The sequence below is a fragment of the Frondihabitans sp. 4ASC-45 genome, assembly GCF_049472575.1.
Classification (GTDB): Bacteria; Actinomycetota; Actinomycetes; order Actinomycetales; family Microbacteriaceae; genus Frondihabitans.
The window spans coordinates 1-56,477 of sequence record NZ_JBCEBN010000012.1; the positions used below are offsets into that span (position 1 = coordinate 1).

53 protein-coding genes (1 of these 53 running past the window's edge) are annotated in these 56,477 nt (G+C 69.3%); 35 read left to right on the forward strand and 18 right to left on the reverse strand.

Going from position 1 to position 56,477, the window contains the following annotated elements; translation table 11 throughout:
• Window positions 1–110: 110 nt before the first annotated feature.
• Entirely contained in the window at window positions 111–608 is a 498-nt protein-coding gene (locus tag VH571_RS15330; protein WP_423265284.1) for an SRPBCC family protein, read from the reverse strand.
• 80 nt (window positions 609–688) lie between these two features.
• Here VH571_RS15330 and VH571_RS15335 point away from each other — a divergent pair, with 80 nt between their 5' ends.
• From VH571_RS15335 to VH571_RS15345, 3 genes are all read left to right on the forward strand, one after another.
• Window positions 689–874: a PspC domain-containing protein gene (locus VH571_RS15335; protein ID WP_055964692.1), complete on the forward strand. Its 186-nt coding sequence runs from the start codon at window positions 689–691 to the stop codon at window positions 872–874.
• A gap of 2 nt (window positions 875–876) precedes the next feature.
• A complete protein-coding gene (locus VH571_RS15340; protein WP_423265285.1) occupies window positions 877–1,791 on the forward strand; it encodes a GH25 family lysozyme in 915 nt (304 codons plus the stop codon).
• Window positions 1,792–1,867: 76 nt separating this feature from the next.
• On the forward strand, window positions 1,868–3,082 hold the full coding sequence (locus VH571_RS15345) for a hypothetical protein (RefSeq protein WP_423265286.1): 1,215 nt from the start codon (window positions 1,868–1,870) through the stop codon (window positions 3,080–3,082).
• Window positions 3,083–3,121: 39 nt separating this feature from the next.
• On the opposite strand, the gene VH571_RS15350 is transcribed toward VH571_RS15345, so the two are convergent.
• Window positions 3,122–4,015, reverse strand: coding sequence for an SDR family oxidoreductase (locus VH571_RS15350; protein ID WP_423265287.1), 894 nt, complete (start codon window positions 4,013–4,015; stop codon window positions 3,122–3,124).
• 157 nt (window positions 4,016–4,172) lie between these two features.
• On the opposite strand from VH571_RS15350, the gene VH571_RS15355 reads away from it, so the two are divergent.
• Complete coding sequence (locus tag VH571_RS15355) at window positions 4,173–5,162, forward strand: MBL fold metallo-hydrolase (protein WP_423265288.1); 990 nt, start codon at window positions 4,173–4,175, stop codon at window positions 5,160–5,162.
• Between the two features lie 30 nt (window positions 5,163–5,192).
• The gene (locus VH571_RS15360; protein WP_055964702.1) at window positions 5,193–6,278 is read left to right on the forward strand and encodes an alkene reductase; all 1,086 of its coding nucleotides are present in this window, start codon (window positions 5,193–5,195) and stop codon (window positions 6,276–6,278) included.
• A gap of 92 nt (window positions 6,279–6,370) precedes the next feature.
• On the opposite strand, the gene VH571_RS15365 is transcribed toward VH571_RS15360, so the two are convergent.
• The gene (locus VH571_RS15365; RefSeq protein ID WP_423265289.1) at window positions 6,371–7,474 is read right to left on the reverse strand and encodes a glycerate kinase; all 1,104 of its coding nucleotides are present in this window, start codon (window positions 7,472–7,474) and stop codon (window positions 6,371–6,373) included.
• 185 nt (window positions 7,475–7,659) lie between these two features.
• Here VH571_RS15365 and VH571_RS15370 point away from each other — a divergent pair, with 185 nt between their 5' ends.
• The 3 genes from VH571_RS15370 (at window position 7,660) to VH571_RS15380 (ending at window position 9,498) form a co-directional block, all read left to right on the forward strand.
• Window positions 7,660–8,364: a ScbR family autoregulator-binding transcription factor gene (locus VH571_RS15370; RefSeq protein ID WP_423265290.1), complete on the forward strand. Its 705-nt coding sequence runs from the start codon at window positions 7,660–7,662 to the stop codon at window positions 8,362–8,364.
• A gap of 241 nt (window positions 8,365–8,605) precedes the next feature.
• Entirely contained in the window at window positions 8,606–9,202 is a 597-nt protein-coding gene (locus tag VH571_RS15375) for a GNAT family N-acetyltransferase (RefSeq protein WP_423265291.1), read from the forward strand.
• 14 nt (window positions 9,203–9,216) lie between these two features.
• Window positions 9,217–9,498: a hypothetical protein gene (locus VH571_RS15380; protein WP_370544333.1), complete on the forward strand. Its 282-nt coding sequence runs from the start codon at window positions 9,217–9,219 to the stop codon at window positions 9,496–9,498.
• 145 nt (window positions 9,499–9,643) lie between these two features.
• Here VH571_RS15380 and VH571_RS15385 read toward each other — a convergent pair whose 3' ends face one another.
• A complete protein-coding gene (locus VH571_RS15385) occupies window positions 9,644–9,934 on the reverse strand; it encodes a hypothetical protein (protein ID WP_123939743.1) in 291 nt (96 codons plus the stop codon).
• A gap of 112 nt (window positions 9,935–10,046) precedes the next feature.
• A complete protein-coding gene (locus VH571_RS15390; RefSeq protein WP_423265292.1) occupies window positions 10,047–11,072 on the reverse strand; it encodes a glycosyl hydrolase family 18 protein in 1,026 nt (341 codons plus the stop codon).
• Between the two features lie 520 nt (window positions 11,073–11,592).
• Between VH571_RS15390 and VH571_RS15395 the strand changes: the two genes are divergently transcribed.
• The 9 genes from VH571_RS15395 (at window position 11,593) to VH571_RS15435 (ending at window position 21,748) form a co-directional block, all read left to right on the forward strand.
• Entirely contained in the window at window positions 11,593–12,432 is an 840-nt protein-coding gene (locus tag VH571_RS15395) for a glycosyltransferase family 2 protein (RefSeq protein ID WP_423265293.1), read from the forward strand.
• Window positions 12,433–12,619: 187 nt separating this feature from the next.
• Window positions 12,620–13,471, forward strand: coding sequence for a helix-turn-helix transcriptional regulator (locus tag VH571_RS15400; RefSeq protein ID WP_423265341.1), 852 nt, complete (start codon window positions 12,620–12,622; stop codon window positions 13,469–13,471).
• 137 nt (window positions 13,472–13,608) lie between these two features.
• Window positions 13,609–14,763, forward strand: a complete 1,155-nt coding sequence (locus VH571_RS15405; RefSeq protein ID WP_423265294.1) for a DUF2510 domain-containing protein — start codon at window positions 13,609–13,611, stop codon at window positions 14,761–14,763.
• 136 nt (window positions 14,764–14,899) lie between these two features.
• The gene (locus tag VH571_RS15410; RefSeq protein WP_423265295.1) at window positions 14,900–15,223 is read left to right on the forward strand and encodes a hypothetical protein; all 324 of its coding nucleotides are present in this window, start codon (window positions 14,900–14,902) and stop codon (window positions 15,221–15,223) included.
• Between the two features lie 203 nt (window positions 15,224–15,426).
• Window positions 15,427–15,714, forward strand: a complete 288-nt coding sequence (locus VH571_RS15415; RefSeq protein WP_157510218.1) for a hypothetical protein — start codon at window positions 15,427–15,429, stop codon at window positions 15,712–15,714.
• A gap of 24 nt (window positions 15,715–15,738) precedes the next feature.
• Window positions 15,739–16,623 (forward strand): hypothetical protein, encoded by an 885-nt coding sequence (locus tag VH571_RS15420; protein WP_423265296.1) that lies wholly within the window; start codon window positions 15,739–15,741, stop codon window positions 16,621–16,623.
• A 351-nt stretch (window positions 16,624–16,974) separates the two neighbouring features.
• Window positions 16,975–18,924 (forward strand): glycosyltransferase, encoded by a 1,950-nt coding sequence (locus VH571_RS15425; protein ID WP_423265297.1) that lies wholly within the window; start codon window positions 16,975–16,977, stop codon window positions 18,922–18,924.
• Entirely contained in the window at window positions 18,921–19,652 is a 732-nt protein-coding gene (locus VH571_RS15430) for an HlyD family efflux transporter periplasmic adaptor subunit (RefSeq protein ID WP_423265298.1), read from the forward strand. The genes VH571_RS15425 and VH571_RS15430 overlap by 4 nt, the downstream gene beginning before the upstream one ends.
• 119 nt (window positions 19,653–19,771) lie before the next feature.
• On the forward strand, window positions 19,772–21,748 hold the full coding sequence (locus VH571_RS15435) for a glycosyl hydrolase (protein ID WP_423265299.1): 1,977 nt from the start codon (window positions 19,772–19,774) through the stop codon (window positions 21,746–21,748).
• 154 nt (window positions 21,749–21,902) lie between these two features.
• Here VH571_RS15435 and VH571_RS15440 read toward each other — a convergent pair whose 3' ends face one another.
• Window positions 21,903–22,679: a DNA-formamidopyrimidine glycosylase family protein gene (locus VH571_RS15440; RefSeq protein WP_423265300.1), complete on the reverse strand. Its 777-nt coding sequence runs from the start codon at window positions 22,677–22,679 to the stop codon at window positions 21,903–21,905.
• A gap of 201 nt (window positions 22,680–22,880) precedes the next feature.
• On the reverse strand, window positions 22,881–27,659 hold the full coding sequence (locus VH571_RS15445) for an Lhr family ATP-dependent helicase (protein WP_423265302.1): 4,779 nt from the start codon (window positions 27,657–27,659) through the stop codon (window positions 22,881–22,883).
• Window positions 27,660–27,816: 157 nt separating this feature from the next.
• Between VH571_RS15445 and VH571_RS15450 the strand changes: the two genes are divergently transcribed.
• From VH571_RS15450 to VH571_RS15470, 5 genes are all read left to right on the forward strand, one after another.
• A complete protein-coding gene (locus VH571_RS15450) occupies window positions 27,817–28,461 on the forward strand; it encodes an FMN-dependent NADH-azoreductase (RefSeq protein ID WP_423265303.1) in 645 nt (214 codons plus the stop codon).
• Between the two features lie 66 nt (window positions 28,462–28,527).
• A complete protein-coding gene (locus VH571_RS15455; RefSeq protein ID WP_423265304.1) occupies window positions 28,528–29,511 on the forward strand; it encodes an aldo/keto reductase in 984 nt (327 codons plus the stop codon).
• Complete coding sequence (locus VH571_RS15460; protein ID WP_423265305.1) at window positions 29,508–30,782, forward strand: MFS transporter; 1,275 nt, start codon at window positions 29,508–29,510, stop codon at window positions 30,780–30,782. Before VH571_RS15455 ends, VH571_RS15460 begins: the two co-directional genes overlap by 4 nt.
• A gap of 153 nt (window positions 30,783–30,935) precedes the next feature.
• Window positions 30,936–31,466: a gluconokinase gene (locus VH571_RS15465; RefSeq protein WP_423265307.1), complete on the forward strand. Its 531-nt coding sequence runs from the start codon at window positions 30,936–30,938 to the stop codon at window positions 31,464–31,466.
• A 48-nt stretch (window positions 31,467–31,514) separates the two neighbouring features.
• Complete coding sequence (locus tag VH571_RS15470; protein WP_423265309.1) at window positions 31,515–32,435, forward strand: quinone oxidoreductase family protein; 921 nt, start codon at window positions 31,515–31,517, stop codon at window positions 32,433–32,435.
• A 113-nt stretch (window positions 32,436–32,548) separates the two neighbouring features.
• Here VH571_RS15470 and VH571_RS15475 read toward each other — a convergent pair whose 3' ends face one another.
• A complete protein-coding gene (locus VH571_RS15475; RefSeq protein WP_423265311.1) occupies window positions 32,549–33,214 on the reverse strand; it encodes an SIMPL domain-containing protein in 666 nt (221 codons plus the stop codon).
• A 63-nt stretch (window positions 33,215–33,277) separates the two neighbouring features.
• Window positions 33,278–33,931 carry an alpha/beta hydrolase gene (locus VH571_RS15480; protein WP_055964759.1) on the reverse strand — a complete coding sequence of 218 codons (654 nt, stop codon included), beginning with the start codon at window positions 33,929–33,931 and terminating at the stop codon, window positions 33,278–33,280.
• A gap of 145 nt (window positions 33,932–34,076) precedes the next feature.
• On the opposite strand from VH571_RS15480, the gene VH571_RS15485 reads away from it, so the two are divergent.
• The 5 genes from VH571_RS15485 to VH571_RS15505 all read left to right on the forward strand — a co-directional run bounded on the left by VH571_RS15485 (window position 34,077) and on the right by VH571_RS15505 (window position 38,907).
• Window positions 34,077–34,619 (forward strand): NUDIX hydrolase family protein, encoded by a 543-nt coding sequence (locus tag VH571_RS15485; RefSeq protein ID WP_055964762.1) that lies wholly within the window; start codon window positions 34,077–34,079, stop codon window positions 34,617–34,619.
• A gap of 254 nt (window positions 34,620–34,873) precedes the next feature.
• The gene (gene metG, locus VH571_RS15490) at window positions 34,874–36,451 is read left to right on the forward strand and encodes a methionine--tRNA ligase (RefSeq protein ID WP_055964069.1); all 1,578 of its coding nucleotides are present in this window, start codon (window positions 34,874–34,876) and stop codon (window positions 36,449–36,451) included.
• A 29-nt stretch (window positions 36,452–36,480) separates the two neighbouring features.
• A complete protein-coding gene (locus tag VH571_RS15495; RefSeq protein WP_423265313.1) occupies window positions 36,481–37,428 on the forward strand; it encodes a TatD family hydrolase in 948 nt (315 codons plus the stop codon).
• 1 nt (window position 37,429) lies between these two features.
• The gene (rsmA, locus tag VH571_RS15500; protein WP_423265314.1) at window positions 37,430–38,284 is read left to right on the forward strand and encodes a 16S rRNA (adenine(1518)-N(6)/adenine(1519)-N(6))-dimethyltransferase RsmA; all 855 of its coding nucleotides are present in this window, start codon (window positions 37,430–37,432) and stop codon (window positions 38,282–38,284) included.
• 140 nt (window positions 38,285–38,424) lie between these two features.
• Window positions 38,425–38,907, forward strand: a complete 483-nt coding sequence (locus VH571_RS15505; RefSeq protein ID WP_423265315.1) for a hypothetical protein — start codon at window positions 38,425–38,427, stop codon at window positions 38,905–38,907.
• Window positions 38,908–38,971: 64 nt separating this feature from the next.
• Here VH571_RS15505 and VH571_RS15510 read toward each other — a convergent pair whose 3' ends face one another.
• Window positions 38,972–41,326 carry a LamG-like jellyroll fold domain-containing protein gene (locus VH571_RS15510; RefSeq protein ID WP_423265316.1) on the reverse strand — a complete coding sequence of 785 codons (2,355 nt, stop codon included), beginning with the start codon at window positions 41,324–41,326 and terminating at the stop codon, window positions 38,972–38,974.
• A 183-nt stretch (window positions 41,327–41,509) separates the two neighbouring features.
• Window positions 41,510–42,841 carry an LLM class flavin-dependent oxidoreductase gene (locus VH571_RS15515; RefSeq protein WP_423265317.1) on the reverse strand — a complete coding sequence of 444 codons (1,332 nt, stop codon included), beginning with the start codon at window positions 42,839–42,841 and terminating at the stop codon, window positions 41,510–41,512.
• A gap of 96 nt (window positions 42,842–42,937) precedes the next feature.
• Here VH571_RS15515 and VH571_RS15520 point away from each other — a divergent pair, with 96 nt between their 5' ends.
• Genes VH571_RS15520 through VH571_RS15530 form a run of 3 tightly spaced genes read left to right on the forward strand, consistent with a single transcriptional unit; the run spans window position 42,938 to window position 45,915 of the window.
• A complete protein-coding gene (locus tag VH571_RS15520) occupies window positions 42,938–43,906 on the forward strand; it encodes an ATP-grasp domain-containing protein (RefSeq protein WP_423265318.1) in 969 nt (322 codons plus the stop codon).
• A complete protein-coding gene (locus tag VH571_RS15525) occupies window positions 43,903–44,961 on the forward strand; it encodes an LLM class flavin-dependent oxidoreductase (protein WP_055963413.1) in 1,059 nt (352 codons plus the stop codon). The genes VH571_RS15520 and VH571_RS15525 overlap by 4 nt, the downstream gene beginning before the upstream one ends.
• Window positions 44,962–44,970: 9 nt before the next feature.
• On the forward strand, window positions 44,971–45,915 hold the full coding sequence (locus tag VH571_RS15530; protein ID WP_423265319.1) for a 4-(cytidine 5'-diphospho)-2-C-methyl-D-erythritol kinase: 945 nt from the start codon (window positions 44,971–44,973) through the stop codon (window positions 45,913–45,915).
• Window positions 45,916–45,987: 72 nt separating this feature from the next.
• Here VH571_RS15530 and VH571_RS15535 read toward each other — a convergent pair whose 3' ends face one another.
• Window positions 45,988–47,574: a glycosyltransferase family 39 protein gene (locus VH571_RS15535; protein WP_423265320.1), complete on the reverse strand. Its 1,587-nt coding sequence runs from the start codon at window positions 47,572–47,574 to the stop codon at window positions 45,988–45,990.
• On the opposite strand from VH571_RS15535, the gene VH571_RS15540 reads away from it, so the two are divergent.
• Window positions 47,573–48,853 (forward strand): ThiF family adenylyltransferase, encoded by a 1,281-nt coding sequence (locus VH571_RS15540; protein ID WP_423265321.1) that lies wholly within the window; start codon window positions 47,573–47,575, stop codon window positions 48,851–48,853. The genes VH571_RS15535 and VH571_RS15540 overlap by 2 nt on opposite strands.
• Window positions 48,854–49,010: 157 nt before the next feature.
• Here VH571_RS15540 and VH571_RS15545 read toward each other — a convergent pair whose 3' ends face one another.
• The 4 genes from VH571_RS15545 to VH571_RS15560 are packed head-to-tail and all read right to left on the reverse strand — an operon-like array spanning window position 49,011 to window position 52,139.
• The gene (locus VH571_RS15545) at window positions 49,011–49,277 is read right to left on the reverse strand and encodes a MoaD/ThiS family protein (RefSeq protein WP_423265322.1); all 267 of its coding nucleotides are present in this window, start codon (window positions 49,275–49,277) and stop codon (window positions 49,011–49,013) included.
• 4 nt (window positions 49,278–49,281) lie between these two features.
• Window positions 49,282–50,370, reverse strand: coding sequence for a GTP 3',8-cyclase MoaA (gene moaA, locus VH571_RS15550; protein WP_423265323.1), 1,089 nt, complete (start codon window positions 50,368–50,370; stop codon window positions 49,282–49,284).
• A 9-nt stretch (window positions 50,371–50,379) separates the two neighbouring features.
• Window positions 50,380–51,426 carry a sensor histidine kinase gene (locus VH571_RS15555; RefSeq protein ID WP_423265324.1) on the reverse strand — a complete coding sequence of 349 codons (1,047 nt, stop codon included), beginning with the start codon at window positions 51,424–51,426 and terminating at the stop codon, window positions 50,380–50,382.
• Between the two features lie 59 nt (window positions 51,427–51,485).
• Window positions 51,486–52,139 carry a response regulator transcription factor gene (locus VH571_RS15560; protein ID WP_423265325.1) on the reverse strand — a complete coding sequence of 218 codons (654 nt, stop codon included), beginning with the start codon at window positions 52,137–52,139 and terminating at the stop codon, window positions 51,486–51,488.
• Between the two features lie 208 nt (window positions 52,140–52,347).
• Between VH571_RS15560 and VH571_RS15565 the strand changes: the two genes are divergently transcribed.
• The 4 genes from VH571_RS15565 to VH571_RS15580 are packed head-to-tail and all read left to right on the forward strand — an operon-like array spanning window position 52,348 to window position 55,854.
• A complete protein-coding gene (locus tag VH571_RS15565; protein ID WP_423265326.1) occupies window positions 52,348–53,409 on the forward strand; it encodes a peptidoglycan-binding domain-containing protein in 1,062 nt (353 codons plus the stop codon).
• Window positions 53,406–54,098 carry an ABC transporter ATP-binding protein gene (locus VH571_RS15570; RefSeq protein WP_423265327.1) on the forward strand — a complete coding sequence of 231 codons (693 nt, stop codon included), beginning with the start codon at window positions 53,406–53,408 and terminating at the stop codon, window positions 54,096–54,098. Before VH571_RS15565 ends, VH571_RS15570 begins: the two co-directional genes overlap by 4 nt.
• Complete coding sequence (locus VH571_RS15575; protein WP_055963390.1) at window positions 54,095–55,348, forward strand: ABC transporter permease; 1,254 nt, start codon at window positions 54,095–54,097, stop codon at window positions 55,346–55,348. Before VH571_RS15570 ends, VH571_RS15575 begins: the two co-directional genes overlap by 4 nt.
• A gap of 26 nt (window positions 55,349–55,374) precedes the next feature.
• Window positions 55,375–55,854 (forward strand): hypothetical protein, encoded by a 480-nt coding sequence (locus VH571_RS15580; RefSeq protein WP_123943034.1) that lies wholly within the window; start codon window positions 55,375–55,377, stop codon window positions 55,852–55,854.
• 207 nt (window positions 55,855–56,061) lie between these two features.
• Here the strand turns inward: VH571_RS15580 and VH571_RS15585 are convergent, their stop codons facing one another.
• On the reverse strand, window positions 56,062–56,460 hold the full coding sequence (locus tag VH571_RS15585) for a TOBE domain-containing protein (RefSeq protein WP_055963385.1): 399 nt from the start codon (window positions 56,458–56,460) through the stop codon (window positions 56,062–56,064).
• 9 nt (window positions 56,461–56,469) lie between these two features.
• Window positions 56,470–56,477 carry the final stretch of a glycosyltransferase 87 family protein gene (locus VH571_RS15590; RefSeq protein WP_423265328.1) on the reverse strand. 1,450 nt of this gene lie beyond the right edge of the window, so 8 of the gene's 1,458 nt are visible here — the last part of the coding sequence; its start codon lies beyond the right edge, outside the window; its stop codon occupies window positions 56,470–56,472.

Here is a 56,477-nt window from a genome sequence, read left to right on the forward strand (position 1 = left end):
GCTCCAGCACCCGCCGACACCTAACTACACCCGCCGACTCCGAGCGGAGCCGAGCGGAGCCGCGCGGGGCCGAGCGGAGCGGGCACCGCAGAGCGCGAGCGACGCCGACCTCAGCGGCTGTGGGCCGGATCCTGCCGTTCGACCTCGGCGATGATCCCGGGCAGCACCCGGCGCATGTAGGGGCCCCAGAGCAGCGACACGATGCCGCGGAGCACGAGCCCGGCGCGCGGCCTTGCGAAGAAGGTGTAGGTCCAGTCGATTCGCGTGCCGCCGGGCACCTCGCTGTACTCCCACTCGGCGCGGGCGCCCGACACGAGCACTCCGAAGAGCTTCTGGAAGTCGCTGAGCTCGTACACGAACCGGCCGGGCCGATCGACGAGAACGGTGTGCTCGACCACGCTTCCGCCGTCGGACAGCATCAGCTGACGGGTCTGGCCCGGAGCATCCCACCCGCCGGTCTGGTCGCGCACTTCGACGACGGCGGGCAGCAGGCCGGAGCGGGGGTAGAAGCCGACGGGGGTGAGGGGCGTGCTGACGTCCCACGTGGCCTCGAGACCCGAGCGGGCCACACCGTGGGCGGAGGCGGTCGACGACGACGTTGTGCTCATGACAGGGGTTCGGAGCCGACACCCGACCCGGGTTGGCCCGCACTCATGGTGGGATCAGGCAGGTCGGGCACACTCGTGGCATGGCTCATCACCTCGTCCGACCCAAGCGCGGCACCGTCATCGCGGGTGTCTGCGCGGCCATCGCCGACCGCTTCCACTGGAGCCGCTTCGTCGTGCGGCTGTTGTTCGTCGTGTCGATCATCCTGCCCGGGCCGCAGTTCCTGCTCTACCTGGCGCTCTGGATCCTGATCCCCAAGCAGAAGTAGGCGTGCCCCACGGCCGAGCGGCGGCGCTGATCGCGGGTCTGATCGTGCTCGGCGTGGCCGGTTCGACGGTGCTTCAGGATCCAGGCCCGTCGCGAGCGGGGTCACCGCCCGTGGCCGCCGCCGCGCCCTTCACCTCGGCGGGCTCGGCGTTGCCCGACCAGACCGTCCCGGGCCTCGACGTCAGCGCCTACCAGCACGGCGTCAGCTTCAGAAAGGCTTATGCCCGGGGCGCACGGTTCGTCTATATCAAGGCGACCGAGGGCGACACCTACACGAGTGCGCGTCTCGCCAACCAATACACGACCGCGAAGGCAGCGGGTCTCATCCGGGGGGCCTATCACTTCGCGAAACCGAATACCTCGACCGCGGTGAAGCAGGCCGAGTACTTCGTGGCGTCGCTCGGCGAGCTAGGCAGAGGCCGCGTCGACGGCGGCTGGACGCTGCCGCCGCTTCTCGACCTCGAGTTCAACCCCTACGCCGCGTCGGACGGCACGAACTCCTGCTGGGGCCTCACGCCGAAGCAGATGCAGCGGTGGGTGTCGGCCTATCTCGACACCGTGACCGGGCTCACCGGGCGCGTGCCGGCCATCTACACGAATGCGAACTGGTGGAAGACCTGCACCGGAGGGTCGACCGACTTCACGTCGTACCCGCTGTTCCTGGCCCGGTACGTCGACGACGTCAGCGGCGGGTCGATCGACCTCCCGAACGGCTGGCCGGGCTGGACCATCTGGCAGTACACGAGCACGGGGTCGCGCTACAAGGGCATCACGAACCGCACCAAGGGCGATGTCGCGGCGTCCGACGAGAACCTCTTCGCCGGGTCGTTCGACGACCTCGTGGCGCTCGCCGAATCGCGGTTCGAAGCGCTCCCCGAACCACAGACCGATCGGATCACCCCCGCATCTGGGGACTAGCCTCAGGGGTGACGCACGGGTGATAGTCAACAGTCACCTGTGTCAGCGCCTCACCCGCAAGCCGATCGGAACCACCGTGCCCTCTCTGCCGCATTCGCTTGCCCTCCCGTTCTTCCGCGGGCGCTTCGCCGGCCTTGGCGCTCGGCTGACGCTCCCTCGCCCGGACGACGCCCCCTGGGCCCACGCTCCGGGAATCGATCCCGACCGCATTCTGATCTTCGGCAACGGCGAGGCCGTGGGCTGGGGCGTACGGAGTCACGACCTGGCGCTGCCCGGCCATCTCGCCCGGAGCGTCAGCCTGCGAACCGGGCGTGGCACCGACGTCGACGTTCTGGCCGACCCGACGATGACCATCGCCTCCGCGGCGGCCGCGCTGCCTCTGGGCCGTCTCGGCGCGTACGACGCGATTGTCGTGGTGCTCGGGCTGAGCGATGCCCTGCGCATGACGTCGGTCGCGCGCTACCGCGAGTCGCTGGCGGCCGTGCTCGCCCGGGCGATTGCGCACCGCCATGACGGTGCCGAGATCGTCGTGCTCGAGATCGATCGACCCTCGACGCTGAGCCTCTTCGACATCACACCGGGCAGCATCCTCGACGAGCACGCCGATCGACTCAACGCGGAGGCCGCCGACCTCTGCGACGAGTTGCCGGGAGTGCGTTTCGTCGCCCTTCCCCACGGGCAGGCGTCGGACGCACATGCCGCACCCACGAAGTCGTCGGACGTCTATCGGGCCGTGGCCGACATGCTCGCGGCACGCCTCCGGGCGCCCCTTGACGAGCAGTTCGCGGCGGGGCGAGAGATTTGTCCGCTCCGTGACTCGCCCCAGACGGAGTCCGAACGGCTCGGCGTCATCTACGACCTCGGGATCCTCGACTCGCAGCGCGAGCGACGGTTCGACGACATCGTCGAGCGGGCGCGGATCCTTCTCGCTGCGACCGGTGCGGCCTTTTCGATCGTGGGGTCCGATCGCGTGTGGAATAAGGCGATCGCCGGTGCCTACGCCAGCGAGATTCCGCTGCGCGGAGCGATGTGCGCCGAGACCATCAAGGGGTCAGGGCCGTTCATCGTGCCCGACCTCTGGGCTGACGATCGGTTCGTCACACACCCCGCGGCACGCTTCTACGCCGGCTATCCGATCGAGGGGCCCGGCGGAATCCGGATCGGTGCGCTCTGCGTGATCGACTCGCGGCCGCGTCCGGCCGACAGTGTCGACCTCGTGCTGCTTCGCGAACTCGCTCTCGCGGTGCAGCGCGAAGTCGCCCTCGGCACTGTGCCCGCCGTCACCGCCTGAGCGGGACGACGGGCGCAAGGCGCCAAGGGCAGCGCCGGATTACGGCGTGGGCATACCGCCGTTGACGTGCAGCGTCTCGCCGATCACGTAGCTCGACTCGCCCGACGCCAAGAAGACGTAGGCGGGAGCGAGCTCGGCCGGCTGACCCCAGCGACCGAGCGGCGTCTCGTCGCCCACCTCGGGCAGGGCATCGGCGGGCTGGCCGCCGGCGGGCTGCAACGGGGTCCAGATCGGGCCGGGAGCGACCGCGTTGACCCGGATGCCCTTGGGGGCGAGCTGCTGCGAGAGCGCCTTCGAGAAGGTGTTGATCGCGGCCTTCGTCGACGCGTAGTCGACCAGGAACTCGGCCGGGCTGTACGCCTGGATCGAGGTCGTGTTGATGATGCTCGAACCGGGCGTGAGGTGGGGGAGCGCCGCCTTCGTGATCCAGAACATGGCGTAGACGTTCGTCTTGAACGTGTCGTCGAAGTTCTTGGTCGTGAGCTCGAGGAGGTCTTCGACGTGCTGCTGCTTGCCCGCGTTGTTCACGAGAATGTCCAGGCCGCCGAGACCGTCGACCGCCGTCTTCACGAGCTGCTCGCAGAAGGCTTCGTCTTTGATGTCACCGGGGATGGCGACGGCCTTACGCCCGGCCTTCTCGATGAGGGCGACGATGTTGTCGGCGTCCTCCTGCTCTTCGGGGAGGTAGCTGATCGCGACGTCCGCGCCCTCGCGGGCGTACGCGATGGCGACGGCCGCGCCGATGCCGGAGTCGCCGCCGGTGATGAGCGCCTTGCGCCCCTCGAGCCGGCCGCTGCCGCGGTAGATCTCTTCGCCGTGGTCGGCGGGGATCGCGAGATCCTCGTCTTTGCCGGCGCCCTCGAGATACTGCTCGGGCGGGGTCATCTCGTACTTCTTGCTGGGGTCTTCGAATGCGTACTGATCGGGAGCCATGGAGTGCCTTTCGCTGTCGCGGGAGATACCGGAGCACGGGTATCCGGGCCCGACGGTAGTCCGGTGAGCGAAGCGGGGTACAGGGGGTTCGGCCGTGCTGGTCGCGCGCTCCCTCGCGGTCACGCTCCGCATGGCGCGACGCTCGTAGGCTGACGGCATGGAGTCGACCAGCGCAGCCCAGTTCGACGCGAGCGCGGCGTTCGGTGTGCCGGGCCTCGAACAGGTGCGCGACGACGTCTGGGCTCTCGGCCAGCCGATGCCGGGCGAGCATCTGCCGGCGTCGCTCCTCTATCTCCTCCGCGACTCGTCGGGCGGATTCCACGTGATCGACCCCGGCACCGACGGCGACGACAACTGGGGCCGCCTCGTCGACGCGTTGGCCTCGCTCGACGCCCGACCCGACGCGATCCGCTCCGTGACGGTCACGCACCTGCACGCCGATCACCTCGGAATGGCGACGAGGATCCAGCACGCCTCCGGCGCCACGCTTGCCCTGCACCATGCCGAAGCGGCGGCCCTGCAGACCCTGGCCGAGCACCCGCCGACCCGCGAGGGCACCGCTCAGCAGGCGCGCGAGTGGGGAGTCCCCGTCGAACGCTCGGCCGAGCTCGTCGCCGTCGCCGACGCCATGCCGCCCGTGATCGTCCCCGCGATCGACCTGCTGCTCTCCGACGGCGACCGCCTCGATGTGCCCGGCTTCGCGCTCGACGTCGTGCACACACCCGGTCACACGCCCGGTCACCTGTGTCTGCGCGACACCGGCCGCGGCCTGCTGTTCAGCGGCGATCACCTGCTGCCGACCGTGTTCAGCGGCCTCGGCCTCGGCGGAGCGTCGACGACGAACCCGCTCGCCGACTATCTGCAGGGGCTGGAGCGCATCTCGCGACCGGGTGATGTCGAGGTGCTGCCGGGGCACGGCTTCCGGTTTACAGGGGTGGCCGAGCGGGCGGCGGAGACGGCAGAGCATCACCTCCGGCGGACGGCGGAGGTGCGGGCTACGGTGGCCGCGGATCCTTCGCTTTCGATCTGGGAAATCGCCTCGAAGCTCACCTGGACTGCGGGTTTCGACAATCTCAGCGGGTTTCAGTTGTGGTCGGCGCTGTCGCAGACCGCACTGCACCGTGAATACGTCGGCGGGCGACGGTAGTTGCCTGTCGTCGGGCCTAAACTCGGCGGAATGGACCTCTTTACACCCGCCGTCTTCGGCGACCTCCGACTCGACAACCGAGTCACTATGGCGCCTCTTACGCGCCTCCGCTCCAGTGAGAGCGGCGTTCCCGGCGACCTCGTCGTCGAGTACTACGCGCAGCGCGCCTCGTTCGGCATGATCGTCAGCGAGGGCGTCTGGCCCGTGCAAGAGGGCAAGGCCTACCCGGGCCAGCCCGGCATCGAGACCGACGAGCAGGTCGAGGCCTGGCAGGTCGTCACCAGCGCCGTCCACGCCCGCGGCGGCACCATCGTGCTTCAGCTGATGCACGGCGGCCGCGTCTCGCACACCGACATCACCGGCACCGACCGCATCGTCGCCCCGTCGGCGATCGCGATCGAGGGCGAGACCCACACCGCCGAGGGCAAGGTCGCTTTCCCCGTGCCGCACGCCCTGACGATCGACGAGCTCGCCGACGTCAAGGAGCAGCTGGTGGTCGGAGCCCGCAACGCGATCCGCGCCGGCTTCGACGGCGTCGAGATCCACTCGGCCAACGGCTACCTGCTGCACGAGTTCCTGGCACCCGGCGGAAACGAGCGCGACGACCAGTACGGCGGCAGCCCGGAGAACCGCGCCCGCTTCGTCATCGAGGTCGTCAAGGCCGTCCGCGAGGCGATCGGTGCTGGCCGCACCGGCATCCGCATCTCGCCGGCGCACAACATCCAGGGCATCGCCGAGACCGATCCCGCCGATGTGCACGAGACCTACGGCATCCTGATCGACGCCCTCGCACCGCTCGACCTCGCCTACGTGAGCATTCTGCAGGCCGACCTCGAGGGGGCACTCGTCACCGACCTGCACGAGCGGTTCGGCGGCGCGTTCGTCGTCAACTCCGGCTTCGGGCAGGTCACCACCCGCGCCGAGGCCACCGAGCTCATCGAGTCGGCCCACGCCGACGCCATCGCCATCGGCCGCCTCGCGATCGCGAACCCCGACCTGGTCGAGCGCTGGCAGGCTGAGGCCGACGAGAACGAGCCGAACCCCGGCACGTTCTACGGCCCGGGCGCCGAGGGCTACACCGACTACCCGAGCCTGCAGGTGCGAGCCGACGCGTAGAGCGTCGCCCGCGTCACGAGGTGCTCGGGCTTGACCTCGCTCGAATCGGCCGACATCGCACGCCGCGGCGCTGTGATGTCGGCCGATTCGCGTCAGGTCGCCGGTTGAGCCATAGCGAGAGTCTCGCCCGCCCGCTCGAGCCAGCGCGTCGGATCCTGAAGCGCACTCGCCGTCTCGCCCGCCAGTTCGCTGAGCGACACGGTTGCGGCGAATCGCGTCGTATCGGCGGTGATCGACCCTGCGACGAGCAGCGCGGGCACGTAGGCCCGTTCTGCGAGGTCGAGCACGACCGACGGAGCCTTGCCCGCGGCCGACTGGTCGTCGAAACGGCCCTCGCCCGTGATGACGACGTCGGCCTCCCCGATCGCTCCGGGCAGGTCGAGCAGGTCGGCGATGAAGCCGGCGCCGCTTCGGATCGTGGCTCCCCAGGCGAGGAGCCCGAACCCGGTGCCGCCAGCCGCACCGGCACCCGGCGCGGTCGCTGACCCCGGGTCGCCCGGCATGAGCTCGGCATAGTGGGTGAGCCAGCGGTCGAGGAGCGCGACGTCGTCGGCGGTCGCGCCCTTCTGCGGACCAAAGACCGCGGCGGCCCCGGTCGGCCCGGTCAGCGGGTTCGTCACGTCCGACAGCACGACCGCTCCTCCCGCGGGCAGTGCCGGGAGCCCGTCGAGATCGACCGAGGCGAGGTCGGCGAGGCCTCGGGCCCCACTGGCGATCGGTGTGCCGTCGGCTCTCGAGAACCGCGCGCCCAGGGCGGTCAGGGCGCCGGCGCCGCCGTCGGTCGAACACGAGGATCCGACGGCGAGCAGCACACGGACGGCCCCCGCCCCGAGGGCGCTCGCGACCGCCTGCCCAAATCCCGTCGTGGTCGCGTCGAGCGGCCGGAGCCCACCCTCCGGCACCAGTGTGATGCCGCTGGTCGAGGCAAGCTCGACGACCGCGGTGCCGTCGGGCAGTGTGAGGAACGACGCCTCGTGGGCCTCGCCGAGAGGCCCAGCCACCCGGATCGGATGCCGGACCGCACCGGGAACGCCGGCCTCGAAGGCGTCGAGCGTGCCTTCGCCCCCGTCGGCCATGGGGCGCACGATGATGTCGTCGGCCGGTCGCACCCGCCGCCAGCCGCGACCGAGGGCGGCGCACACCTCGGCGGCGGTGGCCGAGCCCTTGAACGAGTCGCAGGCGATGACGATCCTCATGGGTTGACCCTACGGTCCCCTGCCCCAGCCCCGCCGTCCCACCTCCCCACAGCCGTCGCCCCACGTCTATCCCGAAAACGCCATCTCGAGCCCAGCGCCGTAGACCGCTCGGTCGCGGTCTAGCATGAGCACGCACGGGTCAGGCCGTGTGAAGACTGCCAATGAGAAAAGACGGCGGTGACATCGTGAGTGATGACGATGGCGTCACGAACAACGGGCAGGGGCACGGCGACCGACCAACGCCCCCGGCTCTTCCCAAGCCGCGCCAAGAGCGTGCGCAGGCGACTCAGAGCGCCATCATCCAGGCGGCGGCGACCGTCTTCGCCGAGCGTGGGTACGCCCGGACGACCCTTGACGTGGTGGCCGTCGAGGCGGGGGTGACCAAGGGCGCTCTCTACTTCCACTTCTCGTCGAAGCGCGAGCTTGCGAATGCCGTGATCGCCGAAGAGACGCGGCTGACCGCGCTGCGGGCGCAAGAAACCCTCGATGCGGGTTACTCCGTGATCGAGACGATGATCCGGCTCCACCGCAACCTCGCTGCGCAGATCGTGGATGACGCCGTCGTCGCGGCCGGCGTCAAGTTGACGACGGAGGAGCTCGTCGCCCAGCTCGACATCAGCGCGCCCTACGACCTGTGGACCGACCTGACCGTCGACCTCCTCCGGCGCGGCGTCGAGAACGGCGAACTCCGGGCCGGCCTCGATCCGGAGAAGCTCTCGCGATTCGTCGTCGGAGCCTTTGTCGGGGTCAATCTCGTCTCGAATTCACTTGGGCACGGGCCCGATCTGTTCATGAGGGTCCGCGAGATGTGGGAGATCCTGATCTCGGGGATCGCGGCGCCGGAGTATGTGGAGGCGTCGCAGCTGCTGCCGGCGCTGATCCGGCCGTAGCGGGGTCGTGTGGCGCAGCGGGTCTGAGGTGAGGGCGGCGTGCCGGATCCTGCGGTCCCTTCGAATTTGGCGGTCCCTTCGAATTTGAAGGAGAAACACGAGCTGCTCGACGAAGTTATGCGGAACGGCGGGCCCCGGCCTGCGGTTTCTCCTTCGAATTCGGCGGCCGCCACACCGCAGCGACGCCACACCGCAATGCCGCCGCACCGCAGTGACGCGGCGGCGCCAATAGGGTCGACGCATGGAGTTCACCGCGCTTCCCACCCTCGTCGGCGAGCGGGTCCGGCTTGAGCCGCTGGCCGAGACCCACGCCGCCGATCTCGCCGAGGCCGTCGCCGTCGGAGACCTCTGGCGCACCTGGTACGCCACACACATCGCGGCGCCCGACGACATGGCGGACGACATCCGAGCGCGGCTCGCACTGCATCGGGCCGGAACGCAGGTGCCGTGGGCGGTGATCGACACCCGCAGCGGTCGCGCCGTCGGCATCACCACGCTGCTCAACCTGGAGCCGGAACACCGCCGGCTCGAAATCGGCTCTACCTGGCTCGGCCGTGAGGCGCAGCGCACCGGCATCAACACCGAGGCGAAACTGCTGCTGCTCGGGCACGCGTTCGAGAGCCTCGGCTGCATCGCCGTGGAATTCCGGGTGCACTGGCACAACCAGCAGTCGCGGGCCGCGGTGGCACGCCTCGGCGCCAAGCAAGACGGAGTGCTGCGCAATCACCGGGTGTGGCCGGACGGGACGATCCGCGACACCGTCGTCTTCTCGATCATCGACGGCGAATGGCCGACCGTGCGGCAATCGCTGACTCAGCGTCTCGCCGGGCACGCCTGATGGCCTCGTATCGAGTGACCCTCACCGTTGGGCGGCTGGCACCCGGGGTCGCTCCCGACGCCGTTCTGCCCCGCGCAGCCGAGGCGGCGGCGGCCGAGGTCACCGTCGAGGCGCGCGATGTCGCGGTCGTGCGGGGCGAGGCCCGACTGGTGGTCCGCTTCACGGCGGATGCCGACCGCCAAGCCGCTCGCGTGGCCGACCTCGTCGCGATGGCGACGACGGCGCTCGCCGAGGTGCAGCGGGTGGCGCTGACACGGCGCGACGGCGGCACCTGGACGCGGCTGCCGTACGCGTAGCTCGCAGCTCGCAGCTCTTGCAAATTCGAAGGAGAAACCGCCGCCGCCCGACGAGGACAAGCGGATCGGCGGGCCCCCGGCCACGGTTTTTCCTTCAAATTCGGTGCAGGCGGCAGGCGGCAGGCGGCAAGCGGGCCCGACCCGCTCAGTCGTAGGTGCGCAGCAGCCGCCAGCGCGAGTTGTACGGCTCGCGGCTCACGTCGAAGACCATGGTCTGCCCGCTCTCGGCGGTGGCCTGGAACCGCCACGATTCGCGCGGCTCGGGCGGGTGCGTGAAGGCGGGGTCGAATGCCGCCTCGGTCTGCCAGCCGGGATACGTGGGATTCAGCCGTGTCGGGGTGTCACTCACCCGAAATCGCTCGGCCTTCCACACGATCCGCTGCGGGATGCCCTCTTCGGACACCCACACAGACACCTCCTCGTCGACCCGGGTCATGACGTCCACCTCGCCCCTCTCATTCGAACGTACGTTCGATTACCGGGACTCTACGTCGTCGAGCGACGACTCGCCAATCGGATTTCGAGGACCAGGATCCGCCAGCCCGTCGCTACGCATTCGCCACGGGGTCGGCCGTCGCGATCTGCCACAGCGCGACGCCGTGAAGGCCGGCCGATTTCGCGGCATTCGCGCGCACCGTGAGCGACCTCGCGTCAGACCACCAGAGCACGGTGCCGTCGGCGAGTTTGGCCGTCCATTCCCCCTGGGCGGAGACCCAGTTGGCGCGGCTTCCGGCCTGCTCGCGGGCCTCGGCGGGCGAGATCACGCCACCCTTGCCAGTGGTCGGCCAGGTCGAGCCGTAACCCGCCACCGCGAGATCGACCGACTTCGCCGGAACGAGAGTGAGGAGCGCCGCCAGCGCCTGCTGTGCCCAGGGAAGCCCGCCGACCGGGCCGGCTTCGCTGAACGAGCTGCCGTGCTCGCCGTAGGCGAGCAGCACGAAGCGGTCGATCGACGCCGTGAGCTTCGCCAGGTCGTAGCCGGCGGCGAGGTAGCCGCTCGCCGACGTCTGCGCGGTCAGCGCCATCGAGATCGTGGCCTTCGCCGGAAGCGTCTCGCGGAGTTCGCTCGCGAACGAGACGAGGTCGTCCGAGTTTGACGCCGACAGGCTCTCGAAGTCGAGCTGCACGCCGTCGTAGCCGCCGTGCTCCACTTCTCCGGCGAGGCCGGCGATGACGAACTGCCGGTTCGACTCGCTCGAGAGCATCTTGGTCGCGATCGCCTGGCTGTAGACGCCCTTGCTCGCGTCGATGTTGTCGACGACGAGCTCTGCCTTCTTCTTCGCGGAGTGCGCCTTTGCGAGCAGGGCGAGCGCGTCACTCGACGACGCCGCCACTCCGCCGCCCTCCGATGTGAGGCTCACGCCCGAGATGGCGACCGTGTCGAGGGCGCCGGAGTCGCTCGTGAGAGCTTTCAGGGCGGAATCGCCGGCGACGGCGTAGCCCTCGAACGCCACCCCGGTCGGGATCTCCGCCGTGTTCGCCGGGCCGCCCGCGCTCGAGCAGCCGGCGAGGGCGAGGAGCGCCGCCACTCCCGCCGAGGCGATCAAGAGTCGGAGCGGCGATCGTGTGGTCATGGGTCGAGGGTAGTGGGATGCCCAGTGGTCGACCTGCGTAATCGGCCGCTGCTGCACGAGACGAAAACGTGCCCCCAGTTCGGGTGACAGAGCCACTTCGAACGAGAGGCCGGGGGAGGGGTGGGGCGCGGCTGAAAAGGGGTCAGAAAGGCAGGTTCGAGAGGCGTGGGCGGCGGATCCTCGGTGCGGTCGTCTCGAGGGTCGAGGGGTACAGGGTTCGCGCGCGTCCGCACAATGGAGGACTCCCGATGCAGACGTGGCGCGGCTCGGGGTACAGGCGTGTCCTCCTCGTCGAGGACTCCGGTTCGGCATCACCCCCTCCATCGGGTGACAAAAAGACGCCCGAACGGGGTCTCGCAGGGGGCCCGTTCGCGTGCGGACCCCCCAAGCGGGGGGTTCGCGCAGGCCAGCGTTCGAAGCTAGCTTGTGCCGTACCCGACGGCGCACCGAGGTCTTACCCAGGCCGAGGAGCGTCTGCACCACTCCCGAACGCACCGCCTACCCGAATGGGCTCCCCGACATGACGTTCCGCACTGCCCCGCGCCCATCGAACCCGACGATCTCGATCATCGTTCCCGCTCGCAACGAGGCCGCGAACCTCGAGGTGATCCTGCCTCAGCTCCCCGACGCGTACGAGGTCATCCTGGTCGACGGCGACTCGGTGGACGGCACCGTCGAGACCGCCCTCCGCGTCCTCCCCGGGATCAAAATCGTCCACCAGACCCGCACGGGCAAGGGCAATGCTCTCGCCTGCGGCTTCGAGGCCGCGACCGGCGACATCATCGTCCAGTTTGACGCCGACGGGACAGCCGACCCCGCAGACATCCCCGCCCTGGTCGACACTCTCGTCAAGGGCGCCGACGTCGCGAAGGGCTCGCGGTTCCGCAGGGGCGGCGGCTCCGCCGACCTGAACCTCTTCCGCTCCGGTCGGGATCTCGGCCTGAACCTGATCTGCAACGTGCTGCTCGGCACCCGCTACTCCGACCTCTGCTACGGCTACAACGCGTTCTGGCGCGACGTGCTCCCCGCCCTCGAGCTGGTCGACTCGGCGGTCGAGGCTCCCTCCGACGGCGCGATGCTCTGGGGCGACGGCTTCGAGATCGACACGATCCTCACCTGCCGTTTCGCGGCCGCGAAGCTGCGCGTCGTCGAGGTGCCGTCGTTCGAGAAGCACCGCGTCCACAGCGAGTCGAATCTCGACGCCATCGGCGACGGCATCCGCGTGCTGAAGACGATCTTCGACGAGAGGCGCCGCGAGAACGCCGCTCTCGCTCACACCCGTCGCGAGCCAATCGTCGTGGCCGCCCCGATCGTCGCCCCCTTCCGCGTCGAGGTCGAACAGCGATTCGCCCGGCGCTGACCCGCCTGCCCCGACCGTCGGTCCCGCAATTTTGCGAGCGAAACCGAAGCCGAGTCACTCCCGTCACGCGTGACTTCGGGCCCTGTCTTCCGATCGCTCGCAAATTAGCGAAGGGGGCTCGAGCAGGGCGGGGGAGCGGCGATCCCTGGCTCGGCACCCCGCACGGGCGGAGAATCGACGCATGGACATGGACCGCGCCCAGCTCGCCGACTTCCTGCGCCGCCGCCGCGAGGCGCTCAGCCCGGCCGATGTCGGGCTCGGCGCCGGAGCCCGCCGCCGAACGCCGGGCCTCCGCCGCGAAGAGGTCGCGATGCTCGCCGGTATGAGCGTCGATTACGTCAGTCGCCTCGAGCAGCAGCGCGCCACCCAGCCGTCCGAGCAGATCCTCGGGGCGATCACTCGGGCGCTCCGGCTGACGGTGGACGAGCGGGACCACCTGCATCGCCTCGCCGGCCACAACCCGCCGCAGCGGCAGGCGCTGAGCGAGCATGTGCACCCGACGCTCCTTCGGATCCTCGACCGTCTTCACGACACCCCCGCCCAGGTGATCGACGACCTCGGCACGACCCTCGCCCAGAATCCCGCCGCGCAGGCGCTCCTCGGCAACGACTTCCGCTACGAGGGGCTCGACCGCAGCCAGGTGCACCGCTGGTTCACGCACCCCGAGGGCCGCGACGTCTACCCGGCCGAAGACCACGATCACCAGAGTCGGGTGCAGGTGGCCGATTTGCGTGTCTCGGTGACACGACGGGGAGCCAAGGATCCGCGCGCCCACGCGATCGTCGACAGCCTCCTCGAGCGGAGCCCCGAGTTCCGGCTCCTGTGGCAGAAGCACGACGTGGCCGAGCGGCGCGGCGAAGAGAAGCGCATCGTCCACCCGGAGCTCGGGGTGATCGCGGTCGACTGCCAGATCCTGACGCCGAACGACGACTCGCAACGACTGCTCGTCTTCACCGCCGTGCCGGGGAGCGAGTCGGCCGAGAAGCTCGATCTGCTCGCCGTCGTCGGACGGCAGTCGTTCGCCGGCGGGGCCGCTTAGCTGTCTGAGGGTTCATTCTCTGGTCGCTGCAAGGATCCTCGACCTAGGCTGGGCGACGAACGACCCCGTTGTCGACCTGACGACGACGCCACGCTGCGTCACTACTGCAGCTGCGTCACTACTGCAAAGGAACCCTCGTGACCGACTCGACCGGAAATGCACTGCCGCAGCCCGGCTGGTATCCGAACCCGTCCGGTGATCCCGGCTACCGCTGGTGGGACGGCCGCGCCTGGACGGAGCACGTCCGCGGCCCCGAACCTCAGGCGCCGCTGCACCAGCACGACGCGCCGCCGCAGCAGGCCGCTCGGCCCGAACCGCAGGCGGAGGCCGCTTCGGTAGCCGCACCCAGCTCGGCCGTCGAGCCCGAACCTCAGGCACCCGCCGCTCGAGACGACCGCGATCGGCCCGCCTACGGCGAGCGGATCCCCGGGTACCAGACGCCGGGGTCGGCGCCCGAGCAGAGCGCGCAGGGCTCGGCCGGTTCGCAGGGGCAGTACGGTCAGCAGCAGCCGAACGGTCAGCAGGGCCAGGGGCAGCCGGGTCAGTACGGACAGCAGGGCCAGTACGGCCAGTACGGCCAGTACGGCCAGCAGCAGCCGTATGGACAGCAGAGTCAGCAGCCGCAGCAGGGCCAGGCGCCCGCACAGTACGGACAGCAGTCCTACGGCCAGCAGAGCCAGTACGGCCAGAACCAGTACGCACCGAACCAGTACGGTCAGCAGCAGAACGGCCAGCAGCCCTACGGGCAGCAGAATCCGTACGGCCAGAACCAGTACGGCCAGCAGCAGTATGGCTACGGCCAGGAGATCCCGAAGGCGCCGAAAGACGCCAAGGTCACCAACATCTTCATCTGGGTCATCGTCGGCCTGCCGATCATCTCGCTCATCATCAGCCTCCTGTCGTTCGCGAGCCTGCAGCCGGTCCTTGAAGACGCCATCCGCCAGATCGAGGCGAACCCGAACTCGGCGCAGGGCTTCGGAACGACGACTGCCAGCTCCGGGCTCACCTCGATCCTCGGGCTCCTCATCGCCGCCGCGACGGTCGTGCTCGCCTACTTCGACTGGAAGGCCCTGCAGCGCCAGGGTGTCGTCAGGCCGTTCCACTGGGCCTGGTCGTTCTTCGCGCTCTTCACGCCGCTGGTGTACATCATCGGCCGTTCGGTCGTCGTGCACCGTCGCTCGGGCCGTGGCCTGCTGCCGCTGTGGATCAGCATCGCGATCGTCGTCATCAACATCATCGCCTTCACGGCCCTGATCGTCGGCGTCTTCTCGGCGATCGGATCGTCGCTCTAGCGCCTCTCGAGCGTGACACCACAAATCGGGTCGGACACCGTCGAAGGATGGAGTTCGGCCCGATTTGCGGTGTCAGGGCCCTCGACCTGGGAGACGCCTCCGGCCCCGCACGGCCGGGCGGGGTACCGTGCACGGCATGGACCACTTGACCGAACGCGAGGCAGCCGCGCTGGCGCTGGCGCTCGTCGCGGTGGCCACGGCCTCCCTCGACGGTGGCGACGATGCTCAGCAGTCCAGCGAACGCGGCCTGATCGAGCTCGTCAACACTCTGAGCGACGAGCCGCTCTCGGCACGTCAAGCCGAGGTCGTGAGCGCCCTGGCAGGGGCGAGTGCCGCGATGACGACCGGCCTGAGCGGCGCGGTCGCCGAGCAACGCCGCTGCGATGCACACGACGTGTTGCAGGTCGCGGCGCGCGCCGTGCTCGAGCATGCCCACGACGGAAACGGGCGCTCGGCCTAGAGTCGATCTCGACCGCTGGCGGCCTCGTCTGGCGGGTGGTGGGATCCTGGTGTTCGGTCTCTCACGAAGTTCAGTGGTACCTGCGTGCCGACCGATAGTTCGAAGGATCAGTCTTGAGGCTGATGCACCTTCTCGGCGGGTGCTGTGGACTAGTCACACGGAACGACTGACGGAGCGGGGGCTCGGTTATGAAGCAGGGGCAGATGAACGCGTATGGCGAGCTCGCCAGCGATCTCTGGCGAGCGGCCGATGAGCGTCGCTTCCTCGACATGCCGGGCCGTGATGAGTTCTTCGGCGAGCTGGGCGATCGGATCGCCCGTCGGGTCGACGAGTTGCGACCGCTCTTCGCGGGTGACGCCCCCGTGAACGAGCCGGCGCGTCGCCGCGACCTGCGCTTGCGCAAGGCGCAGAAGCAGGCCGAAGAGCTCGCCTACCAGGAGCTCCTCTTCTCGCAGTCGGTCGTGCCTGTGGACGAGCTCGTCGACGCGTAGCAAAGACCTGGAATGATCGAGGGCATGCCCTCGACCTCTGCCCCCGCCCTCGGCCTGCTCCTCGACGTCGACGGCCCCATCGCCAGCCCGATCACCCGCACCATCGACCTCCCGGCCATCAGGCGCGATCTGGTCGCGCTCGCCGACGCGGGAATCCCCCTGGTCTTCAACACCGGGCGCTCCGACGCGTTCATCCGCGACGAGGTCGTCGGGCCGCTCATCGCTGCGGGCCTGCCCGATCACGCCAGGGTGCACGGAGTCTGCGAGAAGGGCGCCGTGTGGTTCTCGATCGGGCCGCGGTTCGACGGGGGTATGGGTGAGCTCGAGATCGACGAGTCGCTCGCCATGCCCGCCGACTTCGCAGCCGAGATGGAGACCGTGGTCGCCGAGCGATTCGCCGACCGGGTCTTCTTCGACCGCACCAAGCGGGCGATGGTGTCGGTCGAGCAGCTCACCTCGATCGAGAACTCCACCTATCTCGCCATGCAGCCGCTCTTCGACGAAGTCGCCCGGGAGGCGCTCGCGCGGCGCGGCTTCGGCGTGCGCCGTCTCGACGACGTGCGGCCCGACGCTCACGGCGACGTGCAATGGCGAATCGACCCCACAATCATCTCGACCGACATCGAATCGGTGCTGCTCGGCAAAGACCTCGGTGCCCGTCGAGCACTCGAACTCCTCGCCCTGGACGGCGAGCTGCCACTGGCGTGGCGCACGGTCGGCGACTCCCGCAGCGACTACGCCATGGCCGACTGGCTGCACGCCGGTGGGTACGAGGTCGAGCACGTCGACGTCCGGCCGGGCGACGGCGTGCCGGAGAAGGCCTACCCGATCCGCACCAGCGCGACCGGGGCGATCCACGATGAGGCCGGCGCGGAATTACTGGCGGAGTGGCTGACGCAGGTCTCCTGAGATTCGACGCGTGTACCCCGAATGGTGTCGTCCTCGCGCGTAAAACCGCCTGAGACGGGTGATCGAAGCGGGTGAGTGGCCCGGAAAATCGGGAACCGGGCATACCCCATCCTTTTTTGCACCCCAAACGGGGGCCCTCCGAAAGGGGGACCGTCCCCTAATCTGTTGACACCCACAAGATCGGCCTACCCAGCCGGTTGCTGCTTCACCAGCACACGTGGCGCGATTCCCGTCGCGTCGCACACTCAGTCGCCGCCGTAGCCGACATCGTCTCGTCTCGATGGCCGCTTCCGCACGACGCCCTCGACACGCGGCACCTCCCCTGAACCCGAACCAGGAGAACACCCCCGCATGTCCCGAACCATGCCCGGCGACCGTAGGTCTGCCCGCCGCAGCGCCCAGAACGACGCATCGCGTCTCGACGCGGAGCGCCGTCGCCTCGAGGCCGAGCGGGCGGAACGCAAGCCCGTGAAGGCCCGGAAGGTCCACACCACCGAGCACATCACCGCGGGCGGACGGCCCGAGGGACGGACCCACTCTCCGGTGATGGTGCTGCTCGTGCTCGTCTCGACGCTGGGGATCCTGGTCTACGGCCAGTTCCTCCTCAACCCGGCGAACCGCGGTGACCTGCTGCCGTACACGATGGTCATCGTGGCGGAGGCCGTCGTCGTGATCCAGGCACTGCTGGCGATGTGGACGATCCTCTCGGGAGGCGCCGACCCGCGCGACTTCGACTTCCACAACACGCAGGACACCCTGTACGACGAGGAAGCGATCGACCGTCTCGACATCCGCGACCAGCCGCACCTCTGGCCGATGCTGGTCGACGGCGAGCGGAAGATCATCGACGTCTTCATCACGGTCTACGGCGAAGAGATCGCCAAGATCGAGGCGACGCTGACCGCGGCGATCGCACTTCAGGGCGAGCACCGCACCTGGATCCTCGACGACGGCAAGAGCGATGAGGTGCGCGACCTCGCGGCCCGCCACAACGCCCGCTACGTGCGCCGCCTGACCAACCACGGAGCGAAGGCCGGCAACGTCAACCACGCGCTCTCTCTCGCCAAGGGCGACTACTACGCGATCTTCGACGCCGACTTCGTGCCGAAACCCGAGTTCTTGCACGAGACCGTGCCGTTCTTCATCGACGAGAAGGTCGCGTTCGTGCAGACGCCGCAGGCGTACGGCAACCTCGCCTCGCTCGTCTCCCGCGGTGCCGGCTACATGCAGGCCGTCTTCTACAAGTTCATCCAGCCGGGCCGCAACCGCTTCAACGCGGCGTTCTGTGTCGGCACCAACGTGATCTTCCGCCGTGCCGCCATCGACGATATCGGCGGCATGGTCACCGACTCGAAGTCGGAAGACGTCTGGACCTCGCTGCACCTCCACGAGGCCGGCTGGCGTTCGATCTACATCCCCCTGACCCTTGCGGTCGGCGACGCCCCCGAGACCATCGAGGCGTACTCGAAGCAGCAGCTGCGCTGGGCCTCCGGCGGATTCGAGATCCTGTTCCAGCACAACCCGCTGTCGCCGAAGCGCACCCTGACGATGGACCAGCGCCTGCAGTACATGGTCACCGCGACGAACTACCTCACTGGAATCGCGCCGCTGCTGCTTCTGCTCGTGCCGCCGATGGAGATCTTCTTCGACCTTCGCCCGATGAACCTGACGATCTCGCTCGGTCAGTGGATCCTCTACTACTGCAGCTTCTACCTGATGCAGATCCTGCTGGCGTTCTACACGCTGGGATCGTTCCGGTACGAGGTGCTGATGCTGGCGACGGTGTCGTTCCCGATCTACGTCAAGGCGTTCTGGAACGTCATGACCGGCAAGGACGTCGGATGGCACGTGACGGGCGGTAAGAACGTGCAGAAGTCGCCGTTCAACTTCATCATCCCGCAGGTGCTCTTCTTCGTCTTCCTGGCGCTCACCAGCGTCGTCGCCATCTACCGCGACATGCAGAACGGGGTGTGGACCCTGGCGACCTTCTGGAACCTGCTGAACACCGGGATCCTGCTGTCGTTCCTCATCGTCGCCGGCCGTGAGGCCAAAGAGATCCGCAAGGCGAACAAGCTGGCCGCGAGTGGCGACCTCGTCGTCTCGGCGAACCTCGACCAGGCCACGCCGAAGCACATCACGACGACCCCGACGCGCACCCAGATCTCCCGGCCGGCGCCGCGCACGCCCGAAGAGGTCGCGCTGCTCGCGGCCACGTTCGAAGACACCCTTCCCCGCGAGCAGATCCTCGCCACCCGCACCGGTCGCCGCAGCGCCACCTCCGACGAAAGGGTCGCGTCATGACCTGGTCCAGCCGTTTCAAGCTCCTCGCCGGAATCGTCGTCGTGATCGTTCTCGTGGCGGCCTTCACCGTCATTTTCACCAAGCGCCAGTCGCAGGTGGTCTCCACGAGCGCCAGCATCCAGGCGGAGGAGTACGAGGTCGGCACCGACTACTCGGGCTCGATCGTGAAGCAGTTCGTCGAGGTCGGTGACAAGGTCTCGAAGGGCGACAAGCTCTTCCAGATCAAGAGCCTCTCGGTGCTGCAAGACGTGCGGTCCGACCTGCTGAGCTACAAGAGCACGAGCTACACCGTCACCCCTGACGGCACCATGACGTTCTTGGCGACGGTCAGCGGAATCGTCTCGAAGATCGACACGAAAGAGGGCGGCTTCGTGCAGTCGGGCGCCGACCTCGCCACCATCGACCGGGCCGACAGCCTGTATGTGCTCGGCGACTACACGCTGACGCCGCGCGACTACGAGCGGATCCAGGACGGCGCCACCGTCGAGCTCATGCTGCCGAACCAGACGACGGTCGACGGAACGGTCAAGAAGGTCTCCGTGCAGACGACCGAGGGCAACGCCGAGACCGAGATCGAGGTGGCCAGCAAGTACCTCGTGCAGGGCGCCTACTCTGGCCTCGTCAACCCGGGCACGCCGATCACCGCCACCCTCTCCCTGCGTCAGGACGGCATGTTCGCCGGCGCGCAGGATGCCATGCTCGCGTTCGTCCAGAAGATCGGCCTGTAGCCATCGCGTTCCGCACTCGTGCCACCGCCCTCCTCGCCCTCACCGCAGCCGTCGCCCTCGTGGTGACCGGGTGCACATCCGCGGGGCCCACCGCCGACCCCACTCCGTCGAAATCATCGGTGCCGTTCGGCGCCGGGCAGAAGGTGCTCGGCGACGACACTGTCGGGCCGCTCCTCGACAAGCTCGTGACGAGGTCGATCGCGGCGACGCCGAAGATGCGCCTCGCCGAGTGGCTCACCCCGCCGACGAACAAGTGGTTCTCCGGCCTGGTCTTCGGCGACACCCCGATGGCCGTCTTCCCTTATCCGCTGTCGTTCCAGCAGACCGCCACCGGGTTCGACACCGGTCTGCCCACCGTCACGGGCACCGAGAACACCGTCTTCGGTGAAGCCGTCACCCAGGTCTCAGCCGACCTCGGCGCCGACAGTGCGATCGTCAGCGCGTACGACTCCGTCTCGGTGACGATCGAGTATCTGTCGGGCAGTCGGATCCTCGGCCACGTCACCATCGCCGAGGGCTCGCCGCTCGTCTCGTATACAGCGGCGCGTGCCGGTTCGGTGACCCTGAACGGGTCGATCGACACCTCAGGATCCGACGGCACGCTCACGGTCTCGGGCCAGAAGTGGTCGGTGGCGACGAGTGATGCCACCATCGCGGGCCCCGAGGTCACGCTGCAGAAGGGCGGCTCGCTGACCCTGTTCCCCGTGCCCGAGGGGACTTCCGCGACCGATCTCACCGCCCTGCAGAAGGCCGCGGCCTCGCCACTGACCGGCGTGACGACGACCTACGCGTCGACGTCGGCCGGGCAGAAGACGAAGCTCGCCTACCGGACCGCGGCGAGCACGACTAAAGCCCCCGGCAGCACACTCGTCGTGCCGCTGCCGCACCAGGGCGCAGATGCATCCGCCGGCTGCACCTCCGCCTCGTATGCCGGCCTCTACGGCACGACACCGCTCTGCATCTCGTCGGGCCTGTCGTTCACCACGCCGACGATCGCGGCCACGTCGAGCCTCGACCTGGCGAAGGTCTCGTCGTCGAACAAGGCCGTGCTGAAGTCGCAGCTCGAAGTCGACGTGAAGCTGCTGCCGACCTTCGCGACCGACACCTACTACGGCGGAAAATCGCTCTACCGCGCCGCCATGCTGCTGCAGCTCGCCCGCGAGCTCGGCGACGACGCCTCCGAGAAGACGCTGACGACCGCTCTGACCACGCAGATCGACAAGTGGATGGAACCCGGCGGCTGCACGACGCGCGCGCAGGAGTGCTTCGTCTACGACGCGAAGCTCAAGACCATCGTGGGGCTCGCGAACTCGTTCGGGTCGGAGGAAGACAACGACCACCACTTCCACTACGGGTACTTCCTCTACGCGGCCGGCGTGGTCGCCCAGTCGACGCCGTCGCTCGCCGCCAAGTGGGCACCGGTGATGAACCTGCTCGCCGCCGACATCGCCACCAACACCGGCGACGGCTCGGGCAAATATTTTCCCGACACCCGCGTCTACGACCCGTACTTCTCGCACAGCTGGGCGTCCGGCTACTCGCCCTTCGCCGACGGGAACAACCAGGAGTCGTCGTCCGAAGCCGTCAACGCGTGGACGGGGCTCGCCCTCTGGGGCAAGGCCTCCGGAGACGCGGCCCTCGAGGGCGAGGCGAACTGGCTGCTCAGCGGCGAGACCGCGTCGGCGCTCGCCTACTACGTCAACCCGTCGCTCGACGAGCCGCAGTTCGACGGTTTCTCGCATGACCTCGTGTCGCTCAACTGGGGTGGCAAGCGCGACTACGCGACCTGGTTCTCGGCGGCGCCCAGCGCGATCATCGGTATTCAGTTGATCCCGATGAGCCCGGTGTCGACGTACCTCGGGTCGTCGGCGGGCGGGGGCGCCTCGCACATCAAGAAGCTGGTCGCGGCAGCACTGACCGGGGGTGCAGACGAGACGCTGATCGACTACGTGCTCATGTACGAGTCGCTCGCCGGCAAGGATGCGGCGGCCTCGGCACTCGCGGCGGCGAAGAAGCTGCCGTCGACCGCGATCGACAACGGCAACTCGCGCACGTACCTGCTGGCGTACATCATGGCGCAGGAGGCCGGGGCGTAGCTGGCGCTGGCTTGCTTGCGGCCTGCGCGTTCGGGCCGGGCGTTCGGGCCGGGCATGACCTCGCGCGAATCGGCCGATGTCACAGCGCCGCGGCGCGCGACGTCGGCCGATTCGCGTCCCCTCGCTGGTGCGGGTCGGCGTCAGGCGGGGGATTTCAGGTCTGGCAGTGGGGGCACCAGTACGTCTCGCGCAGCTCCAGCTCGGATTCGCCGAGCTCGCCCCGCTTGATCTTCGTTCCGCACCGGAGGCACGGCTTGCCGGCTCGGCCGTAGACCCAGTCGGTCGTGCCGCGGAGGGTGCCGGTCGTGGTGCGCTCCACCCGGTCTTTGTTGGCCTGGATCAGCCGATGCGCGAGGTCGACCATCTTGGGTAGCTGCGGCACCTCGCCGACCGGCCGGGTGGGAAGCACGCCCCGCAAGAAGCAGAGCTCGTTGCGATAGACGTTGCCGACGCCGGCGAGGACGCGCTGGTCGAGCAGGGCGAGTCCGATCTCGCGGGCGGGGTCGCGTTCGATGTTGGCGAGGGCGATCTCGGCGTTCCAGTCGGGGCCGAGCAGATCGGGGCCGAGGTAGGCGACGACGCTGTCGTCGTCGTCGCGGGGAACGAGCTCGACGATTCCGAGGTCGAAGCCCACAGCGACCCACTCCTCCGTCTCGAGCACGACTCGGGCCTGGTACGCGGGGCGGCGCCACTTGGTGCCGTGCCGGTACACGTGCCAGGATCCTTCCATCTTGAGGTGAGTGTGCAAGGTCACGTCGCCGATGTGGTGCAGCAGGTGCTTGCCGCGGCTGATGACGTCGTCGACGATCTCGCCGGCGAGGTCGATCGTGGCGAACTCGGGCACCCGGAAGTCGGATTTCGTGAGCCGTTGCCCGCGCAATACTGCGTCGAGGTTCTTGGCGGCGCGGTAGACGGTGTCGCCCTCAGGCACGGTGGGCTCCGGTCGGGGTGGCCGGCGCGGTCGGCGTCGGGGAGCTGGCGAGCGAAGCGACGCGATTCGGCCATGACGACGTGGCGCGCCGGGTCAGATTGGCCGATCCGCGTCGGATTGCGGGGCCCGTCACGGCCGCGGGGCCCATCTCGGCCGCGGGGCCCGTCACTACTGCAGGGCCCGTCACGACCGCAGCGCCCATCACGACCGCAACCGCACGCCGCTCGGGGTCGGCGCGAACCCGGCCTCCCGCAGCGCGTCGCCGAACCGGCTGCCGAGAACGAACTCCCCGTCGACCCGCTCGACCGCGAGCTTGCCGAGCCTCGCCCGGACGACACCGGCCAGCGACGCAGCGGCCACGGCGAGATCGCGCTCGGTCGGAACGCCGAAGGTCAGCACGGTCTTGCCGCCGCGCTCGACGTAGACGACGAGCCGCCCGTCGACGAGAACGACGAGCGCCCCGGCTTTGCGACCGGGCCGGTGGCCCCGGGGCGCGCCCTCGGCCGCGTCGTCGGGTGCGGTCGGCCACGGCAGTGCGGCGCCGTACGGGTTGGCGGGGTCGGTCGCGGCCAGGGTGACGACGGGAACGGCGTCGCCTCGACCCGCGGAGGCGAGTGCCTCCGAGCCTTCGCGGTCGTCGTCGCGAACGAACGCGCGAAGACGGTCGACAGTGGGGCCGGTGGCGAATTGCGCGGCACCGAGGCCCTCGACGAAGTACCCGCGACGCGCCCGGCCGGTCTCTTCGAACGTCGAGAGGACTTTGTAGACCGTCGAGAAGCCGCCGCGCACACCCTCGTTCATCACAGCGCCACGGGTGACCACTCCGTGTCGTTCGAGCAGCATCTCGGCCTGAGCGGCGGCGCGGACGGTGGCGTCGGGTTCGGCGAGGGGCAGCAACGACCAGCGCCCACCCACGGTCGGAGGCCCGGCCTGGCGCGGCATCGCCGAGCGCGGCACCCGTCCGCGATAGGAGGCGCGGGAGCGAGTGGTCGGCGTCCGGGTGCGCGGCGCCTTGCCGCTGACCTGGGTGCGCAGCGGCGCGAAGGTGTCGTTGGTGATCTGGCCCTGCCAGACGAGATCCCAGATGGCGGTGACGAGGTCGGTGTCGAGCAGGGGTGATGATGCGGTGGCACCCACCGAGTCGCTCAGCTGCCGGAAGAAGTAGGCGCCACCCCCGGCCAGTGCGCTGAGGATCTCGCGTTGCAGCTCGGTGGTCTCGTCGCCGGAGGGCTCCGCCAGCGTGACCTGGGCCCCGTCGGCGAGGTGGAGGCTGACCCAGCCGTCGTTGCCGGCCAGCGAACCAGCACCCGACCAGATGACCTCGCCCGTCGCCGTCAGCTCGTCGAGCATGCCGGTCGAGTAGTCGGTGACCCGCGAGGGCAGAATGAGCGTCTCCCACGACGAGGCCGGAAGTGCGACGCCGCTGAGCTGGTCGATCACCTGGACGACCCCGTCGATGCCGCGCAGCCCTGACCCTTTGACGCCGGTGGCGACGTGCTGCCACGCGGGCAGGAAGCGGCCGAGCGTGTCGTGCGACACCGGCTCGACCTCGTGGCGCAGCGCAGCCAGCGAACGACTGCGGAGGCGGCGCAGCACCTCGGCGTCGCACCACTCGCTGCCCTGACGGTCGGGCCGGAACTCGCCCTCCATCACCCGACGCTGAGTGCCGAGGCGTCGGAGTGTCTCGAGCACCACGGCCGTGCCGAGCCCCAGTCGCTGCGCCACCTCGACGGGCCCGAACGGCGCGTGCGTCCGCGCGAATCGGCCGACGAGGTCGCCGAGCGGGTCGTCGACGGGTTCGACGAATGCCGAGGGCACGCCGATAGGCAGGTTCACGCCGAGCGCATCGCGCAGGCGACTGGCGTCTTCGATGCCTGCCCAGCGCTCCACGCCCGCGTGGGTAAAGCGCAGGATCCGAGACGACCGCACCAGCTCACCCAACGCCGTGTCGAGCTCGCGTCGCGCCGCATCGAGTGCGTCGGGTGCGGCGGCCGCGCCCTCGGCCAGCCAGCTCCGCTCCACGATCTCGTCGGTGGCGAGTGGCCCCAGCAGCCGCAGCAGGTCGACGACGCCCTCGATGTCGCGGGCGCGCCGCTCGGGCACGAGCTTCTGTAGCTCTCGCTCGTGCTGGTCGATGACGTCGGCGTCGAGCAGCTCGCGGAGTTCGGCCCGGCCGAGAAGCTCGGCCAGCAGCGATGAGTCGAGCGAGAGGGCTGCGGCTCGCCGTTCGGCGAGGGGCGAGTCGCCCTCGTAGAGGAACGCCGCGACGTAGCCGAAGAGGAGCGACCGGGCGAAGGGAGACGGCATCTGCGTCTCTGCCTCAACGACTCGGATCTCTCGCCGGGCGAGGGCATCGGTGAGACTCATCAACGCCGGGAGGTCGTAGACGTCTTGCAGCACCTCGCGGACCGCCTCGAGCACGATCGGAAACTGCGGGTATTTGCGGGCGACGTCGAGCAGCTGCGACGCCCGCTGGCGCTGCTGCCAGAGCGGGGAGCGGCGACCCGGGTTGTAGCGGGGGAGCAGGAGAGCTCGCGCTGCGCACTCGCGGAAGCGCGACGAGAACAGGGCGGAGCCGCCGACCTCCTCGGTGACGATGGCGTCGAGGTCGTCGCGTTCGAACGTGAAGAGGTCTGCTCCGGGAGGCTCGGCGTCGGTGTCGGGGATGCGCACCACGATGCCGTCGTCAGCCGCCATCGCGGAGCCGTCGATGCCGAGCTGGTCGCGGATTCGTGCGCTCACCGCCAGTGCCCACGGTGCGTGAACGCGCATGCCGTAGGGCGAGTGGAGGATGAGCCTCCAGTCGCCCAGTTCGTCGCGGAACCGCTCGACCACGAGCGTGGTATCGGTCGGCACGTGCCCCGCGACGTCGCGCTGTTCGGTGAGGAAGGCGAGGAGGTTCTTCGCGGCGCGTTCGTCGAGCCCGCCAGCGACCACGCGCGCCGTCGCGTCGGCGAGGCTCGAATTGGAGAGCTCACGTGTGTAGGCGCCGATCGCGCGGCCGAGCTCGGCCGGACGCCCGATTCCGTCGCCCTTCCAGAAGGGGACGCGGCCCGGCTGGCCGTAGGCGGGAGACACCAGCACCCGGTCGTGGGTGATGTCTTCGATGCGCCAGCTGGTCGCACCGAGAGCGAAGACGTCGCCGACCCGGGATTCGTAGACCATCTCTTCGTCGAGCTCGCCGACGCGGGCGGCCTTCTCGCCCACCATGAAGACGCCGAAGAGGCCGCGGTCGGGAATGGTGCCGCCGCTCGTGACGGCGAGGCGCTGCGCGCCGGGGCGCCCGGAAAGCGTGCCGTGCACGCGATCCCAGACGATGCGGGGGCGCAGCTCGGCGAATTCGTCGGACGGGTATTTGCCGCTCAGCAGGTCGAGGGTCGCGTCGTAGGCCGACCGCGGCAGGTTCGCGAAGGGCGCGCTGCGGCGGACCGTGTCGTACCACTCGTCGGCGTCGATCTCGTCGAGGGCCACCGCGGCCACGGTCTGCTGGGCGAGCACGTCGAGGGGGTTCGCCGGCATCTGGAGCTCTTCGATCAGCCCGGAGACCATGCGCTCGGCGGCGACGGCCGAGTGGATGAGGTCGGCGCGGTGCTTGGGGAACAGCACGCCGCGCGATACCTCGCCGACCTGGTGGCCGGCGCGGCCGACCCGCTGCAGCCCGCTCGCGACCGAGGGCGGAGACTCGACCTGCACCACGAGGTCGACGGCGCCCATGTCGATACCGAGCTCAAGCGAGCTCGTCGCGACGACGCATCGCAGACGACCACTCTTGAGGTCGTCTTCGATCAGGGCGCGCTGGTCTTTGCTGACGGAGCCGTGGTGTGCTCGGGCGAGGAGGGGCTCGGCTCCCGTCGTCTGGCCGGAGCCGCCCATGATTTGAGCCGGCACAGCTTGGGCGGGCACAGCTTGTGCGGGAGAGGAGCCTGCGGGGGCGGGTGTGAGCGGGGTCGGGCGGGATCCTGCGCCCTCGATCGTCTGGGATGTCTGCGTGTGCGAACCGACCTCGACGAGCTCGGTCTCGGCCTGCTCGCCGGCCTCGGCTGCCTCGCCGAAGGTGCGCTCGACGTAGATGTCGTTGAGGCGGGCGGTCAGGCGCTCGGCGAGGCGGCGGGAGTTGGCGAAGACGATCGTCGACCGGTGCTCGAGGATGAGGTCGACGATGCCCTCTTCGACGTGGGGCCAGATCGACCCCTGGGGTGCTGCGCCCGCTGCAGAGCCCTCGAGCGGAGTGGCCGTGCCGAGCTCGGTCATGTCGTCGACCGGCACGACGACCCGCAGGTCGAACTTCTTCTCGGACGGGGGAGCCACGATCGTGACCGGGCTCGAGCCACCCAGGAACCTGGCGACCTCTTCGGGTGGGCGGACTGTCGCCGAGAGCCCGATCCGTTGCGCCGGTTTGTCGAGCAGGGCGTCGAGACGTTCGAGGGAGACGGCGAGGTGGGAGCCCCGCTTGGTGGAGGCGACCGCGTGGACCTCGTCGATGATGACCGTCTCGACGCCCTTGAGGTTTTCGCGGGCGGCCGACGTGAGCATGAGGTAGAGCGATTCGGGCGTCGTGATGAGGATGTCGGGGGGTGTGCGCTGGAGCAGCCGACGATCGGACGACGTGGTGTCGCCGGACCGCACGCCGACCGTGATCTCGGGGGCCTCGGTGCCGAGGCGGCGTGCAGTCTGCGTGACGCCGACCAGCGGAGAGCGGAGGTTGCGCTCGACGTCGACGCCAAGCGCCTTGAGGGGGGAGATGTAGAGGACCCTCGTGCGGTGCTGCTTCTCTTCGGGCGGCGGAGACGACGCCAGCTTGTCGATCGACCAGAGAAAACTCGCGAGGGTCTTGCCGGAGCCGGTGGGCGCGATGACGAGTGCGTTCTGCCCGCCCGAGATGGCCTCCCACGCCCCCTCCTGGGCGTGCGTCGGACGCGCGAACGCCCCGCGGAACCACGTGGCGGTGGCGGGCGAGAAGCGGTCGAGGACGTCTGTCATGGTCAGGCCATCCTGCCCCCACCCACTGACATCGGGCTCGTTCACTCTCGGAGTCGGCGGGTATTGTCGAGAGTGGGCGGGCGCTGCAGCACCCGCCCACTCCTCAGAACACCCGCCCCCTCGAAACCTCCGCCGGCCCGAGGGCTACCGTGAACGCATGCCCACACTCCTGCAGCTCGACTCGTCCGCCGACCTCACGACGTCGCGCTCGCGTGCCCTCACGGCGACCTTCGCCGACGCCTGGACCGCCCTCGGCGAAGATCACGTGGTCGTCCACCGCGATCTGCACCGCGAGCCGCTGCCGCACCTGGCCGACGCCGACCTGCACTTTCCGAAGGCGCTCCGCCCGGCGGGATCGCACGTCGATCCTGCGGCCGAGTCGCTCCAGGCCGGGGTCATCGCCGAGCTGCTCGCCGCCGACGTCGTCGTGATCGGCGTACCCCTCTACAACTACTCGATGCCCTCCACCCTCAAGGCGTGGGTCGACCACATCCACGTGCCGACCGTCACGGCGCCGTTCGGCGACGACCCGACCCAGCCGATGAAGGGCAAGACGGTCGTGCTCATGTCGACGCGGGGTGGCGCCTACGACGCGGGCACTCCGAGCGAATACGACGACCACGCGGTTCCGGCGCTCTCGATCGTGCTCGGCGCGGCCCTCGGCATGACGGTGGAGACGATCGTCGCCACGCGCACGCTGACCGGGCGGTTCGGGGGCCCGAGCGGCGAGGTCGAGAAGCAGGACGCCGAGCTGGCGGCGGGGCACGAGCGGGCCGTGGCCGCGGCCAAGCGGCTGGGCTGAGGCGGGTCGCGCAGGATCCTGCGGTCCGCGTTCCCGATGTCGGTCGCGGCCCGTAGTGTGACCGACATGGAACAGCGCACACTCGGACGAACCGGCCGCGACGTCAGCGTCGTCGGCCTCGGCACCTGGCAGCTCGGCGGCGACTGGGGCGACGTGCCCGAGAGCGATGCGTTCGCGGTGCTCGACGCGTCGAGCGAGGCGGGCGTGACCTTCTTCGACACAGCCGACGTCTATGGCGACGGCCGCAGCGAACAGACGATCGCCAAGTGGCGGCGCAGCAACGAAGACGCCCCGCTCACCATCGCCACCAAGATGGGGCGGCGCGAAGCGCAGGAGGCCGCGAACTACAACCGCACGAACTTCATCGCCTGGGTCGACCGGTCACGCCGCAACCTGGGCATGGACACCCTCGATCTCGTCCAGCTGCACTGCCCGCCGACCCCCGTCTTTTCCAGCGACGCCGTCTACGACGCCCTCGACGAGCTGGTCGAGCGGCAGATGATCGCGGCCTACGGCGTCAGCGTTGAAGAGACCGAGCAGGCGCTCAAAGCGATCGAGAGGCCGCACCTCGCCACGGTGCAGATCATCCTGAACGCGTTCCGGCTCAAGCCGCTTGACGAGGTGCTGCCGGCGGCCGTCGAATCCGGCGTCGGCATCATCGCCCGAGTGCCTCTCGCCAGTGGTCTGCTGAGCGGCAAATACACCGCCGAGACGCAATTCGCGCCGAACGACCACCGTTCGTTCAACCGGCACGGCGAGGCGTTCGACCAGGGCGAGACCTTCTCCGGTGTCGACTTCGAGACCGGCGTCGAGGCCGCGCTCGCGTTCGCCGAATTCGTGCCCGAGGGCGTCACCACCGCGCAGGCGGCCCTCAAATGGATCATCGAGCAGCCCGGCGTCACCACCGTGATTCCCGGGGCCCGCAACGTCGAGCAGGCGCGCTCCAACGCCGAAGCCGGTCAGGTCTTCGACCTCGGCGAAGAGTTCCACGATCGCGCCGAGCGGCTCTACGACCGGTACTTCCGGGCGGCCGTGCACCACCGCTGGTGAGCGAGGCGCCCTCCAAGTCGGGTGAGGCGGGCGGCGGGCCGGATCCTTCGTCGGGTCTCGCCGGCTACCGCGAACTGCTCGGGCCCGTCGACCGCCGCGCGCTGTTCGTCGCCGGGGTGGTCGCGCGTGTGCCCCTCGCGATCGTCGGCTACAGCGTGCTGTTCTTCGTGCAGGCGTATTCCGGTTCGTTCGCCGCAGCGGGGTTCGCGTCCGGGCTCGCGATAGCGGCGATGGCCGTCGTCAGCCCGCTCTTCGGGCGGATCGCCGATCGGCGCGGTCAGCGCGGGGCACTCATCGTGGCTGCGGTCGCGCACCCCGTGATGGTGGCGCTCCTCATCTGCCTCGGCGTCTGGCGGGCGCCCACCGCACTCGTCTGCGTCGTCGTGGTGTGCGTCGGCGGGTCCATCGCGCCGGTCGGCGCCTTCATGCGGGCGCGCTGGTCGGGGCAGCTCGGCGCCACCCCGCTCCTGCAGGTCGCGTTCTCGCTCGAGGCCATCGCCGATGAGCTCGTCTGGGTCTTCGGCCCCGCTCTCGCCGCCCTCGTCGCCGGCACCATCAGCCCGTCGGCCGGGCTCGTGTTGTCAGCTCTGTTCGGAACGGCCGGCGCGATCTGGCTGCTGCGCGGTGCCGACGTGGCCGTGATCCCGCCTCCTGCGAGTGGCCCTCGGCACGCCTTCCGCCCCTGGCGTTCGCGCCGTCTCGTCGGCGTTCTGCTTGCCAACGCCGCCGTCGGCGTCATCTTCGGCGTCAACGACGTCACGGTCGTCTCGTGGACGACGAGCATCGGGGCACCCCAGATCGCCGGGTTGGTGCTCACCGCCTACTCGATCGGCAGCGTCACCGGCGGCTTCTTGATGGGGCTGGTTCCGGGCAGGATCCCGGCCTACCGCCTCTTCGTCGTCTCGTCGCTCGCGCTCGGGGTCTTCTGGGGTGCGCTCTCGCTTGCACCGAACCCCTACTGGCTGTTTCCCATCGGCCTGTTCGCCGGTGCCACCATCACGCCGTTCACCATCTCGACCAATCGGGTGGTGCACGACGCGGTGTCTCCGACGGTCTTCACCGAGGCGCTGGCGTGGGTGTCGGCGTTCGTCGTCGGGGCCATGGCCTTCGGGTCGTTCATCGGCGGGGTGGTCGACGAAGCCGGGCCGCCCGACGCCGGTTTCGGGGTCGTTGCAGCCCTGTCGCCGCTACCGGTCGTGGTGGCGCTTGTTGCAGGTGTCCGCTGGCACCGGCGGCGCCGGGTCGAGGGGCTGCCGGTAGGCGGATCCTGAGTTGTCAGACCTCACAATCGACCACCGAATCCGCTCACAAGTGGTCGATTTTGAGGTCTCGCGAGTCGGATCCGGTGTGTGAGGCGGCAGCCGTGGCGGCGTGGGGCTCGGCCGGGTTGCGCGGGGCGCCCCTCTCCTGGGAGTGTTCCTCTGATGACCGATTCAGCGATGCAGCAGCCCATTCTCGTGATCATGGGGGTCTCCGGCTCCGGTAAGTCGACGGTCGCCGAGGCGCTGTCCACAAAGCTCGGCTGGGACTTCGCCGAGGGCGACGCGATGCACCCGCAGTCGAACGTCGACAAGATGGCGGCCGGCATCCCCCTCGACGACGACGATCGGTGGCCGTGGCTCGAGAAGGTCGCGGCGTGGATCCGCGGGCACACCGAACACGGTCGCCCGGGCATCGTCACCTGCTCGGCGCTCAAGCACGCCTATCGCGACGTGCTGCGGGGGCCCGACGTGGTCTTCGTTCACCTGCGGGGCGAGGCCGAGCTGATCGGTGAGCGCATCTCGCATCGCACCGGCCACTTCATGCCGTCGACCCTGCTCGCCTCGCAGCTCGCAACCCTCGAACCCCTCGGCGACGACGAGCGGCACATTATCGTCGACGCGGGCCGCGAGCCGTCGGTCGAGGTGGCCGACATCATCCGCAAGCTCGGTCTCTCGCCCGTCGCGCAGGGGTAGTCCCCCACGCCTTCGATCCCTTCAGGTGCGGGGGAGTTATCTGTCTCCATGGCACAGAAATGGATCGTCTCGACCTTCGGCTCTCTCGACGGCCTCGAGCTCATCGTCGTCGACCCGCCCGCACCGAAAGCGGACGAGGTCACCATCCAGGTCAAGGCCGTGGGTATGAACCCCGTCGACGTCAAGACGATTCTGACCGCCGAGGATCCCGGTTCGCTCATGACGCCCCTCGGCTACGAAGTCGCGGGAATCATCACCGCCGCCGGGGCCGACGCACCGTTCGCACCGGGTGACGAGGTCATCGCGTTTCGGGTGACCGGCGGGTATGCCTCCGAGCTCACGGTGCCCGCAAAAGACGTCTTCGCCAAGCCCGAGTCGCTCGGCTGGCCGGAGGCCGCGAACCTGCTGCTCGCCGGGGCGACCGCCGCCGAGATGCTGCACGTCACCGGCGCGAAGGCGGGCGAGTCGATCCTCGTGCACGGGGCGTCGGGAGCCGTCGGCGTGAGCGTGCTGCAGCAGGCGGCACTCTGGGGCATCCGCTGCATCGGCACGGCGTCCGAGCGCACTTTCGGTGTCGTCGAAGAGTTCGGCGCGACCGGCGTCGTCTACGGCGACGGGCTCGAGGAGCGCGTTCGGTCGCTCGCCCCCGACGGCATCGCCGCCGCACTCGACTGCGTCGGCACCGACGAGGCGATCGACGTCTCGCTCGCACTGGTCGAGGATCGCGGGCGCATCGTCAGCATCGCGGCGTTCGGGCGGGCAGAGCGCGACGGCTACCGCGTCATCGGCGGAGCGATGCCCGAGAGTGCGCGGTATCGCGACGAGATCCGGTCGTCGCTGGTGGCCCTCGCTGGCAAGGGCGACCTCGTGGTGCCGGTCGCGAAGACGTTCCCGTTCGCCGAGGCGCCGGCCGCGTTGGAGCTGCTCGCGACGGGTCACCCGGGCGGCAAGCTCGCGCTCGTCCCCTAGGGCGCCTGCCGCGGGCGCGTGGGCCTGACCGCGATACGTCGTGCGGACTCGCAGACGTGCCGCGGCGCGTTGGCTTGACCGCACTACGTCGTGCGGCGGGCCGGGCTCAGTAGCTACATCGTGAAGTCGGCGCTGATCGACGCGATCACGTCGATGTCGGAGGGCTTCAGTTCGAACGAGCCGCCTTCGTAATCGACCGCCCTCACGATGCGAGCCGACTGCACCTGCCAGCGGCCGCCGGATTCTGAGAGGCCGGGCCGTAGTCCTTCCTCGTAGACGGCCTCGAGTGACGGACCCGCCATGCCGAGCGCGGCGGCGTAGTCGCCCGCTTTCGTGATGGCGTCTTGCACGGCGGCGATCCTCACCTCACGGTCGAGCTCGGCGCGTAACGCGACGGTGAGGGCCCAATCGATGCCATCAATGCTGACCCCTTCGTATTCGCCGAGGCTCCCTACCCACTCGGCAAGGGCGGTGAAGTCGCTGAACGTCACATCGATGCTCGAGCGAGAGCGATAGCTGACCACCGTTGAGATGGTGGTATCGCTGTTCTTGACGAACTCGCGGAGGGTGTCGACGACGACGCGGTCGGAGCTCCACCAGGTGGCGGCGCCCGAAAGCTGGTGCTCTTTCGCCTCCGAGACCACCGCGTTATGGGTCTCGATGGCGCGAGAGCGAGCGGTCATGCGGTCCGCCGAGGTGAAACTGATGCTGACATGAACGGTGCCGCGCTCGGCGGGATGGCTGCGGGTGGCATTTCCGGCTACGACAAATGTGCTCATGGGGTCATCCTGCCCCTCACAATCCAGATGTGACCCGATGCGGCGGGCCGGCCAACGCCCCGGTCAGGCGGGGTGCACCTCGGCGAGGAACGCGTTCACGTCGCCGAGCTCCTCCTGCGAAATGCCGTGCGTGAGGCCCGGGTACACCGAGAGCGTCGCACCCGGCACGTTCGTCTGGAGCCACTGCTCAGTGCGCTCCACGGCATCAGCCGGAATGATCGGGTCGGCATCGCCCCGACCGTAGAAGACCCGAGGATCCGAGGCGGCCACCGCTGCATCGACCGCCGTATCGGCGCCGGGCACCACGAACCCCGCCAGCACCACCGCGAAGTCGAAGAAGCCGGGGCGGCGGCGGAGAAGCTGCAGCGAGAGCGAGCCGCCCTGCGAGAAGCCGAGGAGACCGACCGTCGGATGCGCGTCGGCCAACGAGTCGACGTAGGCCAGCACGGCGTCGGCAGCGGCATCGACCGGTGCCGGGTCGGGTGCGCCCGGCAGCGACAGCGGGTACCACGACCAGGCACCACCGGCCGGGCCCTGGGGCCACGGGAGCGGCGCGCGCAGGGAGGCGTAGACGAATTCGGGCGAAAGGTGCGGTGCAAGGCCGATCAGGTCGCCCTCGTGTGAGCCGACTCCGTGCAGCAGCAGCACGAGCGGCTTGCCGCGGCGCTCCTCTTCGGGAAGGGACCACTGAACGGCGGAGGGATCGATCGAGACCATTGCTCCAGCGTAGTGACGCCCCGCTACCCTGGTGCGATCGGTCGTGCCTCGCGCCGCCATCCTCGGCTTCGGCAGCGCGCAGCCGAACCGCAACACGAAGGGGTACTAGCCCCGAATAGCCAGGCCCTACCGGTAAGAATGGCGCATGGCTTCCGTTCAGACTCCCGACCCCAACTCCGGCTGGCTCTCCGAGGAGGAGCTGTTCCAGATCCGGCAGCGCCTCCCGATCCTGTACGTCGAGGCGGTGCCCGTGCGCATCGACGGGCAGGGGGTCGTCACCGAGGTGGGCGTGCTGCTGCGTGCCGACAGTGAGGGCACGATGACGCGGATGCTCGTCTCCGGGCGCGTCATGTACGGCGAGTCGCTCCGCACGGCGCTGTTCCGCCACCTCGAGAAAGACCTCGGGCCGATGGCTTTTCCGCAGCTCCCGCCGTCGCCGGTGCCGTTCTCCGTCGCCGAGTACTTCCCGTTCCCGGGGGCCTCGGTCTACACCGACGAGCGCCAGCACGCCGTGTCGCTCGCCTACGTCGTGCCGGTCACCGGCACCTGCGAACCGCGCCAGGACGCCCTCGAGATCACCTGGATGAGCCCCCAGACCGCCGCGAGTGCCGAGGTCGCGGCCGAGATGGAGGGTGGACGCGGTGCTCTGCTGCGGACTGCGCTCGCGTCGGTCGGTGCGCTGACGTAGCTCGCACTTCGGCGGCGTGCGCCCGCTCGGGCCGGGTCTCTGAGTCGGCGGGCGTTTTCGAGAGTGGGSGGGTGCTGCAGCACCCGCCGACTCTCAACAACACCCGCCGACCGKGCTGGAGCACCCGCCGACTCTCAACAACACCCGCCGACCGGCGGGGAGCGCCCGCCGACTCTCAACAACACCCGCCGACCGGCGGGGAACACCCTCCCACACGCCGAAACGCACCGCCGCGCGGCTTTAGGATGGACGACATGCCCGCCGGCGACGCCTTCTTCATCACCACGCCCATCTTCTACGTCAACGACGTGCCCCACATCGGGCACGCCTACACCGAGGTCGCGACCGACGTGCTCGCTCGGTGGCACCGCCAGCGCGGTGACGACGCCTGGCTGCTCACCGGCACCGACGAGCACGGCCAGAAGATTCTGCGCACGGCGACGAGCCACGACGTCTCGCCGAAAGAGTGGGCCGACAAGCTCGTCGAGGAGGCATGGATCCCGCTCCTCGAGACGGTCAACATCGCCAACGACGACTTCATCCGGACCACCGACCAGCGGCACGAGACCGGTGTGCAGACCTTCCTGCAGAAGCTCTACGACGACGGCTTCATCTACCAGGGCGAGTTCGAGGGCTTCTACTGCGTCGGCTGCGAGGAGTACAAGCAGGCGTCCGACCTGGTCGACGGCACCGGTCCGTTCGAGGGCCAGCAGGTCTGCGCCATCCACTCGAAGCCCGTCGAGCTGCTGAAGGAGAGCAACTACTTCTTCCGCATGAGCGACTTCGAGAAGCCGCTGCTCGATCTGTACGAGTCGCAGGCCGACTTCATTCAGCCCGAGAGCGTCCGCAACGAGATCGTCCAGTTCGTCAAGCAGGGTCTCCGCGACCTCTCGATCTCGCGGGCCTCGTTCGACTGGGGCATCAAGGTGCCGTGGGACGACAAGCACGTCGTCTACGTCTGGTTCGACGCCCTGCTCAACTACGTCACCGCCGTCGGCTACGGCGTGCCCGATCAGCAGGCCGAGTTCGACCGCCGCTGGCCCGCCACGCACATCGTCGGCAAAGACATCGCGCGTTTCCACGCCGTCATCTGGCCCGCCATGCTGATGGCCGCTGGTCTGCCCGTGCCGAAGCATGTCTTCGGCCACGGCTGGCTCCTGGTCGGCGGCGAGAAGATGTCGAAGTCGAAGCTGACGGGTATCGCGCCGCAGCAGATCACGGAGACCTTCGGCGTCGACGCGTTCCGCTACTACTTCATGCGTGCCATCACGTTCGGCAACGACGGCAACTTCTCGTGGGAAGACATCTCGGCGCGCTACCAGGCCGAGCTCGCCAACGGATTCGGCAACCTCGCGTCACGCATCATCGCCATGATCACCCGCTACTTCGACGGCACCGTGCCCGTCGCCGGCGACCTCGACGCGGCCGACCTCGCCATCCGCGAGACCGAGGTGCGCGTGACCGCCGCCGCGGACGCGGCGATCGAGCGGTTCGCGATCCACGAGGCCCTCGGTTCCATCTGGGAGCTCGTCGATGCCCTCAACGGCTACATCACCGAGCAGGAGCCCTGGGCTCTCGCGAAAGACGAAGCCAAGCGCGATCGTCTCGCGACGGTGCTGAACACGGCGCTTCGGGGTCTCGGCACGCTGACCGTGCTGCTCAGCCCCTTCATCCCGGATGCCACGCGCAAGCTGTGGGCGTCGATCGGCCAGGGTGAGCTGACGAGCCAGAACGTCGACCGCGCTCCGGAGTGGTCGTCGGCACCGAACGTTCAGCCGCTTCCTTCGACGCTGTTCCCGCGCATCGAGCAGCCGGAGCCGGCCACAGCGTGACTGACGCAGAATCCGGCGACGGAGCGACGATGCCCCCGTCTCACGACCAGAACGCCGGCGCGACCCACATCCGCAAGCGCAGTGACGAATCGGGCGGCCAGAAGCGCGATCTGAGCTACCCGCCGTTGCCGCAGCCCCTCACGGTTCCGGTCTACGACAATCACACCCACCTCGAGATCGAAGACGGCGAAGAGGGCCTCGACTACCGCGAGCACCTCGACCGGGCGTCGAGCGTCGGCATCCGCGGAGTGGTGCAGGTCGGCAACGACGTGGCGACATCGCGCTGGTCGGCCGAGATCGCGAGCCGTGAACCGCGCGTGCTGGCGGCGGTCGCGTTGCACCCCAACGAGGCGCCGAAGCTCGCCGCCGCCGGAGAACTCCACGAGGCGCTGGCCGTGATCGACGAACTCGCCGCCAGGCCCCGCGTGCGTGCCGTCGGCGAGACCGGCCTCGACTGGTTCCGGCTTCCCGACGACGACACCCGCGACTCCGCTCGTGCCGCGCAGCTCGAGTCGTTCGAAGCGCACATCGAGATCGCCAAGAAGCACAATCTCGCCCTGCAGATCCACGACCGCGACGCCCACGACGACGTCGTCGCAACGCTCAAGCGCGTCGGCGCCCCCGAGCGCACGGTCTTCCACTGCTTCTCGGGCGGCCCCGAGTTGGCCACCGTCTGCGCTGAGAACGGCTGGTACATGTCGTTCGCCGGCACGGTCACGTTCAAGAACGCGCAGGCCCTCCGCGACGCTCTCATCCAGGCCCCGCGCAGTCTCATCATGGTCGAGACCGACGCGCCCTTCCTCACGCCGAGCCCGTTCCGCGGCCGCCCGAACTCGCCGTACCTGATCCCGCACACCCTGCGTTCGATGGCCGAGACCCTCGGCACCGACGTCGGCATGCTCGCCGCGCAGATCACGTCGACCACCGAGCTGGTCTACGGCACGTGGGAGTCCGACCCCATCCGGATCGAGGCCTGACGTGGCATCCAGCACGCTTCTCGGGCCCGCCGAAATCCGCGACCTCGCCGACCTCCTCGGTATCCAGCCGACGAAGAAGCTCGGCCAGAACTTCGTCCACGACGGCAACACCGTGCGGCGGATCGTGGGGGCTGCCAAGGTCGCACGCGAGACTCGTGTGGTCGAGATCGGGCCGGGTCTCGGATCCTTGACTCTCGGTCTGCTCGAAGCCGGTGCCTCGGTCACCGCGGTCGAGATCGACAAGCGGCTGGCCGAACAGCTGCCCGAGACCGTGCGCCTGCTGCAGCCCGACGCCGACCTGACCGTGGTCGTCGCCGACGCGATGAAGGTCACCGAGCTGCCGTCCGAGCCGACGCACCTCGTCGCGAACCTGCCCTACAACATCTCTGTTCCGGTGCTCTTGCACTTCCTCGAGCACTTCCCGTCGCTGACGCGAGGGCTCGTGATGGTCCAGGCCGAGGTGGGGCTCCGTCTCGCGGCCTCGCCCGGGTCGAAGGTCTACGGCTCGCCGAGCATCAAGGCGGCCTGGTACGGCATCTGGTCGACGGCGGGTCAGGTCAGCCGCCAGGTCTTCTGGCCGGTGCCGAACGTCGACAGCATTCTGGTCGCCTACGACCAGCGCGAACCGAAGGGCACCGAGGTCGAGCGTGCCGCCACGTTCGAGCTCGTCGACGCCGCGTTCCAGCAGCGCCGCAAGATGCTCCGCCAGTCGCTGTCGGTCGTGTTCGGCTCGTCGGCGGAGGCATCCGACGCGATCGAGCGCGCGGGCCTGGCGGCGACCGGTCGCGGCGAAGAGCTCACGGTCGACGACTTCCTGGCCATCGCCCGAGTGCGGCTGGCTGACCGGGCCGAGTAGTCGTGTCTCCGAAGCGGAGGCGACGGCCCGAGGTGGCGGGGAGCGCACCGAGCGGGTCGAGTGCAGCCACGAGCCCGGCGACGCGCCGAGCGGCGGCCGGCCCCACGGATGCCAAGCTCGCCGCGAGATCGGGCCGAGGCGTGGCCGAGTGGTTCGAGATCCTCGACGCCGAAGACGCCACGCGTCTCTCGCACGCGCAGATCGTCGACCTGCTCGTCGAGGTCTACGAGGCGCCCGACTGGGGTGCCGAGTCGGTGGCCGTCCGGTATCAGCAGGCGCACGGCATCGCGCTGCCCGGTCAGCAGCCCGACGGGACCTTCGCGGTGGCGGCGAGCCGCAGCATCCGGGGTACCCAGACCGATCTCCTCGACAGCGCGATCGCCGAGGCCGCGACGATCGGCGGTGCCGCGCCAGCCGAGGTGCATCGCCAACCCGAGCGCTCCGTCGCCGTGTGGCTGCTCGAGAGCGGCGACCGGCTCGAGGCTCGTGTGGGCGCGTCTCGCGAGGGGCGGTGCGCGGTCACGATCGAAGAATCAAGGATCCGGCTGCCCGAACGCGTGCCCGAGCTGCGTCGTCGCCTCGAGCATGCCATCGAGCGCGTCGCCGCTCGGCCTCCGGTCTGAGAGGCGAACCGACGCAAATCGGCCATACCGACGCGGCGAACCGCGTCGATATGGCCGATCCTTGTTACTTCGAGGCCGGTGCCTTCTTCGACGCCGTGAAGTGCGCCGCGATGCGGCTGCTCGACAGCGCGCGCGGGTAGAGCGACACGTCGTCAACGGTGCCGGTAAGGTACGGCTTCGCGATCGTCGATCGATCGCCGGCAACTCGCCAGTAGCCCCAGCGCGACGGGAGCGAGATGGCAGCCGTCCTCGAGGCGACGACCTTGCCGTCGACGAACAGCTGTGCCGACTTCGTCGTGGCCGTCAGCGCCAACTGGTGCCACATGCCGTCGGCGATGCTTCTCCTGCCGAGCAAGTCGCCGGTGGTCGACGATCGAAGGTCGAAGCCCGGAAGGCCCTTCGAGCTCACGTAGAGCATCCGGTCGGTCGCTCCCGAGGTCCGGCCGATCGAGTCTCCGAAGACGACCACGGTGCCACCCTTGCCCTTGGGTACCTTGACCCACGCTTCGATGGTCTGGGCTCCCGCTGTCGTGGTCGACGGCTCCGCGGTGCCGGCGTACGTTGACGTCGCGCCGGTGAACTGGGTCGCGGTTGTGCGGTCGGCACTGGAGCCCGCGGCCCGGGGGACGGGCTTTCCGAAGACGGTCAACGGAGCGAGTCCCGTCTCGTCGCGGACGGTGCTTCCGCTCGCCTGCCCGAACCGCCAGAACGACGTGGGTTTGTCGGCGAGGACCGACGCGGCGTACGCCGGTGGCGCAGAGGAGGCGATGGTCACCGAGACGCGGTCGCCGAGCGCGGCGTTGCCGTACGGGTCGATGGCCCGAATCCGGTACGAGTAGGTGGCACCGGGGGTGAGTCCCGTGTCGGTGAACGACAACCGGGGTCGGTACCAGACGCTCGAGTCCGCTTTGACCTGGTAGAGGGGAGCGTCGTTGAGGCTGTCGCGGTAGAGCTGGTAGGTCAGCGTCGAGTTGTCGGGGTCGGCGTTCGACTTCCAGCTCACCGTGGCCGTTCCCGGAACCGTCGACGTGACGGTGGGCAAGAACCCGGCGCCGTTCGACACGGGGCCGGTCGACTGAGCTGCGGAGGCCGGTGCGGCGAACCGCGCGAGACCCTGCTGGGGGCGTCCGTTGACGGCCGTGAACTCCCCGCCGTACAGCACGTACTTCGACGTCGCGGCGACGCTCCAGGCCGCCTGCTGCTTGCCGGTGAAGGTCCCAGGGGTGAGCTCGGGGTACCAGTTGAGCAGGCTCGGCGAAGGGCGGCCGGTGAAAGCGGCGTTCGGCCCGGATCCTCGGTCATTGAGCTTCTGGGTCGCGGCGAGCGTGAACGCGAGAGCGCGGCGGTGGGTCACCGGCTTGGTCTCGCGGAATCCGCCCACGGAGTCGCAGTTGTGAGCGTGCCCGGCGGTGTACACGATCGAGCCCGAGACGGCCGCGGAGTACACGTCTCCCCGGCAGGTCTCGAGCCATCGCACAGCCCCGGTCGACCAGTCGGCTCGGAACGCCCCCTCGAAGTTTCCGCTGGTTCCGAAGCGGAACGCGGTGCCGATGACACCGGTCGACGTGGCCGTCAGGCTCGTGATGGCCGAGTTCGCCCCGGCGTTGCGGACAACGCGGTCGACCGCCCAGCGCGTGGTCTTACCGGTGGTGCGGACGAGCGAGGCGAGGCCATAGCCGTAGGTCGACGAGCCGTTCACCGACGTGAAGGCTCCGCCGAGCACGACCCGTGTTCCGCGCGGCGCGATTGCGATCGACGTCACGTCGCCGCCCTTGAGCTTGGGGGCCCACGAGGTGAGAGCGCCCTTGCTCGACGACACGGCGGCGACCTTCACTCGAGACCGGCCGTCCATCGTCGTGAAGGCTCCGCCGGCATAGACCGTCGACCCGTAGACGGCGATGGCGCTGACCTGCTTGTTCGCGGAAGCGCGGAACGACGACACGACGTTGCCCGAAGCGGGCGAGATCGCGGCAATCCGGTTCCTCGTCGTGCCGTTCACCGTCGTGAAGTCACCGCCGATGTAGAGACGCTTCTTGTCGGCGGACGGCACGATCGTCTTGACCTGGCCGTTCAGCACGGGCGCGAACTTCGCGATCAGAGCGCCCGTCCGGATGTCATACGCCAGGATCGACGAGCGCTTGACCGTCGACCGGCCGGGCAGAGCGCCGTCTGGTCGCGCGGTCGAGAACTTGCCGCCGACGAAGACGGTGTTGCCCACGACGGTCTGGGTCCAGACGACGCCGTTGATCTGAGGCGTCGGAAGAGACACCGCCGAGACGGTGGCCGGAGTCTTCGGGTTGGTCGGGGCGGTGGGTGCGGAGTCCGCGAGCGCGGCATCGGCGACGACCAGGCTTCCCGCGACGAGCGCGAGAACGGTTGCCGATGCGGCGGCGAGTCTCCTGTTTCGGGACAGGAACAAAGGGGTGCTTTCAGTGCGTGGTACTGGATCAGCGTCTTGGCACCAGTTCGCCTGGGGGAGGGCAAACCGGTCGGGTAGCGGTTGACGCGGAGGTGGCTCGGGTAGCCGTGTCGGGCCGTGGCAACGACACTCCCGAGATTACTTCGAATTGTCGAGAAACGCGATGGGCAGTTTCGGGGCCGGTCAGAAATCGGTGAGGTTGCCGCGCAGACCGGAGGTACCGAACGAGGAGCGCAGGATCCTGCGCTTCCGCAGCTCGGGCACAAGCCGGTCGAGCACGCGGTGCACCGTGACCGGGTGCAGGTCGCCGTTGAAGATGAAGCCGTCGTTGTCGGCGTCGTCGCCGAGCCGTTCGATGAAGTCGGCGACCTGCTCGACCGTGCCGACGAACCCGGATCCGTCGCTGATCCGGCCCTTGCGGTATTTCGCCACGAAGAGCTCGCGCAACGGAGTGGCCGGGTCGGCGCCGCCCACGAGTCCGCCGATGCTGCCCGTCGACACGTGCTGACCGAAGACCGCCGGGTCGAGCGGCCTGTCGAGGTCGAGCCCCGTGAGGTCGGTCTCGGTGATGATCGACTGCCGTTCGATGACCTCGTGCAGATCGGCATCGCTCGGGTGGGCCGAGGCGGCCACGATCCGGTCGACCTCCTCCTCGCTCGCGACGATCTCGGGGGTCAGAACGAAAAGGATCCGAATGGCGGTCGCCTTCCGCCCCTCGGCCTCGGCCGCTCGGTGGATCTTCGCCCGATATGCCCGGACGGTCTCCACGTCGAGCTTGGCGAGTGCGAGCTGCACGTCGCTGTTGCGCCCGGCGAACTCCAGGCCGCGACCCGAGCCGCCCGGGGAGACAATGACCGGGTCGCCGTCTCCGCCGCCGGCCGCCGGGTCGAACGGGGGAGCGTTAAGCGGGCCGTCGAGGGAGAAGTACTCGCCGCGGTGCTCGAACGCGTCGAGCTTCGATCCGTCGGCGTAGCGCCAGGTGTCGGTGTCTTCGACGATCGCCCCGTCGGCCCAGCTGTGCCAGAGCTGCCGGACCACGTGCATCCACTCCTCGGCACGGTCGTAGGACTGATCGTGTGCCAGCTCGGGGATTCCGAAGTGGCGGCTGCCCTTGACGTCGGTCACCACGTTGAGGCCTACGCGGTAGTCGCTGAGGTGCTGCAGAGTCGCGAACTGGCGTGCGGCGAGGTAGGGCGGGAAGACGCCGGCGTTGATCGTCGGGGCGACGCCGAGGTGCTCGGTCGCGGCGAAGAGGTACGGCGTGAGCTGGAGCGGATCGAGCTTCGGGGCGCCGAGGGCGCCGCGCACGCGAAGGTCGAGCTGCTCACGGGGGCCGGGGGAGAGGCTGTCTTCGATGATCAGCAGGTCGAGGCCGGCGCGCTCCAATTCGCGCGCCGACTGCTGATAGAGGTCGGGGCGATCCCAGCGGAGGTTCCAGTGCCAGTCGGGCCGGAGCCAGCCCTGCGGGCCGAAGCCTCGGCCGAAGAACCATCCGAAGTGCTGCATCCGTGCCATTGCTCCAGTGTGCCTGTGTCGCTGCCGCGGTGCGACGGACGCGTAGCGGGGCGCAACACTTCAGCGCGCACCCAGGCGAGTGCCTAGGCTGAGGCGGTGACCGATCAGCCCACCGTCTACGTGATCCACGAGAACCCCGAGTGGTTCCCCCCGCTCCGCGCCGCATTCGAGGCCGAAGGCGTTCCCGTCGAGGAGCTCCTGCTCACCGACGGCGCCATCGACCTCACGGCCGAACCCGCTGAGGGCGTCTACTGGTCGCGCATGTCGGCGAGCGCCCACACGCGCGGCAACGAGTTCTCGAAGGAGTTCACGCGCGCGACCCTGTCGTGGCTCGAGGCCGCGGGTCGCCGCACTGTCGGTGGCCGCACGGTCATCGACCTCGAGGTCAGCAAGGTGCAGCAGCACGTCGCTCTGCAGGCGCTCGGCTTCGACGTGCCGCGCACGAAGGCCGTGTTCGGCACGACCGATCTGGTCGCGACCGCGGTGGCGTTCGGCGCTCCGTTCATCTCGAAGCACAACCAGGGCGGCAAGGGCCTCGGCGTCCGCCGCTGGGATTCGATCGACGAGTTCCGGGCCTGGGTCGATGGCCCGGACTTCGAATCGTCGCCGGATGGCATCACGCTCATCCAGGAGCTGCTCGTCGGCGCCGAGTCGTTCGTGACGCGGGCCGAGTTCGTCGGCGGAGATTTCGTGTACGCGGTGCGCGTCGATACGTCGGGCGGATCCTTCGAATTCTGCCCGGCCGACGCGTGCGCGCTTCCCGGCCAGGCCCCGCTCTTCGCCCTGCGCGAGCGGACGGCGAACGGCGACCCGATCGCCGAGCACCCTCTGATCAAGCGGCTTCCCGAGTTTTTGGCGGCCAACGAGATCGAGATCGCCGGCATCGAGTTCATCGAGACGACCGACGGCCGCACGGTCGTCTACGACGTCAACACCAACACGAACTACAACCCCGATGTCGAGGCTGCGGCTCCGAAGTCGGGGCCGCGCGAGATCGCGAAGTTCCTCGGGGGCCTGCTCGAAGCACGGTACCCGGAGTCGTCGAAGGTCGAGGCCCTCGCATGAGGTTCGGCTTCTGGACACCGATTTTCGGCGGCTGGCTCCGCAACATCGACGACGAGCAGATGCCCGTCACCTTCGACTACGTGAAGAAGGTCGTGCAGACGGCCGAGCGCGTCGGCTTCGACCTGACGCTGATCCCCGAGCTCAACCTCAACGACATCAAGGGCGTCGCGGCGCCCTCACTCGAGGCGTGGTCGCTCACGGCCGCGATCGCTGCGGTGACCGACAAGCTCGAGCTGATGGCGGCGGTTCGCCCCGGCTACCACCTGCCCGCCGTCACGGCCAAGCAGGCCGCGACGATCGACGAGGTCTCGGGCGGTCGCTTCACTCTCAACGTGGTCAGCGCCTGGTGGGAGGAGGAGTCGCGGCAGTACGGCGGCATCTTCTCGGAGCACGACGACCGCTACGCGCGCACCAGCGAGTTCGTCAGCATCCTCAAGGGGCTGTGGAACGAGACGCCGTACGACTTCCACGGCGACTACTACGACCTCACCCGCTCCCACCTCGAGCCTAAGCCGCGGGTGCAACCGCGCATCTACGCCGGCGGCGAGAGCCCGGCCGGCAAAGCCGCGATCGTCGGGTTCGCCGACGCCTATCTGACGCACGGCGGCACCGTCGACGAGCTCCGGGTCAAGATCGACGACATGCGAGTGAAGCGCGAGGCGGCGGGTGCCACGCCGTTCGAGGCGTTCGGCATGGCCGCCTACGCGATCGTGCGCGACACCGAGGCCGAGGCCGAGCAGGAGCTCGCCCGCATCACCGACGTGAGCTCGGGGGCCGCCTACGAGTCGTATCAGGACTTCATCAAGCAGTCGCATCTCGAGCACCAGCCCGACCTTCGCGACTATTCGGTGTCGAACCGGGGGCTCCGGCCCGGATTCGTCGGCACTCCGCGGCAGGTGGCCGACCGGATCCTCGAGTTCGAAGCGGTGGGCGTCGACACGCTGCTGCTCCAGTTCTCGCCGCAGGTCGAAGAGATGGAGCGGTTCGCCCGTGACGTCATTCCCCTCGTGCGGGCCGAATCGACGTCGGTACGAGAGGCCGTCGCACCCAGGTAGGTTGGTCGTATGACGTCTGTGGCGCCCTCGACCGTGGTGCACACCCGCGCCCCGGGCAAGATCAACGTCTTCTTGGCCGTCGGAGACTTGCAAGACGACGGCTACCACGAACTGGCCACCGCCTACCAGGCTGTCTCGCTCTACGAAGACGTCCGGGCCCGAGACTCCGACGAGTTCACGGTGCGCTTCACCTCGACGACCGCGGGCATTGATCTCTCCGGCGTGCCGGTCGACGACACCAACCTGGCCATCCGTGCCGCGAAACTACTCGCGAAGGCGGCCGGCTACCGCGGGGGAGTCGAACTCTCGATCGACAAGAACGTGCCCGTCGCCGGTGGAATGGGTGGCGGCTCGGCCGATGCCGCGGCGACCCTTCTCGCCTGCGACACCCTCTGGAACACGGGTCTGTCCCGCGACGAACTGCAGCGACTCGGGGCCCAGCTCGGCGCCGACGTACCGTTCGCCCTCATGGGCGGCACAGCCATCGGCACCGGCCGCGGCGACGAGTTGAGCCCGGCGCTGGCCCAGGGCACCTTCCAGTGGGTGCTCGCCCTGGCCGACTTCGGCCTCTCGACCCCCGCCGTCTACAGCGAACTCGACCAGCACCGGCTGCGGCACCAGGCCGACATCAGCCCCGTCGTGCGCTCACCCCGCGTCGACTCCGCGGTCTTGCAGGCTCTCCGCGCCGGTGATCCTGCCCGCCTCGCCGACGTCATGTACAACGATCTGCAGGCCCCCGCGCTGCACCTCGAGCCGGGGCTCGCGGCCGTTCTCGAGCTGGGCGAGCAGAACGGAGCCCTCGCGGGCATGGTGTCAGGATCCGGCCCGACCGTCGCGTTCCTCGCGCCCGATCTCGATGCGGCGCTCGAACTGCAACTTGCCCTCGGCGCAACCAAGCTCGAGGTCGTGCGGGCGACCGGGCCCGTTCACGGCGCCCGCCTCATCGCCGACTGACCCTGCATTCAGGCCGATCGAGAGCGACCGACGAGGACTCCCCGGTGCCGACTTCGTTCTGCCAGAGAAGTATTAGCGCTCGTACCGGACGACGTTCACCCAGGTCAGGCTCCACTCCTGATCGACTTCGTAGCCCTCGGCCTTGAGGGCCGAGGTCACGCTCGGGCGGAGGTCTTGCCTGTTGCTCGTGACGAGATAGACGTACCGGTGCCCGTCGACGCGGTCGATCGTCTCCGACAGCGGGTAGCGGGTCTCCCACAACGAGCCGGTCTCGGCGGCGGGCGTCTTGAGCGTCACGTCGGTCATGCCCTCGAATGCGTCGGGGTACGAGTAGGCGATGTTCCGGGCCGATGCAGCCGGGTGCCGACGGATGGGGCCATAGATGATCGCGTCGGCGGCTCCGCTCGGCTCGAGGGCGCGCTCCTTCGCGATGAGGGCGGCCACCTCCGACCACGACGAGCTGTCTTTGGCCTCGGTCTGACGCTGTTCGACGTAGCTCGGGGCCGTGAGGGCGATCGCGGCGATGAGGCCCGCACCGATCACAGCTCGGAACTTCAGCGACGTCAGGCCCGCCGCCATCAGCAGCGCGACAGCGGGGGCCGCGAAGGCGACGTACCGCGGCGAGTAGAGGGGGCTGAGAACGGTCGAGGCGACGATCAGGCCGACAACGGGGACGAGGATCCACGGCACCGCGATCTGCACCACGTTGGGAGCGTCGTAACGCGATCGCCGCCGCACGACCGCGATGATGCCGACCGCGACAAGCGCCCAGCCGAACCCCGCCATCGGGAGGTTCTGCATGAACCACGGCCAGGTGAAGAGGCTGACGAGTGTGGAGAAGTCGGGCTTCGAGATCCAGCTGATCTGTTTCGACTGGCTGCTCGACAGGAGGGCCAGCGGTACCAGGCAGGCGCCCACGATCGCCGACGAGACCAACCAGCCGCCGATGGGCGAACGCCAGGCCTGAGCCCGGCCGGCGCGGCGCCCGCGCAGGCTCCAGAGCGCAAGGGTGACGCCGTGGGCCACGACGATGAGCACCGTGTAGAGGAAGACCGCGCCGGAGGCCAAGGCCACGACTCCGTAGAGGAGCCACCACCGAACGAAGCGGGAAGGATTCTTCAGGGTCTGCTTCGAGGCGTGCACGAACACGAGCGTGAGGGCGACCACAAGGGCCGTCGCCGTGGCGTACGAACGCCCTTCCGTGGCCATGAACGTGACCCGTGGCAGTACCACGAAGAGAAGGCCGGCGACGAGGGCAGTTCGCCGCGTGGTGAGCTCTCGGGCGAGGACGACGAGAAGACCGGCGGCCACTCCCACCGCGAGAGCGCTCGGCAGCCGCAGGGTGAAGGGCGTGTAGCCGACGAGGTCGAACCAGCCGTGCATGAGCGCGTAATACGTCGCGTGGACGGCATCGACGTTCTGCACCTCGGCGAAGAGCTGCTTCCACGAGCGGGTCGCCGAGACGACGGTGGCCGACTCGTCGAACCAGACCGAGGGCACCCACGAAAACGCCACGCTGACGAGAAAGCCGAAGAGACCAGCGATCGCGGGGTCGCCGCCCGGGTGTGCCCGCAGACGTCGAAGCAGACCGATCGGGCCCGTCTGAGAGGGCCGTACAGTAGGAATCGCAGCAGTCGACGACGAGAGGAGGTTGGTCATGGTGGCGCTTCCTCCTCTGGTGGGTGACGGACAAAAAGGCTCGAGCGGGGGTGCTTTCCCCCGACACAGCGAAGAGGGCGCGAAAGCACCCGACCTCGCACGCTACCAACGCACTATCCGATTGCCTGAGATAGGCCTGAGCGGTCAGTCTCGGTTGCATAACGCGAGAGTGCTCGTCATCGGAGCGGGTGGGCTCGGAAGCCCGATCATCCAGTATCTCGCGCAGAGCGGCATCGGCACCCTGGGAATCGTCGACGACGATGCTGTGGATCTCTCGAACCTGCAGAGGCAGGTGCTCTACCGCGCCGATCAGGTGGGGCTGCCGAAAGCGCGCGCAGCCGCCGACTGGGTGCGGCAGGCCAATGCCGAGGTGACCGTGCGCGTTCACGCGTTCCGTCTCGATGAGGCGACCGTTCGGATCCTCGACGACTACGACCTCGTCGTCGACGGAAGCGATTCGTTCGACACGTGTTACCTGGTCGCTGATGCGGCGGCCGCCCGAGGGCTCGCCGTCGTCTGGGGCAGCGTTGCTCGCTTCGACGGCCAGGTCAGCGTCTTCTGGGATGCCGCTCCCGACGGACTCGCCGTCGACTACCGCGACCTCCACCCGCAGGCCCCCGCCGACGGCTGGGACGAATCGTGCGCCGATGTCGGCGTGCTCGGACCCCTGTGCGGCCTCGTCGGCTCGGTCATGGCCACCGAGGCGATCAAGCTGCTGACCGGCGCCGGCGAGTCGCTGCTGGGCCGGGTCGTCACGATCGACGCGCTCGGCGGCGGCTGGCGCGAATCACGACTGCGGCGGTCGCCCGAACGGGCCGAAGAACGACGGCAGGATCCGGCGCACCGCCCGGTAGCCGCCGCCCGCCCGCCTGTCACCGTTCCGGCCCTGACAGCCGACGCCCTCGAGGAGCGCCTCGCCGCTCGCGCCGACGGTGGCGCTGACTTCGCGCTCGTCGATGTGCGCGAACGGCAGGAGCACGACGTCGAGGCGATCCCCGGGTCGATCCTCGCTGCAGGATTCGGGTCGACCAGCGCCGACCACCCGCCGCTCGACCCGGCCGTGCCCGTCGTCGTGTACTGCGCGCGCGAGCCGCGGTCACGACAGGCCGCCGAGCTGCTGGCGGCAGAGGGGTACGACGTCACCGTGCTCACCCGGGGCATGCTCGGCTGGAACCTGCGGCCGGGCGCGCTCGCCGCTGGTGCTGGTGCGACCGGACGGGTGCCGCTGCCGCTCGGCGACATCGACCCCGATGGCTTCCGGCCGAACCTGCACTCGTAGGCCGCTCCGCCCCGCCTCGCCGCCCGGCCCCGCTCCCGCCCGGCCCCGCTCCGAATTTGAAGGAGAAACCTCGCGTCGACCCCCGCCGATCGTGATGTTTGCGCTCGGCCCGCCGCGTTTCTCCTTCAAATTTGCAGGAGGGCCACCGTGCCAGCCTTCAGCCTCCGGCAAAGGGCGGCATGACATCCACGACCGCACCGGCCGGCACAACCCGCGACCGATCCTGCGTCGAGACGCCATCGACGAGAAAGGCGCACCGGCCGAGCACCCGGGCGAGCTCGTCGGGATCCTTGCCACTGGCCGGAAGCACACCGTCGACGAGCTCGCCGATGGTCGGCTCGCGCGCCGACACGCAGGCGAGCTCGTCGAGGCCGGTGGCAGCCCGAGCGGCGGCAAAGAAGCGGAGGGTGACGGTGGTCGACATCGCTTCAGCCACCGATCGCGCTCATCGAACGGTCGGACTGCACGAACGAGGGGTCGTCGATGCCGTGGCCCTTCGGTTTGGCCCACATCGCGCCCCGCCAGAGGTCGGCGATGTCGTCGTCGGAGCCACCGGTGCGAAGCGAGGCTCGCAGGTCGGTCTCCTCGTGTGAGAACAGGCAGCTCATCACGCTGCCCTCGGCGGTGAGCCGGGTGCGACGGCAGTCTTCGCAGAACGCCTCGGTCACGCTGGCGATGATGCCGACGGTTCCGGTGAGCCCGGAGCCGTCGCGCGCGGTCGCTATAAAGCGCTCGGCGGGCGCCCCGTCGCGAGGCTCCCTGGCGACCGTGAGGGTGAACTCGGCGTCCACCAGCTGACGCATGTCGGCTGCGGTGACCATGCTGTCGCGACTCCAGGTGTGGTCGGCGTCGAGGGGCATCTGCTCGATGAACCGGAGTTCATGGCCGCGCTCGAGAGCCCAGCGCAGCAGCCCGGGAGCCTCGTGGTCGTTGACGCCCGGCAGCAGAACGGCGTTGATCTTGATGGGCCCGAGCCCGGCTGCGGCGGCCGCGTCGACTCCGGCGATCACCTGCCGCAGGAAGGGGCGCCGGGTCAGTGCGGCGAACGTCTCGGCGTGGAGGGAGTCGAGCGAGACGTTGATCCGGTCGAGCCCGGCGTCGGCGAGGCCCTGAGCCCGGGAGGCGAGGCCGATCGCGTTCGTCGTGAGCGAGATCTCGGGTCGAGGCTCGAGTGCAGCGCAGCGGCTGACGATGTCGATAAGGTCGGCGCGCAGCAGCGGCTCGCCCCCGGTGAAGCGCACCTGGCGCACTCCGAGGTCGCGAACGGCGATCCCCACGAGCCGCACGATCTCGTCGGCGGAGAGGGCCTGCTCGCGATCGAGCCAGGGCAGGCCTTCGGCCGGCATGCAGTAGGTGCAGCGGAGGTTGCAGCGGTCGGTCAACGACACCCGCAGGTCGGTCGCGACCCGGTTGAAACGGTCGAGGAGGCCCGGCACGCCCGCGGGGCGGGAGACGGCACCCGGGCGCGCAGGATCCTGCTGACCCGGCAGGGTGGGCATGCCCAGCGAAATGCTCATTCCTCGACCCTATGTCAGTGCGAGCTCTACGACGAGGCCACCCGTGGCCGGTGCCTGCGCCTTCACCGTGAATCCGTGCGCGTCGGCGATCGACCGGACGATCGACAACCCGAGGCCAGCGTGTGCACCGGCACTGTGTCGGTCGCCGTCGAGGCGGACGAACGGCTCGAACAGCCTCGAAATGGCATCCGGGTCGATTACGGCGCCCGTGTTGCCGATGCGGAGCAGGCGGGGGTCGAGGTCGACCTCGACGACTCCGGGCTTCGTGCTGTATTCGAGGGCGTTGTCGAGCAGGTTGCCCACGAGCTGCCCAAGAAGCACCGCGTCTCCCGAGACCACCGAGGGGTCGACTCGCACCCGCAGCTCGGTGTGCTCCTGCGCAGCCTGGGCTCGACGGACCTCCACCTGGTCGGTGACGACCGCGTCGAGATCGACCGCGTCGGTCCGCTCGAGACCGCGCTGACCGGTGGCGAGGGCGAGGAGCCCGGAGAGCAGTCGCTCCGTTCGACGGTTGGCAGCCAGCAGCTGTTCGGCGGTCGCGGCGACGTTCTCGGGTGCGGGGTCGGCGAGACCCACCTGAATGGCCGTCCGCTGAATCGCGAGGGGCGTGCGGAGCTCGTGTGACGCGTTCGCGACGAAGCGTCGCTGGCTGTCGAACGCGACCTCGAGTCGGGCGAGGAGGGCGTCGAAGGTGTCGGCGAGTCGTTTCAGCTCGTCGTCGGGCCCCTCGTGGTCGAGGCGCTCGTGCAGGTCTTCGGCCGAGATGCGGCTCGCGGCCTCGGTGACCATCCGCACCGGACGCAGCATGCGGCCGGCGACGACCCAGCCGACGGCGGCCGCGAGCACGGTGGCGGCCAGGAGTCCGATCAGCGACCAGAGCAAGAGCTGCTGGCGCGCGATCTCATCGACGCCCACTGTGGCCACGCCCGTGCCGGCTCCGGTCGAGGTGCCGGAGACATCGGCGGTGATCGAGGCGCCCGATTGGGCGCTGACGCCGAGGGCGGTCAACACGTTGATCCCGGCCAGGACGCCACCCGAGAGAACGAGGAACGCCACCGCGAAGACGAGGGCTGTCCGGCCCCGTAACCCGAGTCGGGATGGCGCCGACCTCCGCCTCACAGGCAGTACCCCCGCCCCTGGACGGTGGTGATCACCGCGGGTTCGCCCAGCTTGCCGCGGAGCTTGCTCAGGGCGACCCGGACTGCCCCGGTGAAGGGATCGACGTTGTGATCCCAGCACTTCTCCAGGAGCACCTCGGCGCTGACGACGGCTCCCTGCGCCTCGAGGAGCACCTGCAGCAGCATCAGCTCTTTCGGCGTCAGATCGAGGGGTCGACCACCGCGCGTCGCCCGGTGCCGGGCGGGGTCGAGCACGATGTCTCCCGAGGTCAGCATCGTGGGCAACGCCGGTGCCGACCGTCGTGCCAGCGCCCGCACCCGGGCGACGAGTTCGGGAAACTCGAACGGCTTCGCCAGATAGTCGTCGGCCCCGAGGTCGAGACCGGCCACCCTGTCGGCGAGGGTTCCTGAAGCAGTGAGCATCAGGATCCTGGTGCTGTCGCCCCGTTCCGAGATCCGTCGCGCCACCTGATCGCCGTGCAGCCCGGGGAGGTCGCGGTCGAGCACGGCCACGTCGTAGTCGTTCACGGTCAGCAGCTCGTCGGCCTCGTCGCCGCGATAGGCCACGTCGACGGCGACGTTCTCGGCCCGGAGCCCCCGAGCCACCAGATCGGCCAGAGTGACCTCGTCTTCGACGATGAGCAGTCGCATGGGTTCCTCTCTCCGGCGGACGCACGTCTCTCAGCACACTACGACGCTGCGTGTTTCGCAGACCTCTCCGGTCGGGAGACGCTGGCGAAACAGGCGCCCTGGTCTTCTGGTCTCGACGCGTCGACCGACGCGGCTCCGACACGAAAGGCCCGTGCATGCTCACGACCACCCCCTCGTCCGCTCCCCGACTCGAAGGGCGGGTGCTGTGATGTGGCGGCGCACACTCGTCATCACGGCAGCCGCGACCGCCCTCGTCGTCGGGGGCTCCTGCATCGGGGTCGTCGCGATGGCGACCGAGTCTCCGGCGTCAGCGGGTTCGGCGGGGTCGAGCGTTGCGACCGCTACCGCGCCGGTGCTGCGGGGCGACCTCGTCGACAGCACGCTGTATCCCGGAACGCTCGGCTACGGGTCGCCCGAGACGCTGGTCGCCGCGGCCTCCGGCACCATCACGTCGGTCGCCGCCTTCGGCTCGGTCGTGAAGCTCGGCGAGACCCTCTACACGGTCGACGAGCGCCCCGTCGTCGCTCTCCATGGGCGCCTGCCCGTCTACCGGGCCATGTCGTGGGGCATGGCCGGCGGCGACGTGCAGCAGCTGAACGCCAGCCTCCGTGCGCTCGGAGACACCGCCGTTCCCGCCTCGAACGAGTTCACACGCGAGACGGCACGGGCTGTCAGCGCTTGGCAGCGGGCACACGGCTACGCCGCGACCGGCTTGATCGGGGCCGACCAGATCGCCTTCGTGCCGGGCGACGTCAAGATCGCCGGCGTCACTGCGCCCGCGGGGTCGAGCGCCTCCGGCCCCATCCTCGAGTACACGTCGACCACGCGCGTCGTCACCAGCACGGTCACCGCGCGGCAGGCATCCGCCTTCGCGATCGGCAATCGCGTCGAGGTGGGTCTGCCCGACGGCACGAAGGTCGCGGCCAAGGTCTCGGCGCAGAGTTCGCGTTCCGAGCCGGAACCCTCGACGGGAGGGTCGTCGACCGACTCGACCGTCGACGTCACGATGAAGGTGGGCTCGGCCCTCGAGAACGCCGAGACGGGCGAGCAGGCCGTCGACGTGCTCGTGCCGGGCGCGTCGAGGAAGGACGTCCTGTCGGTGCCCGTCGCGGCCCTGGTCGTCGACCCGAAAGGCGGCTACGAGGTCGAGACCCGGTCTTCTTCCGGACACACCCACCTTCGGGTGAAAGTCGGCCTGTTCGCGCAGGGCCGGGTCGAGGTCAGCGGAAAGGGGATCGTCGAGGGACTCGAGGTCGTGGTGCCCTCGTGAACGGCCCCGTCCTCGACCTCCGACAGATCTCGAAGTCGTACGGCGACACCCGGGTGCTCCACTCGATCGATCTCACGGTCACCGCAGGGGAGATGCTCGCGATCGTCGGCCCGAGCGGCTCCGGCAAGTCGACGATGCTCAACATCATGGGCACGCTCGACCGTCCCACCTCCGGCAGCCTCTCGGTGGCCGGGCACAGCGTCGACCATCTCTCCGACGACGGGCTCGCCGAGCTCCGCGCCCTCCATATCGGCTTCGTCTTTCAGCACTTCCACCTCGCCGCCGGAGCCACGGCGGTGGAGAACGTCGCAGACGGCCTTCTCTACAGCGGCGTCGAGCGCGCCGAGCGTCGGCGCCGCGCTGCAGAAGCCCTCGAGCGCGTGGGCCTCTCGCACCGTCTCACGCACCGGCCGCCGATGCTCTCGGGCGGCGAGAAACAGCGGGTGGCGATGGCCCGAGCGATCGTCCGCAATCCGAGCGTGCTTCTGGCGGACGAACCGACCGGCGCCCTCGACAGCGCGTCGGGCGCGAACGTACTCGCCGTCCTCCGCGAGCTCAATGCCGACGGGACGACCGTAGTCGTGATCACGCATGATCGCGACCTCGCCGGAGCGCTCCCGCGGAGTGTTCGCATGCTCGACGGGCACCTCTCGCCCGCTCCGCTCGAGCCCACCGGACTCCCGCGATGACCGCGGCAAAAGTCAACCGGATCGCAACCGGCCCACGCACCGGCGTCCGCTTCGGCGACCTCCTCCGGTTGGGACTGTTCGGTCTGCGCACCCGCCCCACTCGCGTCCTCCTGTCAGCACTCGGCATCGCGATCGGCATCGCCGCGATGGTGGCCGTAGTCGGCCTGGGCTCGTCGAGCCGGGCGCAGCTCACTGGAGTCCTCGATCGCCTCGGGACGAACGTGCTCGCGGTCTCGCCCGGCAAATCGCTGACGGGCGACACGATCCCGCTGCCCGCAACGGCGGTCGGCCAGGTCGGACGGGTGCCCGGCGTCCTCGAGAGTGCGGGAACGGGTCTCGTCGTCGGCGCCCACGTCTATCGCACCGACAAGATCCCGACGCTCCAGACGAAGGGCCTCGACGTCCGTGCCGCCTTCGGCGACCTCCCGGGCGTGCTCCGGGCGAGGTTCGTCTCCGGGGGCTGGCTGCGAGAGCCGGGGCCGAGCGAAGCGGCGACGGCGGGATCCTTCGGGTCGCCCTCCGAGGTCGTCCTCGGTCACGGCGCTGCCACGGCGCTCGGCATCGACCGCGTGACCGGAGCGGAACGCGTCTGGATCGGGGGCAGCTGGTGGAGCGTCGTCGGAATCCTCGAGCCGCTGACCCTGGCGCCGGATCTCGACTCCTCGGCCTTCGTCCCGGTCGCGGCGGCGACCTCGCGCCTCGGGTTCGACGGGGCTCCCACGCAGATCTCCGCCCGCGCCGACCCCGAGCGGCTCGACGGCGTCCGCACCCTCCTTCCGAGAGCCGCCAACCCCGCGGTCGAGGCCGGAGCCACGGTGTCGCGTCCCTCCGACGCTCTCGAGGCGCAGCGGGCGTCCGAGGCGTCGTTCACAGGGCTGCTCCTCGGCCTCGGACTCGTCGCACTGCTCGTCGGCGGCATCGGCGTGGCGAACACCATGGTCATCACGGTGCTCGAGCGGCGTGCCGAGATCGGGGTGCGTCGTGCCCTCGGAGCCCGCCGACGAAACATCCGCGACCAGTTCTTGATCGAGTCGCTCCTCCTGGCCCTCCTCGGTGGGGCCTGCGGCGTCGTGCTCGGCGCGGTCGTGACCGTCATCTTCGCCGTCGCCCAGGGCTGGCCGCCGACCGTTCCCGTCTGGGCCGTCGCCGGCGGTCTCGGCTCGACCGTGGTCATCGGCGGGCTCTCCGGAATCTACCCGGCGAGCCGAGCCGCCTCCGTTCCCCCGACCTCGGCTCTCGCCGCGGCCTGACCCACCCCACTACGAAAGGCAATCCCATGTCATCGACCATCCGCCCGAAAGTCATCGCGCTCGCTCTCGGAGCCGCCCTCGTCGCGAGCCTCGTCGGCTGCTCGTCGCCGGCGTCCGACTCTCCGACACCGTCCGCCGACGGAGCCGCGGCCAAATGGGGCTCCTGTATGCGTGATGCCGGGATCTCAATCGAAGACCCCACCGACGCCCAGTTGGCGAGCGGCGGGCTCCGGATTCCCGAGGGCATCGACGAAGACGCCTTCCAGAAGGCCTCCGCCGGCTGCGGCGGACCCAAGGGCGCGAGCACCGCGCAGAAAGACACCTGGACCAAGCAGACGCAGGGCTACATCGCCTGCATGGCGGAGGCCGGCATCACCGGGTTCGACGAAAGCCAGGCGGCGCGGGGCACCATCTCGTGGGAGGGGATCGACCAAGAGACGCCGGCCTTCAAGGCGGCCGACCCGGCGTGCAAGAAGAAACACCTCAGCGACTGGGGCGGCCTCTAGGCCCCCGGCAGAACAAACGCCCGGGAGACCGCAACGCGAGTTGTTCGCTGCGGGACCCCGGGCGTTTCACCGATCCGGTGTGCTGATGCCAGGCTGCGGGTCTCTCGCCTGGCAGAGAGCGAGCACCGTTGTAGGGACGGCGCTATAAGAGGGTTCGCAGTCCTCGCCGCATCGGTTTGGGTTTGGTGAGAATTCATTTCGAGAGTGTCAGCGCGACGGCGTCTCGACGAGCACGGTGGTGGCCTTGACCACGGCGATCGCGACCGAACCGAGTTCGAGACCCAGCTCGCGAACCGCCTCGGAGCTCATCAGCGAGACCACGCGGAACGGCCCGCACTGCAGCTCGACCTGGGCCATGACCGTGTCGAGTTTGATGTCGGTGACGAGCCCCATGAACCGGTTGCGCGCCGACCGGCCGACGCCCGACGGATCGTCCGGTAGAAGGGCGTTCTTCTTCGCCAACTGGGCCAGGGCGAGGCCGTCGACCACGGTGCGGCCCGACTCGTTCTTCGATGCCTCGAGCGTGCCGTTGTCGATCCACCGCCGCAGGGTGTCGTCCGAGACGCCGAGGTAGCGAGACGCTTCGCTGATTCTGAGCTGGGGCATGAGCGGAGCCTACGGGG

What these genes read in the sequence shown, in the direction of transcription:
- VH571_RS15455 (WP_423265304.1), top strand. Translation starts at nt 28,528, where the DNA reads ATGGAACAGCGCACACTCGGACGAACCGGCCGCGACGTCAGCGTCGTC.
- VH571_RS15580 (WP_123943034.1), top strand. Translation starts at nt 55,375, where the DNA reads ATGTCATCGACCATCCGCCCGAAAGTCATCGCGCTCGCTCTCGGAGCC.
- metG (WP_055964069.1), top strand. Translation starts at nt 34,874, where the DNA reads ATGCCCGCCGGCGACGCCTTCTTCATCACCACGCCCATCTTCTACGTC.
- VH571_RS15575 (WP_055963390.1), top strand. Translation starts at nt 54,095, where the DNA reads ATGACCGCGGCAAAAGTCAACCGGATCGCAACCGGCCCACGCACCGGC.
- VH571_RS15390 (WP_423265292.1), bottom strand. Translation starts at nt 11,072, where the DNA reads ATGACCACACGATCGCCGCTCCGACTCTTGATCGCCTCGGCGGGAGTG.
- VH571_RS15530 (WP_423265319.1), top strand. Translation starts at nt 44,971, where the DNA reads ATGACGTCTGTGGCGCCCTCGACCGTGGTGCACACCCGCGCCCCGGGC.
- VH571_RS15350 (WP_423265287.1), bottom strand. Translation starts at nt 4,015, where the DNA reads ATGGCTCCCGATCAGTACGCATTCGAAGACCCCAGCAAGAAGTACGAG.
- VH571_RS15465 (WP_423265307.1), top strand. Translation starts at nt 30,936, where the DNA reads ATGACCGATTCAGCGATGCAGCAGCCCATTCTCGTGATCATGGGGGTC.
- VH571_RS15585 (WP_055963385.1), bottom strand. Translation starts at nt 56,460, where the DNA reads ATGCCCCAGCTCAGAATCAGCGAAGCGTCTCGCTACCTCGGCGTCTCG.
- VH571_RS15540 (WP_423265321.1), top strand. Translation starts at nt 47,573, where the DNA reads ATGGTGGCGCTTCCTCCTCTGGTGGGTGACGGACAAAAAGGCTCGAGC.
- VH571_RS15335 (WP_055964692.1), top strand. Translation starts at nt 689, where the DNA reads ATGGCTCATCACCTCGTCCGACCCAAGCGCGGCACCGTCATCGCGGGT.
- VH571_RS15535 (WP_423265320.1), bottom strand. Translation starts at nt 47,574, where the DNA reads ATGACCAACCTCCTCTCGTCGTCGACTGCTGCGATTCCTACTGTACGG.
- VH571_RS15375 (WP_423265291.1), top strand. Translation starts at nt 8,606, where the DNA reads ATGGAGTTCACCGCGCTTCCCACCCTCGTCGGCGAGCGGGTCCGGCTT.
- VH571_RS15415 (WP_157510218.1), top strand. Translation starts at nt 15,427, where the DNA reads ATGAACGCGTATGGCGAGCTCGCCAGCGATCTCTGGCGAGCGGCCGAT.
- moaA (WP_423265323.1), bottom strand. Translation starts at nt 50,370, where the DNA reads ATGAGCATTTCGCTGGGCATGCCCACCCTGCCGGGTCAGCAGGATCCT.
- VH571_RS15450 (WP_423265303.1), top strand. Translation starts at nt 27,817, where the DNA reads ATGCCCACACTCCTGCAGCTCGACTCGTCCGCCGACCTCACGACGTCG.
- VH571_RS15410 (WP_423265295.1), top strand. Translation starts at nt 14,900, where the DNA reads ATGGACCACTTGACCGAACGCGAGGCAGCCGCGCTGGCGCTGGCGCTC.
- VH571_RS15430 (WP_423265298.1), top strand. Translation starts at nt 18,921, where the DNA reads ATGACCTGGTCCAGCCGTTTCAAGCTCCTCGCCGGAATCGTCGTCGTG.
- VH571_RS15560 (WP_423265325.1), bottom strand. Translation starts at nt 52,139, where the DNA reads ATGCGACTGCTCATCGTCGAAGACGAGGTCACTCTGGCCGATCTGGTG.
- VH571_RS15545 (WP_423265322.1), bottom strand. Translation starts at nt 49,277, where the DNA reads ATGTCGACCACCGTCACCCTCCGCTTCTTTGCCGCCGCTCGGGCTGCC.
- VH571_RS15470 (WP_423265309.1), top strand. Translation starts at nt 31,515, where the DNA reads ATGGCACAGAAATGGATCGTCTCGACCTTCGGCTCTCTCGACGGCCTC.
- VH571_RS15475 (WP_423265311.1), bottom strand. Translation starts at nt 33,214, where the DNA reads ATGAGCACATTTGTCGTAGCCGGAAATGCCACCCGCAGCCATCCCGCC.
- VH571_RS15365 (WP_423265289.1), bottom strand. Translation starts at nt 7,474, where the DNA reads ATGAGGATCGTCATCGCCTGCGACTCGTTCAAGGGCTCGGCCACCGCC.
- VH571_RS15330 (WP_423265284.1), bottom strand. Translation starts at nt 608, where the DNA reads ATGAGCACAACGTCGTCGTCGACCGCCTCCGCCCACGGTGTGGCCCGC.
- VH571_RS15480 (WP_055964759.1), bottom strand. Translation starts at nt 33,931, where the DNA reads ATGGTCTCGATCGATCCCTCCGCCGTTCAGTGGTCCCTTCCCGAAGAG.
- VH571_RS15485 (WP_055964762.1), top strand. Translation starts at nt 34,077, where the DNA reads ATGGCTTCCGTTCAGACTCCCGACCCCAACTCCGGCTGGCTCTCCGAG.
- VH571_RS15395 (WP_423265293.1), top strand. Translation starts at nt 11,593, where the DNA reads ATGACGTTCCGCACTGCCCCGCGCCCATCGAACCCGACGATCTCGATC.
- VH571_RS15495 (WP_423265313.1), top strand. Translation starts at nt 36,481, where the DNA reads ATGCCCCCGTCTCACGACCAGAACGCCGGCGCGACCCACATCCGCAAG.
- VH571_RS15420 (WP_423265296.1), top strand. Translation starts at nt 15,739, where the DNA reads ATGCCCTCGACCTCTGCCCCCGCCCTCGGCCTGCTCCTCGACGTCGAC.
- VH571_RS15565 (WP_423265326.1), top strand. Translation starts at nt 52,348, where the DNA reads ATGTGGCGGCGCACACTCGTCATCACGGCAGCCGCGACCGCCCTCGTC.
- VH571_RS15355 (WP_423265288.1), top strand. Translation starts at nt 4,173, where the DNA reads ATGGAGTCGACCAGCGCAGCCCAGTTCGACGCGAGCGCGGCGTTCGGT.
- VH571_RS15400 (WP_423265341.1), top strand. Translation starts at nt 12,620, where the DNA reads ATGGACCGCGCCCAGCTCGCCGACTTCCTGCGCCGCCGCCGCGAGGCG.
- VH571_RS15525 (WP_055963413.1), top strand. Translation starts at nt 43,903, where the DNA reads ATGAGGTTCGGCTTCTGGACACCGATTTTCGGCGGCTGGCTCCGCAAC.
- VH571_RS15515 (WP_423265317.1), bottom strand. Translation starts at nt 42,841, where the DNA reads ATGGCACGGATGCAGCACTTCGGATGGTTCTTCGGCCGAGGCTTCGGC.
- VH571_RS15425 (WP_423265297.1), top strand. Translation starts at nt 16,975, where the DNA reads ATGTCCCGAACCATGCCCGGCGACCGTAGGTCTGCCCGCCGCAGCGCC.
- VH571_RS15360 (WP_055964702.1), top strand. Translation starts at nt 5,193, where the DNA reads ATGGACCTCTTTACACCCGCCGTCTTCGGCGACCTCCGACTCGACAAC.
- VH571_RS15445 (WP_423265302.1), bottom strand. Translation starts at nt 27,659, where the DNA reads ATGACAGACGTCCTCGACCGCTTCTCGCCCGCCACCGCCACGTGGTTC.
- VH571_RS15385 (WP_123939743.1), bottom strand. Translation starts at nt 9,934, where the DNA reads ATGACCCGGGTCGACGAGGAGGTGTCTGTGTGGGTGTCCGAAGAGGGC.